The following is a 54,474-nucleotide window of genomic DNA, read 5'->3' on the forward strand; positions in this document are numbered from 1 at the left end:
CCAGGTTCTGGGCGGTGTCGGTAAAGGCCAGGCTGGCCAGCTCTTTGATCAGGCGTGCGTCGGCGCTGGAGGAGCTGAAGTCGAAGCCGGCCAGATCGCGGTGCATCGGCAGCTTGGCCATGTTCATCTGGTGGCTCACCGAGCGCATGGCGCGATCTGTGTGCTCCTGTTGCAGCAGGTGTTCGAGCAACCATCTGGAGGACGCCGTTGCCGACTCGCCCTGGGCGATCAACTCCGCCCAGGCAGTGGCCATGCCGTGCAGGCGCAGTTCCTTGAGTTCAGCCATAAGATCACGCATGACCGATTTCCTCGGCATGGCTACGCAGGAGGTCGTAGCGCGCCGTGTTGGCGACGGGGGCTTCCTTGAGCGGCAAGTGGGTTTCGACGGTGGGCGGCGGTTCGCTCGATGTCAGCCGCGCCACGACATTGAGGATGTGTTCGGCGCTCAGGCTGCCGCTCTCAAGCACCAGCTCAACAGCCACCAGCACCGCATCGAGCCCGGCGACCGGTACGGCGGCCAGGACTTGCGCCATGATCCGGTCACCGCCGGCATGCCGCCCCAGGCCGTGCCTGAGCCGACGCAGCGGCGCTGGCAGATCGGCAAAGGGCGCGCCGTTGCGCAGCGCGCCGGGCTTGCGCTCAATCAGCGGGATGTAGTGCTGCCAGTCATAGCTGACCTGGTCGCGATCCAGTAAACGCGCATGGCTGGCAATCAACAGGTCATCGGCCACCACCTCAATCCGGGTCGGATACAGGCGGCTGCTGACCCACCGGCCGGCGCGCTCACAGGGCACCGAGTAGCGGTTGCGCCCCACGCTGACCAGGCAGGTACTGGAAACCCGCGCCGCACGCTCGACGTAACCGTCGAAGGCCGTGGGCATGGGCATCATTTCGGCCCGCTCCAACTCCAGCACCTCGGCCACACTGAGCCCGCCGTACTGCGGGTGCGCCAGCTCGCTCCAGAGTGCGCGGCAGCGCTGGCCGAGCCAGGCATTGAGTTCTTCGAAGGAGTGAAATTGGCCGTCCTGGGCGTCGAGCCAGATGCGTCGCCGGCTGTCTTGCACGTTCTTCTCGACGATGCCCTTTTCCCAGCCCGAGGCGACGTTGCAGAAGTCCGGGTCGAACAGGTAGTGCGCACACATCACCGCGAAACGCGCATTCACCGTGCGGCCTTTGCCCTTATTGACCTTGTCGACGGCCGTCTTCATGTTGTCGTAAATACCCCGGCGCGGCACGCCGCCCAAGGCGCTGAACGAGCGCGTATGCGCGTCGAACAACATCTCGTGGCCTTGGCTCGGATAAGCCACCAGCCAGAATGCACGGCTGGCGCAGAGCTTCAGGTGCGCCACCTGCATACGCCGGTAAATGCCGCCGATCAGCAAACCCTCTTCGCTCCAGTCGAACTGAAACGCCTCGCCCAGCGCAAAGGTCAGCGGCACAAAGGCGTGCAACGCCTTGCCCTGCTCCCCGCGCCAGGCACGGATAAACGCGGTGAGCTGGCTGTAGCCACCGTCGTACCCCTCGGCCTTGATTTGCGCCAACAGCGCCTTGGCACTGCGCCGCTGTTGCTTGGAACGCAGCGAGTCGGCCTTCAGCGCCTGCTCCAGCGTGGCGTGAAAAGCACTGAGCTTGTTGAATACCGCCCGGCGCTGGTACGCCGGCTGCTTCGCCTCGGGTGCTCTGACCCATTTGCGAATGGTGTTGCGCGCCAACCCGGTGCGCTTGGTTATCTCATGCAGCGACAGCTTGTCGCGAAAATACATCCGGCGAATTTTGCCCATCATTTCCATACTGATCACCCTGTGTTCTCCTGCTCAGAAATTGAGCAGAAGCAGTTGAACACCTGGGTCAGTTTTCAGTCGGCAGAACAGCCTCTACTGGGTCAGTTTTCGGTCAGCGGCAACACAATTGCGAACTACGGGCATGTCACTGAGATGTTTCCGCTGACAAAGAGTGGCGTGCGCTACTCAACAAAGGTGGAGCTTAAAGGGAACGGCAATCTCTACCTGTCCCTACGTTCCGACGACGGATCGAGGGAGCAAACGATATCGCTCCTAACTCTTGAGCCCACCGAGATGCGTCGAGTCTTAACCCCTGCTATTGGCAGAGCTCAGACCACGAAAGCTATACCTCACATCTGTTCACTGGCGGACCTGGTTGCCGAGGTAACCAGGTATGGGGTTCTCAAAGTCCCGTTCCCGCAGCGAAAGACGGTGCCTTCGACATCGTTAGCTGATGAATGGGTAGGGCTAGTTAGCGCCTATGGGTTGGCTTGTGCGTCACGACTATCTGAACTGGTTTCGGACTTTGAGGCTGTCGATGCAGAGCTAAATGACCACGTATTCGAGTTCAATGCTAAGAGGCAGCCTGTACGATATAGATCAATCATCTGTCGTTCGGATGTCCGTGGGACCGATCGGCTTGGCCCTACCTTGCCGCAATTTCGTGTTGTGACTCATATCAGCCGAAGTTCGGGGCGTCGGAATTCGAAGCCGATCCAGGAGTACAAGGCCAGCTTGATCCAGCGTGAGCTGAAAGGCGCCTTGGCCAAAACCCTTGGGCGGGAACCAACGGCGGATGAGGTTGAGGGTGCGCTTGCTGGGCGCCGGCAGAGATCGTGTTCCCCGTGGATCACAAAGGAGCTGATTTCACACTGCTATCTCGGTAAGCACACAAAAGCGATTCTGCATCAACAAAAGCAAATTGCAGGTGCTATGGAACGATGGGCTGGATTGCGCAGCCTGTTCCAACGCCTGCTGGACTAACGAGGGGAGTATTTAAATGAAGGAGACAGAAATTGTCGCCATCGACCTGGGCAATGGGATCACGAGCTACATTGCTGGAAACGGTAACCGAGGCGAATTCGCTTCCTTAGTAGCTCCCTACAACGGTTCTGCCGGCCTCGGAGGTGAATTCAGCAAGCCACATTTCAAGACCCAAGATGGGAAGCGGTATCTGATCGGGGATGATTGTCGTGAGGAAGGCGCTGTATCCCGTAGCACGGACTCTGCCTTTTATTCGTCGGAGGCGATTCGTGTCTTGTTTCTTCGAGCTCTCTCTCTTGCTGGGGTTAAAAACCCCCTGATCATCACCGGTCTGCCAACTGAGTTTCACCGAACCCACTCCGCTGAGTTCGAGAAGAACCTAAAGCGCTGGGCTTTGGATGAGGGATACCACCCTGGTCATATAAAGGTCATTCCTCAGTGGGCTGCTGCTTGGTTCGACGATCAACTGGTTGATGAAAGCGGGAACCTAGTTCCTCTGGATTTCGTTACGAAGGGCAAAATCGGGATCATTGATATCGGGCACGGCACCACTGACGTAGGCCAGTTCAACAATGGCAAAGTCAGTGATGTGCACCACGGCGAATCCAAAGGTGTTTCTGACATCCATAGGCAGCTTTTCACTCAGCTGAAAACACCTGAGCAGCTGAACGAACGTATTGGGAAGCGTGATGCCCGGCTTCCCAAGGATTTCGCGCTGGACAAGCAGACGACTGAATTCTCCATGGATTTTTGGCTTCGGAGTGGTGGCATTCCATGGCAAGGCAAAATGCTCGATATCGGGCCAATCAGTCTTCCTGTTCGCAAGGACTTTGCTGATGATCTGCTGACACGAGTCGTAAACCAGGTGTGGGGCTCAACGAACTTCCTTAACGGCATCGTAATGGCGGGTGGCGGTGCGGTGGTCCTGGGTCGAGAGCTGATCAAGCAGTACATCAAATGTCCAATTTTGATGGGGAGCAATCCTGGGAATAGCGTGGTGAATGGCTATTTCCGCTTCTTCAAAACCCAAATACTGCCACGAGCTGGCAAGGTATGACTGAGGGAGTCGTGCCAACCAATGTCATCGTTCGTGGCGATCTGATTGGTGGTCACCACGATGCTTTGATTGAAATTCTATCGGGTAACAATCGACGCATTGGCAACCACATGATCCTGGCCATCGCTGAGGCCTGCCTTGATAAGTGGCCAATCATCATGGCGGATTACACGCCAGCACCAGCTGCCGCCACGCCAAAAATGACTGTCAAAATCACTGTCCGGGCTGATCTCTACCCGCGTCTTCATAAGCGATACAAGGAAATGGCTCAGGGAATCCGGACGATGGTTTTCCTGAATTTGCTGAGCCGGCATGCAATGCTTAGCAAAATGCAGCCCCAGGATGTCGTTGCAGCAATGCAGGAACTGGAAGCGAAGAAGGCGGGGCGGCACACAGAGCAAGTGGTTGCCCTTGAACCTCCTAAGGTGGTTCAGCCGGATTTACCTGTGCCAGCCCAGGTAAGCGTTCAACCTGAACTGGTTGCTGAGCCGCCTTTGGAGAGAGTTGACCCACTGCTTCAGATTCATGTGGGGCTATAGAATGGACGCCAGCAGAGATGCTGGCGTTCTTCTATTCAAGCCAGAATTCAGTTAAGCCTTGGGAATGCAAGCCCAATAGCCGAAACGGCTTATCCCAGCGTCGGTATCCACTCAGCGCCCTGGTAAGAACCCGATGGTCACCGTGACCAGAGACAAGTGGTGGTAATCCAGCAGATCGTTCAATGCAGCCTATAGTCATGTCGGGATTTATCACGAGTTCATGAACCGTATCCTGTGACAGGACAAGCTGCTGATAGAAAGCCCGTGCGATCGATGAAAGCGAGGGTGGTTTTACATCAGCCGGCGCCACTTAGTGGACCCAAAATAAGGCTGACTTTGTGACCGAAAGCGTTACTGCCGGATAGCGCGAGCTGAACCAATGCATTGCGTAGGTGAAGAACCCGCCATTATCTGCCTTTATTGGTGGCTCTTCTCCAGTGTGTATGTCCAGCAGGTGTGCAGCCAAGTGGACTACTCCATCAACCTGAGACAACTCAGCTGCGAACGTGAAGGTCCGTGTCGGATTCATTTCAGTCAGTGCACCCACGAAATTCTCGAAGGTAGCAACTGGCATGACCGGCAACATTGACCCTGGTTTCACAGCGGATGCCATCCTGGAAATAAAGGGATTCTTCGAAACAGGCCAAGCTTTGATTTCCGAGTTGACCTCGTAGGCATCATCTTCCTGTAGATAATCAATGTTGACCTTTGCGAGAAGTCCACGGTTCTTGCCATCGTTGTTAGTTGTCACAAGCATCTTAGACCTCAGTGTTCTGCCGAATTGCAATGGAAAGGCAGTTAATTCGTTCGCACGACAGATTTTCGGTAAACCTTCATACACGACATCCAACCATCCGAAATTACTTCAAAGCTACCGGCCTGCGCAGCCTTGATGTGGACTGCTGGATTGAAAGATTTGATTCGGGGAATTCGATGAACACCAGAAGCTAGCAGTGCCTCTTCAATTTGCGAACGCAAGGGATCAGTTGAGCCCGCAGCTTCCCACATCGATATTGCTTGTTCAGTAGCCTCGGCGGCATCGTCGAACTCAGTAGGCTGCACAAATGGGAACGACGATGTAGGCAGGGTATCCGTCTTTATAACGGTCTCCAGCTCAGTTCCAACAGTAAGAGTGCCTGGCAGAAACCGAATCCGTTCGATAACAGCCGCTGGCGTTATCGTCCATGCCAATGGGTGCTCTAAGTCAGAAGCCGATGACACTATTTCAGTCGCAAATGGGATTAGAGCCTGTGCAGGGCCTGTGGTTGTCCGCTTGATTAAATTGCCGCAGGCATCAAGCAAGAAGGCCGAGTTGCGCCCCACAAGTACCTCACCGATCACTGGTATTTTCCTCAATGTGGTTCACCGTGTTGAGAAGCTGATCCTCGACTGGTGGTTTGTAGTCCGAAAAATATTTCCCATCCCTGTTTACCTCAGGGTAAATAACGCTTGAGGGTTCCAAGCCCAAATGGTGAGTAACTGCTGCCATCACCCGGTCAGGGAACACATGAACCAGGTTCGAGCCAACCCCCACCCAGCTTTCAACGGCCAAGCCTTCTGGGTTGACTAGGAAAAAATGACGGTTCCAGTTGTCCCAAAATTTGGATTTGTAGTCGCCAGCTCCTTGCTCCAAGTCAAAATCCTTGAGCGTTCGACCACTGGGTGTGTTGGCATACCATAGGTATGGGGATAGCCACTGGTCATAGCGAAGGGTTCCCTTTTTACCAAAGCGTGATGCCGGCGAAACTACATACCAGTCGAAATACTTGCTGGAATCGATCCAGCTAAGGGCATTTGGAAGGAAGTCCCAGCCTTTATCAGCCTCGTTTGCGAGGGCACCTTGGCCAGTCGGAATATCGTCATATTGCAGCCATACGAGAGAAACCTTTTCACGGATACCGTTGCTTTCGAGGTAATTGGCCAATGCTTTCATGTGGCCAATGTCCGTGACTACTCGCTGACTTCGGGGAGTTCGACCATCGGTATAGACGCTGGTGGCCATGTAAACAGTCCATGATTTCGGCATTCGAAAAGCCACTGGCTCGACTCGGCCCTGGCCACTGCCTTGGCTCTGGACTGTCTTGGCGCCGCGACTTCCTGTGCCTGCTGGAAGCTGAAATGCTACGGGTTTGGCCAGGGTGGCAACGTAGTCAAAGGCAGTAGATCGGGGCTGTTGTTCTGATGCATCGTTGCAACCTGAAACCGCTAGGGCGAGGGCGAAAGCCAATGGGATAGTCGTTTTCATGATAAGTCCAGAGATCGGGGTCGTTGAAACCTATAACTGTGGGCGTGTGCTATTCAACATCTAATCAAAAAAAACCCGGCAAAGCCGGGTTTTTAAATCGATTACGGCTTTCCTTTCTTTCCATCGCCGTCTTGCTTAACTGCCGGAGGCTTTGGCACAAGCCCTTTGAAGGCGCTGGCAGCAGTGGTAGCCGTCCTGTAGGTGGTGTTCACTGTCTGGGACATGCTTGTTGAGGACGAAAGACCCTTTGATGCGTAGCTCATAGCCTTAGCACTCGCACCCAATACCTTGGACGCACCTGCACCTGAAACAGCACCTGCGGCCTTAGCTGCGACCAGCCCCTTGCCCAGCGTGGCGACAGCAAGTGCCGCTGATCCAATCGCTTGAAGTCCACCAACTGCGCTGGAAGTTCCCATGCTTCCTGGATTGAACCCACCAAGAGACTTGACATCATCCCAAAGCAACAGTTTGGCAACGATAATCTCTAAAACTGTCAGCGCCGAAAATACAATTGCCTTTGTATATGAAGCAGCCATGTCAGCGGCAAGACTACCTGAACCAGGTATATAACCTGCATCAGATGATGCGGAAATGGCGTTGCCTGCAATTGCAGAAGCTGCCATGCCAAGAAAAAGATCATTGATGAACACCACAAGAAAGGTGAACACAAGAAGTTTTAAATACGTCCAGAGAATGCCCGAGCCAAGAAACACTGCCATTGCGCAAAACATTGGAAAGGTAATAAGCAACCCAGCCGCCACCATGGCCATGGTGGTAATCGTCATTGGTACTTTGTATCTCAGCATCCACTCAGAAATTGTAGCGCTGACTTCAAGGCCCATGGCATAGATATTATCGGCCGCATCATTGAATCCATCAGAACTGCCAAGGTCGATGTCCTTACCACCAGCAGCCTTGATACGCTCTTCAACAATCCCCTGGGCCCGCTCTGACATTTGTTGTGCTGCCGACAAACTCATGTGAGCACCGGCAACCTGGCTTCCTTCGAACTTGGGGTCTCCAGCATTTGAGTCACGCCAAGCCTTAATCGCCTCGGATGCCAATTCATACGCATCTGAGCAATTTTTTGGATAAAACAGTTGAGTAGCTTGCGTTTCGTCGCCCGGCGCTACCGGGACATCATTTGCATATCCCTTTTGTACAAAACGACCGCCAAGGTCAGTTTCTGCTGAATAGAATTCAGGGGACGAATTTTCTATTCCTTTCAACTTATCAAAATACGCTTTTGTTGGAATTCGATAGCCGACCGTCTTTCCATCATAAGGGTTGTTTTCAGCTGGGATAGCTCGAAGAGCTTCTTCGCCTGCTGCTTTCTGCTCAGCAATTTTACTGCCGTTGTAGCCGCCTTCATAAGCCCCTATAGCGCCCGCAGTTACTCCACCAACGATTTGCGCAGCCGCTGCCTTGAACTTATCAGTGATCCAGTAATCAGATGGACCCATCGACGAATATATTGCTTCAATGTACTGGCCTGAAAGCTCTTTTGTCCTTGTAGCAGTTGCAGCTAAAACACTTGTATCTCTTTCATCGATTGCGATTCGAGACGAATTGAGAAGGCCAACGCCCTTGAGTGCTTCTGTTTTAGAATTTGTTCCAAACGACTTTAGTGCTGCGGTGTTGCAGTTCGCCATATAGTCAAGGTACACGGCATGGGCCGGGGTGCCTTCAAATGCTTTCGCATTCTTTGTTGCTGTGTCGTCGTAGGCGATCATCATCGCTTCACGTTGAGGCCCACCAATGCCCCCGTAAGTTTCGCCTAGTTCAGCGTCAAAAACAGAATCGATAGCCGATTTAAAGGTTTTATAAAAACCACCTACAAGTGCAAAAGACCAGTATGTGCCATTCGCAACAGGAATTCCGTTTTGACTGTTGCCTAAATACATTCCAGATGAGCGGTCAGATGAAGATAAGACAATTCCACAGGCTGTAAGTACAACCATTACCCCAAGAAGTCCTCGAAGCTTATCCAATGGAGAGCGAAGAACCTGCAAGCCCATCCAAGCCAAGCCGGCTGAGAAAATGATTGCAATTGCAGCCGCCTTTATTGCTTTGTGATAAGCGGCCCATAAGGTGAAGTAATACTGGACCAGTTCCAGCATTGCCCCGCTTAATATCTTTAGATAAAGCCAAGATTCATCCATGGTTATTTTGCCCCGTTCAGAACAGACAGGCCGACACGATCAAAGTTGACCTGTTCAGTCATCGCATTTAGTTCAGAGCGCAATGTCTTTATCGCAAGATTATATTGGTCAATCTGTCGTGGAGTAATATATTCGCTATTCGGTTGGTTTTGGATGCCGGTTAATACGCCAACTTCAAGACGATTCACAATACCACCCAGGTCTTTGAATGTTGCTATGGTGGCAATGTTCCTCACTACAGCGATGAATTCTGTTGGCTGTGTTTTACTCAGCTTAACAAGAGCACGGTGCTCATGGTCAGTGATGACCATCCCAATTCGGTTTGCGATTGCTTTAAAGCCATTGCTTTCGACAAATGTATCCTCGTCAGTTGCAAGAATGTTCATAACCCATTCGTAATACTGGGCTGTAAGCTTCTTAGAAACATCTTGCAGTGTCATTTGACGCGGAATTACACCTTGAACGTCCTCTTCGGTTTCATAGTTCGGTAAGAGGCCGGCATAGTTTTTAATGTCTTCACAGGTTAATTCCGAGGCAGAAAGAATAAGGCCAAGAAGCCCCTTTATTTCAACACTGCCACAAGACCTGCCGCTAATACTTTCAGCGGTGCTACCGGGAGTTCCTGGTGAACTTGGGGTTCCAGCTTGGCCAGTACCGCCCACACCACCGTTGAATTTTACAATTCCGCCTGTTGCGCTCGACACCCCGGACATCAGAGAGCCCGCGCGGTCATTAACTGCCGTCTTGGTTTCACGCATGATGCTAATCAACGAATCGGAAATTCCTTCACCGCTCATGCATTCAGGGTCTTTGAAACCTGCCTCGGCAGTACATTGGGCCTCAGCCATTGTCTGCTTTTTATCCTCAAGCGACTTATCAGCCATCGCGCGAACTCCACTACAGGTCATGTTTGACATGTCGAGGCCAAATTGCGAAACCATGTTGAGCTCGTCGATTACGGCTTTAACTGTTGGCTGACTGTATGCCAAATACATGATGGCCATAGCCGGTGCGTTCTGGATGAATTGTTCAACCATGCTTCCGTACTGTGCAAGCTGGCCGTCAATTACGCTTCCTAAATTAATGCCGTCGCACCCGAATCCGACCGTTGATGAGCCATACCCGCTGATTAGATTTGATTGCCGCCCGGTAAATGGTGCAAATGAATCGAACGTGCTACCACCTACTGAGCCGAAGCCAGATGCGCGCCCATCAAGAACACGACCGTCCGGAAGCGTTACCTCATTCATCATCATTTCCCATGGCGAGTTTGAACTGTCCTCGGCATATGGGTCTTCAACCTGAACCTTGTCTACATTGCTGCGGGGGGAAAATACATTTGATAGCAGGTTTTCAGCAAAGGCATTGCCAGAGGTCATTGCTGTCAACGCAACTACAAGTGAAAGTTTGGTAAGTTTCATATGCGTTCTCACTTCTGGCTTGCAATATTGAGATGGGTCATAGCTTGAAGACTTTCTTCGATTTGTACGATTGAGCGCGTACCAGACAGTTTGTTGCGGTTTTTATTTGAATTGTTGTCAATCCAAATTGTTGGCCATTTTTCGACGCCAGAAGCAAGAACCCGGTTAGCTTCTTCTGAACTTAGAAGCCTTCCTTTAAGTCCACGAGATGTAACCTTCCGATTAAATGCAACGATGTCCTGATCAACCTGAAAGATTTTGATTTTCAAAGTAGGATAGCGATTTTGTAGCGTGGCCAAAGTGGTGAGCTGGATGTCGCAAGCGCCGCATTGGCTGTGAACAAAAACAGAAAGGCCAAGTTTATCTACCGCGATGTCTTTAGGCTTTTCACTTTCGGCCTTCGCACGGTCAAGCCCCAAGATGTTATCCATAGGGCCACGTTTCCACATTTCCATTTGGTACAAAGAGGCCGACTTTTTGTATTCGCCCCATGTGGTGTCCATGTACGTTAAGGCAGCCGCTGCTGCCTCTGGGGTCTGTTCGAGTTGCAAACGAATTACTGCACTAGGAGTGCCAGGTACAAAGTTGAATTCAATTCCATTGGCATTTTGGGCCCGGAGTGGGGCAGTAGGATTGCGTTTAGCTTGGTTATTGATCTCTGTACAGTTTTTCATCCACTGCATATTTTGGCAGTCCAGGATGTTCGGCAACTTGTCCAGGCTCTCCTGTTCCTTCATGGCTTTAAATTCATCTACCTTGTATAAGGCATTAGCTAAGGCATCAACAATAAACGCATCACCTTGTGCCGCATTTGAGAAAACGGTAGGAATGTTGACAGCGAGGGCACCTGCAAGAAAGGCAAAGCCGAGTTTGACAGAGGATTTCATTGTAACTCCTTAAAGCAGGCGTTTAATTTGATTTATTACATCCTGAGGGTTTGTTAATACTACCGAACGACCCCCAGGAGTGATCAGAACAAAGGCAGGCGTATTTCTTACGCCGTGGGACGCAGCGATTTGTCCACTAAAATCTGGTAGGAACCCATTTGTTGGAATCCTTGATATTGCTTGACCGACGCCTTTGTTTGCTTGCCAGGTGGCTGGGTCAATAAGCGCGAAATATTCTAATTTTATGGATTCGGGGAATTGTGCTTTAAGTCCTTCTAGAACCGCATATCCATTGCTAGTGCCAGCGGCTCCATCTTCGAAGAATGCCTTAATGGTAACCTTTGGTTCTATTTGGGAAACTGTACCTGTATACCGCAAAACCTCAGCAGCATATTTCTCAACTCTTTGCCGAGCTGAGGCCATCTCAGGTGTAGTTGGAACACCTGAAACACCTGCAATGCTTGCCGGGGCTTTATTCGCGCGAGCTGAAAGAGTTGCTTCAACCTGAGTAAGAAGTGCTCGGCTGCCCTTATGACCCCGCTGAGATGCTGCCTTGAAAAACTGCTGAGCCCTTTCGAGATTGTCCGGATACTCAGGGGACCGGAGCATCAGACTGCCGAGATGATACATAGCGACGACATTACCTTTCTGAGCCTCAGGGAACAAAACCTCCCAAGCTCGTTTCTTTTCGCCTTTTAAAATAAGCATAAGCCCTTCACCAACCACCTGATCCTCAGTTGGCTGTGATTCTTTTGCAGCAGCATTAAGACTGAATATAGCTATGCTAACGGCGAGGATAAGAAAGGCCTTCATTCGCCAACTCCTTCTTGTAGTCTTCCATGAATTTCTTCATGTACTTATCACGGTGGACTTTTGTTCGTGAGTGGTAGTGTCCAGCTGCCGCAAGATCACTGCCAGTTTCGGCTTTTAGCTTCGCCAAAAATGACGCAGCGTAATTCAAGTTAAAAGCTGGATCGAACCATTGCTGTACAGTTGCAATGTCTTTGCCATGAAATCTGTAATTGATCTGTGCAATGCCAATGTCTGTGTTAACCATCCATAGCCTTCGAACACGAGACTCGCCGTAATCAACTTCCTTGGAAGCGTCTGTTCTTTGCTGATACAGGCCTAGTCCCTGGGACGCACGTGACCGCTGAAACGAACTCAAGAAGGCTTGAGCAGCATGTTGTGATGTGAAAAAGCGTCTGATAGCTTTCCCTTCACCTTTTCTGGGTAATACCTTAGCCATCCACGGTGACTTCGAAATTGACCAGAGCGCTGTGATCGCTTTATCTCGGCTTTCAAAATAGAAACCTTCACCATCGACGTTGAAGGTCCAAGGCCGCATTTTGGTTTCGGTTTGTGCAATCGTTCTTAGAACAAATGGATCAATTCCATTTCGGTTAGCAGCTGAGTCAATCAATTGATGATAGGGGGAGGCAAGACAAGGCATTGCACCACCGATGAGTAAGATCAACATCAAAACCATCGGTCTCATAGAAGTGAGTCCTCAATGGTTGAGAACTGGTGTCGTTGAAGCCAGGCTATGGCATCTGGTCTATCAGGACATGCCTGTTCCATATTCCGGAAAATATCGGGATGAGGGTTACTTGGATTAGTCTTGAGAAAAATGTGCAACATTTCGTGAAATACGATGTACCTGATTACATATCTTGGTGCCCCATACCCAACTGACTTCGAGAGGGCGGGATGAATCAGGAATGTGGACTCACCATCCACTATTTCTGTGCTTGCTGCCGGCACACACAGGCTATCTGCACAAAACTTATTAAGCTTCTTCGCAACAAGTGGCCAGGACTCGTCTTTGAGGCTCATTAGGATGCGGACGTAGAGTTGACCTGCGTCTCGCAAACCCATTTTTACATAGGGTTGGATTAGCTCTTTTGCAGTGATGAAGTCACGGCGGGCATACGCTTCAACCGCTAAGGCGAGTCCATCGATCTCAGCGGATGATAGGGAGGATAAATCAAGCTTGGGTTCAGGCGATTCGCTTGCGCTTGGGATTTCCCAGCGCGCAGCTATATCGATCCGCCCCGAAAAATAATTGCGGTTTACATAGTCGCACAGGCGTGCCAGGAGGACCGTATCCTCCTGAGACACCTCAACTAGCTGGGCTTTTTCAACCCGCTCTGCATCCATCCGGGTCACTCCAAAACTTGTGCACAACGTCGCCATTGGTGTTTTGGAGGTCGAGTCGATCACCCTGAACTGACGTTCGGTAGCCAGCGATGTGATCGCCAGTGCCAATCATCGTTTCGGCGCCATTCACAGTCAGAATGGCATGGGCAACACAGCTAGCGCAGTTACGGGCGGCTTTAACAAACGCAACGACACATACATTAGGCCGAGGTTGTACTGCCGCAACGGCCATAGCAACCTTCTGTGCCTTGGATGTGCGGGGTACGCTCTGACTTGCCTTTGACTGCACCGGCAGCGTTTGGGGCTTAGCAGGTGACGTTGATAGAGAAGTATTGGCCTTTCCACCTTCCAACAAGGCCAGTTTCTCTTCCAACGCCTTTAGGCGTTCATCCCGTGACGCGAGTTCAGCTTTCAGTCCAGCCACTTCATCTGGCAGCGCTGTGTTCTCCAAAACAGGCTTACCACTATCCGGTTTTGAAGAAGCGGTGCCACCGATTCCGTGGTCAAAACCTGCAACCTCCTGCTTGGGTTCAGGTACATCATCTCCGAACGGGCCGGAGGGCAACGCCGATGTAGGGGGGGAGTGGCATTGGTGTCGGCCTCGGTCTTTAAAGCCACAGGTTCAATGTTTGGTTCTTCACCGAACGGTTCAGACAGGTTGAAGCCTGGTGCATTGTTCGCCAGTGATAGGGGCGGTTGCCCGGACGTGCCTTCACTGGTCACAGGCCCCTCAACACCCTGACCTGGTTTCTCCGGTGCCATTGCAATTGGTTCGTTCAGATCAAACCCGATCGGGGTGACTTCTGATTCGACACCTTGCTCTGCAAAGTTGGTCTCAGGCAAAACTGCACCGGCATTGAGCTCAGCAGTTTCTGCTTGAGGTTCATCAACAAACGGAATTTTATCTTGTTCGATCCCTGAGAGAGCTTCGGTCAATTCTGGTGCTGCGACCGGTTCCATCTGGTTCTTTAATCCGACGACGACGGCAACCACCAGAATGGCAAGGACTGCCTTTTTCTTCTTGGTCATCCCTTTTAGGCGATCGCCGACTGTTCTGCTGGAGGGCTGCTCTTCAATCGCCTCCACATCAATAGTCAAAGGTTCCCGCTCAGCTCTCAAAACTGACTCGTTGTCAGGTGTGCCTGGTCCGTTGGCCTTGGTGTTCCGGCCTGGCTGCTCAATAACCTCTTCTACGTCAAGCTCAACGATATCGTCGCTGGACGCGGGCTTTTGGCCTTCCGGGTCTTTCCCGCTCAGGCGGTTCAGTCCATTTTGGATGCTTCCAAGGAACTGAGCGATAGGAGCAGTTTTATCAGTCATTTGCAGAGTCCCCAAGCATAGGCAGGTAGGTAGGTGCTTCTTCTGTCCAACGGCCTGGGGCAATTTGGACGCATTCTTCGTGTTCAGGAATTACCATCCCATTCACTACTCGGGCTGGAATTCGCAAGCCACATTCGATAATTGGGTTGTCGTAAGTAAATCGGTCCCGCGCTCTCATTTTGCCTTTCATATCGACCAATACATCCTTGACGCCTTCCTCGTATGCGCGGCGTTCCAGCTCGGTCTTGGGCGCGTAAAACTTCTTAACCTCCGTCTTCTCATCAATAATCGTTTCTCGTGGCTCATACTTGGAGCTACAAGCACCAATTAAAAGCAGTGAAAACAACAGTGCTGACAGATTAAGCTGCTTCATGGACATTAAACCTGGCTCCATATGGATGTTCTTTAGCTAATTGAACTATCGCACGTTGACGCGCGAGAGCTTCTTCAATCCCTTGAGATTTCATTAAGTCGTGAGTGCGTTTTTGACGCATAGAGGAATCATCAGGGTGCGTCGAAGAAATCCAAAGTGACACTGCGCTTGCGAAAAGCCGGAATACCCCTGAGTAATATTGGCTTGTCGAAGTACGCATCCTGTAGAAGACCTCCGAATAAATAGGAGGTAATGATGCAAGCGAGCGCCAGAGACTGATTTCCTCGGTTGTAAAGGCAAGTTCTTCAACTGCGAGCTTGTAATCAGACTCAGAGCAAGCCAAAAGGAAATAATGACTGGTGTTTTCCAGTATGCCCCCTGGCTGTCAGATGAATCAGAACCAGACTCAGCTTTAATCAGCCCAACGAAATCCTTGACTGTCTGGCTTATAAGCAAGCAGCCGCCACCATACTTACGGAGTTCACGGTAAAAGCTACTGAGGGCTTTTGCTGCTGATGGGTCGGAGAGCGTTGCCCAGGCCTCGTCCACAGCCACAATCTTTTTGCGAGACTTGTCTAACTTGATCTTTGCGTACAGGTTTATTTGTCTGAAAAGCGCAAGAGTAACAACGCCTAGGGCGGGGCTATCGCTCATTTGCGCAGTTTCAAGCACCGTGAAGTCATTTTCCCAATCTACCTGCAACTTCCCATCAAACAAAGGTGCAAAAGCCCCTTTGCCATGAAATAGCGTAAGCGCTTGACAAAGCTCTTTGCCTGACTGGCCCTCAAAGTTCGTTTTTTCCAGATATGGAATATAGTCAGTGAATGTAGGCTCATCGTTTGGAGTTTTGGAAATCCAGTCTTCAAAAAACCGCTGCAATGAATCGTATAGCAACGGAATGGTAGTCATGTTGATATTCGTCCGAACCTTCGACTTTCCATCCCCAGATGTCATCATCATTACAAGCATTCTGGCGATGAAAAAGAGATCGCTGTTCGTTGGCATTTCAGTAATGCCATCTTCGTTTTGTTGCAAGTAGAACGGGTTGATGCAAATAGGGTTAATAGTTCGGCCAGTTGCCTTTTCAACAAAAGGTTCTGTAGCTAAACGAATGTAGTTTCCGTCTAAAACCAGGCATAGTGATTCGTAAGAATCACCCTTATCAATAATCCAGACCTTTGGTTTATATTTAACCCTAAGACCCATCAATAGGTTGTTGAATGTAAATGACTTGCCTGAACCAGTTGTGCCACATATCAGACTGTGTGCAGTTACGACGTTTGAGCCCCACAGGTCAAGAAACACCGGTTGACCAGCGCGGTTATTCATCAGGATCGCGGGATCGTTAACGCCCTGATATTCCAAAAACAATGGGCATAGATGTGACAAGCTTTCTGTGAGATGCGGCGTGTCACGACGCAAAAGGGCCATGCTGCTGGCACGATAATTAAGTGCTAGTGAGTTACGAACTACAGCATCGCCACGCAATTCCTCTTTGTGGCCCATGCGCCACAAAAGGTTTTTAAGCTGTTCAGCTTGCTCATCAATAGACTGGTGATTAAAACCCATAAGGTTGACGTGCAGGGATGTGTCAAAGAACTGTTGCCTGTTGTGAATGTTTTCAGACGTAACACGGGCGCGAACATAGTCCAAGTCGTCAGATTGCTGTTTACGGGTTTCAGCGTCACCCATGCGCATTGAGTTTTTGGCTGCGATTAAACGCCCGCGAGCTATCAGTCTTGCTTGAGTCGTTAAAGAACCCGGAACATGCCAGTTAATTGTAACTAATGACTCCGATTCGATCCCAGACATAGCCATTTGGAGCATTCCAGGGAATGACTTGTTAGGCTTACCAATTAAAGAAACGGGCCGCACATAATAGTCGTACCCGGAGTCATGAATTGTCCAGCCAGTGGCTTCTGTTTCAACCCATGAGTAGGGTAGAGCTCCATTCAGGGCCTGGGTCCGAGGAACCTCAACGCTCTCTTTGAGGCATTCATATACCGGTATGTCATTTGAATACGCTGGAGGTTCTACGTTATAGCTTCTCACTGGATTCAAAAGCTGATATTGCCAGTTAATATAACCTTGCCCAGTAAGCTCCTTTGGATTGAAATGGTACGAGGCTAGCGCTTGGCCAATATCCTTACAAATACGGCCAAATTCCTGCGATTGCTTTGTGTACGCTTGCTCTGCAAGTTTGTTAGCGTCTGCGAGCCCAACCGATGCGAGTGCACCTTTAACGGCCTTATCGATAAACTTACCAAGGATATAGCTGGGAGACCATATAAAGACTAGATAGAAGTCAGTTACATACGGGAAACGACCAACACTAATTTCGCGATTAATTGCCTTGGATACATTATCTCGAACGCTATCCTCAGCAATCGCAAGGCCCTCAGAGTTAAGAGCCTCTTCTTGCATTTGTTTGAAATCTTTAGGGCTGAGGCTAGCGAAGAAACCATTAACAGCGGTAGATGCTGTGGTTTGTCGTTGGACTATTGAGTCCACGATTGCTTTTGCAAATTCACCGGCCTCTGGGTCCATAGAATTCAGATAAGCGGACATTATTCCCCGAATGTCTCGGTGCGTGTGCCGTATAAATTGCCCGCATGAGCCGTCAGGGTATTTGTTAAGTACGTCAGCAAAACAGTCAGCGACAGCAAATAGATTGTCGTTGTTGAGTAGCGATGCATCGATGCCGCTCAGCTTCCAAATCTTTGCGAAGCGACCATCAGTTGTGTGGAAAAAATTTCCATGCTCTTCAAATACAAATGCATCTGACAGCAATTCTAACGGCATGCCGCCCTGATAACCACGACGTGCCAAACCTGCAAGTTCTGGATCGAAAAGGTGCGCTGCATTATGGGCCATTTTTAACGTACCTTTTGTGTAACAATAACCACGCGACCTTCTGGGTATACCGAGATATCAGTGTTGGTCACACGTGAAAGATATTCGGCTATGTCTACCAGTGAGTTTGCTTGGCTGTTTAGTTTTACGATAAGGGATTGATTTATGCTTGGGTGGAATACCGCATCGTAGCCGCTCCCTTGAGCAGCAAGAGTCAAAGTATTCCCAAATGAAAGATCGGCCTTCTTATAAATCTGTACCCAAGGAACCGCGTCAGGCTCAGGTAGTGTCTGTTGTTCGATCAAGTTTGGTTTCTTAAATAACTTTCTGTATAAAACAACGTCCTGTTGCAGGTTGGTCAGCTCTTCACCGCTGCCCATAACCTGCTTCGTGTGGTACTCACGAATCGCATCTTTATGGTATTGAGTAATACCTTCTGAGTTTGCTGAGGTAACCATTAGGGTCAAGAACAGTCCAGCTATTAGTCGGCCCACTGGGCTTCCTCCACGACGATGTAGTTCCACCGTCCGCCGTGCTTCACCCCAGTCTTTTTGTCTGCGTATGGAACAACCCATACAGGGGCAACAACATCGGCATGTCTGATTGGGTAATAAGGCTCAGACGAACCAAGTTCAGGCCGAGCGCGCAAGCCCTCTCGTAGTAGAGAAACGGTGTCACGCTCTGCTGTTGCGTGCACTGCGTTGTAAACATCATCCATAGATGCCTGGTTCTGAAACTTCGGTTCACTTGCACAACCGGTTAGCAGTGCGAGTAGAAAAGAGAGGCAAAGTAGATTTCGCATGCAGAAACCCTTACAAAAGAACGTCATTGTTTGTGCCATCGAGATTGAATTGCTCAGCTGGCTTCAAAATTGATATTGGTTGGTCAGTAACGAATCGCAGTTTGATGCCGGGCTCGACAATTACGGTGTCAACAGCGGCGTTTGCTTCTGCTTCAAAGCGTTGACCGATTTTTGTAAAAAGTGCTGCAACACCTTGGCTCATTGCCGCCTTAGTGGAGTCGCCTGTTAGCTGTGAAGTAGCCGTGCTTGTGCCTTCATTCGTAAGGTTGTTTTGTGTTGTGAATTCGGCCTGGCTCAAAGTTGTTGCATAGGCTGCTGCGGCAGCAGCAGCAGACTGTAGGGCCAGAGTCCGGCCAGATGTCTTATCAAGACGACCGTAAACATCCTGTTCGTTGTCTCGCGTATCGACGATGTAGCCCGTTGTCGCCACCATCTGCGCTCCACCACTGGCATCCCAGTACGACATTTGCTCTACACGAATCGTCGCTCGGCCAGAGTTTGAACTTGAGGTGCGCCGGCCGGAACAAAGGCCCATCAAATGGATCGTTCCAGTATCTTTTGCTGAACCATTCGGACCACGGAAAATACCGCGCACAGGGAGAACCACTGGCCTTGCTGGTATGTTCTTGTCACTAGAGCTGCCTGGCGCATTAGCACCAACTGGACATGCAACGCCATGAAGGGTTGTGACCTCTACAAATGAGAATGCAGGGATTGTCTCCGTTTCACGTGCCGGCACCTCTTGAACTGGATTTGTAGCAACGGGTTGAACCTGGTTGCCAGGCTGTTGGTTCTGCTGCTGTGGCTGTTGGCTTGTTTGAACACCTGGTGCGCCCGGATAGTTGTACGGTGTGCTGTTGAAATCAGATGCATTAGGTTGACCCATTGCAGCAAACAGCTCTTCCTCACTGGCGTTTATGCCCCCGCCACTTTTACTTGTCGCAACAGGTGCCGCCATCTGAGGACGGAGAATGAAGTAGTTAGGTCCGAAGGGAGCCCTGGGCTCTACCGATTTCGACGGGGTAGGGGAGGTCATGTCTAGGTTCAAACCGTCAAAGTTCAAACCTTCCATTGTCCCCATTGGAGGCAGGCCATCCGGGGTAGCCGGCAGGCTGACTGGATCGTTATCAGCAGCATTTACTGCCTGATAGGTGCCTTCGATCTGGTCCTTTCGCTGTTGAGCCAGAGCTTCACTGAGTGTGCGAACCTCGGTGTTTAAACGCTGTTCGATTTCTCTCCGTTTCTTATCATCTAGTAAGCGCTGTTCTTCATTCTTACGTTCCAGCGTCTCTATTTTTAGTTCTTGCGACTCAATCTTTTTTGCAAACTGAGTAAGTGCAGCATCCTGATCCTGAACTGTTATCGTGTTAACTGGATCAGTGCCCAGAGTAATAGGCTTGGGAACCTTTTGGTCTGTACTCTCATCCTTCTTCCCATCGCTCAGCGCGTTAAAGAGGAGAATGGCACCCACAAAAATTGCTGCCCCGAAAAGCATGCGTTTTTGTAGAACTGGTGCGTTCTGTTCGCCGGACACTGCTCCCGTGTTGGTCATTGTGCTTTCTCCGAAACAATGAACAACAATCCCCGATGAGTATCCCCATACACCTCTGTTACAAATTCCGGGGCAGGGCCTAGGATTCTGGACGAAGGCAGCATTGATACTTCTCGGGCAATTCCAATTGACTTTCGAACAGCACGATTTGAGTAATCGATCTGATCAATTGCAACCTTAGTTGCAGTGCGTCCTTTGTTAATGACCTCGTAGGTTGTACCAATATAGCGAGGTCCGATCAGTTGGCTTTGCAAAATGAAACTCAGCGAGCCCTGACGAAAAACCTCACGATCAGCAGTGCTCAACTTTGAGAAATCTTCCTTTCGGTAACCACCAGGAGTGTCATCCTCATCTGCGGAGTACAGGTAATGCATGAGCCCCTTAACATTTCCACGGCTATCTCGTTCAGTTTTCGAACGATCGGCTAGTGGTTGGTTTGAAACAGTGACCTGACTATCTGCGCATCCTGGTCGAGTAATGAGCCTAATGATGTAACTGTTTTTACTTGGGCCATCAACAGTCACTAAACCAGTATAAAAAGGATCGGTTGCCATAAAAGCAAGCTTGTTATCAATGGGGGTACGGTAGAAGTTCATTCCTTCCGTAACCTCTACATAAATGCCTTCAAGGTAGGGCTCCGGGAATGTCACCTCAGCGCGCTGTGTGTCATTTGAAATGAAAACGTCCACAGGGCTGTTGTGATAAACAACAGTGCGAGGCGAACGGTTGCATTCGTCTTCTTTAGCAAAAACATGTGTTGAGCAGACTGCTGCAACCAGCGCAGTCACAATGGTCTTTTTCAAACCTCAAATCTCCTGAATCTTGAACTCGTCAACCACGACAGCCCACTCAAAGTGTTTGGATGGCTTAACTGGTTTGACAAGGATTTTGATATCGAATTTACGCTTATCAAAACTACGGTTCAAAGTTGCGCGATGTCTTTCGCCAGTAAAGGAAATTACATATCCCAGATTTGGCTCCATTGTTACTTTGAGAGGCGAAGACTTTGTAAAAACCTGTGTGATTTGTTGGTCAGCAGATTGGCGCGCGACGATTTTGAGGTTTTCTTCCTGAGCAGCCCGCAAGCGTGAAGACATCATTCGCAATGCTTCATTGGCATTCGTATAAGAGGACTCAGGCGTGAAGTTGTAATAGTTGTCCAGGAAGGTGGTAACAAACGCGACAATGTGGCGATCTGGAACCCTATTTTCGCTTACAAACACCCCTTCGGCATTTGGATAGCCATACATAATGCGCTGCGCTTGCAATTCAATATTGGTGCGCTGCAATTCCTGATTCATTTTCCCAAGTGCAACAACAACGGCGACTAAGACTAGGATGACTGCAATAAATGCAATCATCATTCTGCTTTGTCGCAATTCTGATGCGCCAAGCAGGTTGTAATACCGCAACGGTGGTTTGTAGTTACTTGCTGACATGGTTATGGCTCATAGGTATTGCAGTATGTGTGGGTTGGGATCAAACCCTTATCTATCCAAACCTTGGCGTTTACTGAGTTCAACCATCGCGCTAATTGACGAAGTGGCGGAAACCTCTGTGCAGCGTCGGACTTCTCAAGCTTCCCCATCCACACCGTTGCCAACAAAACAATATGGCCCGGTGGCTTTCGCTTTGTAACTCGTTTGTAAAGCCACAGAGTTACGCAACCTGCACCGAAGGCAATAAGGCCGTTATTGGTAAGGCTGTTAGCAAACACCATTGGAATCATCCAAAGAATCAAGTCCTCTTTGCTGATCCCTCCGAAGCTAATCGGAGAAGTGGCATATACGAACGTATCGCGTTCCTCTGTGACTCGCAGTTCCATTCCGCCCCCTTAGAGCTCGGCCAGACCTTTTACGCCGGTGACGAACATTTCACCGAACAAGCAGATCAGGCAGGTGGCAACTGGGATCAGCCAGAACTTGCCACCCATGAAAATCACAGAGATCAAAAAGGCAGCTACTGAGATGTACAGACCCCAACCAGCAAAAGCCTTCCACCACTTGAGCAACGAGCTATCAGTGTTGGTTACCAGTTCTTCGTTTGGTGCGAAGTCGCCGTTGAATGCGGCAAAGGCGAATTCTGGGACGATAAGTAGAGCCAGAGCAGCAGCCAGGAATAACAATGAGACGGCAAATCGCCGCCAGTCATCCAGGCGTACACCCGTGTTGAGCAGTGTTGCGTGCATAGTTTTATTCTCCAATTGGAGTTGGGTAAAAGAAGGCACCATCAGGGATGGCCGTCTGGTGCTTGAGGCGCTTGCGCTCCGGTACGAGTAGAACTCGCAGCGTTTCTTCAACAGGGCTCAACGAGCTGGACATGCCAGCCAGGTCGAGGCCGGGAAGGGGGTGCTTGCCCTCTGCTTTCTTCAACTCAGACTGAGCGAGTGCCAGTGCTGCGGAAGCATTCGATAGGTGATCGATTGCTTGCTGATAGTTGGGGTCACGCTGGTCGATAACGTGCCTGGCGTCTGCCTGAGCAAGGGTGCTCATGACGACAAGTGCGATGACCACTACGTTTTTCAGAATTGAACAGGGCATGGGAGTCTCCTTTCCTTAATAGTGGGAAGGAGCCCCCCATTTTTTGGCCTTTTTACTGGGGTGGGATGTCTTTTTTTTTCAGGTCCAAACTGCCTGCAATTTGCTGTCTATCTTGAGGCTCGCAAATTGTCTGCAACCCATTTCCGCGCGCGGTGGAATATGGCAAGGAATACACGACCTATGAAACCAACAGCCTGTACCGTGATGAGGGACAGGACAATTTGGAGATATGCAAACACCGTCCGGAAGGTGCCACTTATCAAGAGTGACGTAACCGGTCTGGTCGGTGTGAAAGCAAGTCCCATCACAAGAAGTGTTATGAGAATCCCCACGTATGCGGGCCAGCCGACACGCTGTACATGGAACTCCACGATATTCCAAAACCAGTCGGCAACCCCGGCGAGGTCGTAGTCCCAGTTGCGTAGCTTCTCAGTCCAGTTCACGAAATTTGCTCCAAAGTTTTCGCATGCGAAAAGGTCGAGGGTTATACCTTCGACATCATCGAGACGTTTTTCTCGTACAGGGCGTCCCAGGCATTGATGCCCTGGCGGCCACGGCTATTTCGACGTACAAGTCTCATCTGTGAAAAATGGGTGTTTGGGAACGTGTTTCGTACAAGCGGCATACGAACTCTATAGGTGCCTGATTTAGCCACGATGATCCCATCGCCTTGATCAAGCGTTGAGAAGTCCTCGGGTTGGAGGATTTCCTCGCGTGTTGCTTTGGTGCTCTCACTTGAGCTGAGGCCTTCGCTGTCTGTTGAAAGCACACCAGACGCCTCTGAGCCGTGGCTTGACCCGTGGCTTGTGCCGCTAGCTTCGGATACGAATTGCCGCACCATGGTCCCTGCCAACTTGACCGCAAACTCCCGTGTCTTTGTGTCACGGACATCGCAGTAAAGATGCGTCCAGCAGTTACCCAAGACTTTCTCAACGAATGTGGCGTCCACCGCCTCAAGGAAGCTCACGCCCTGGAAGGCAATAATTATCGGGACGTTAGCGCTTCGAGCTAACTGGAAGAGACTGGTCTGGGTATCGTCCATGAATGAAGGGTATTCGTCGAAGATCGCTGGATTGATCATCAGCGGCTTGCTTTTCTCTAGTTGGATTTCACCAACCGCACGAGCCAAATCACTGATGAAAAGCTTGCCGAAAAGCTCAACGCCGTCCTTATCCGCAAGTGAAGACATCGATAGAACAACGACTTGGTTTCCGAGGATCGCTTCCTTGATATCAACATCAGGGTTGTAGGTGTTCACAATGCGTGCGTACTCGGAATGAGCGAATGCGCTTAGCTTTGCAATGAGGCCCTGGAGCAGCGTTTTGAAGTTGCTATAGTTCCACGAGTCTTTTACATCGTCACGCCAGAACCGCAGATAACTGTACAGCCACTGTTTGCCATCTAGGTGTGAGGAAGAATCGTTGTCTTTGATGGCCTTAATATATTTAAGTAGCAGGTCGAAGTCTGATAGGACCGCAATAATATCTTTAATGTGGAATGCTGGTTCGCCGGGCTGCAATTTCAGCGTAAGAATTGCAGCAGTTAAACTGTATCGGGCTACGTCATTCCAGAATTCCTCTGTTGAATTCGCCTGGATTTTCATAGCTGTTGATATAGTTGCACGCACCCCACCAGAGAAAAATGGGTTGTAAGTGTGGCTAATCTCTGGGAACTCAAAGTTGATCAGTCTGAATTCATCAAGGCGACCGGCTGCTTCCATCATTCCGTAGATGGAACCGGATAGGTCTGAGTCTGATTTGGCTTCAACCAGAATTAAGCCTGCGCCTTTTTTTATTTGCTGCTGGATGATACTTAAAATCAGTTCGGTTTTGCCGGTCCCCGTGGCTGCTAGAAGCGCCACGTGCCTGGTCATGATGTCGTCCGTAAGCATGAACGGTATCATCGACGGGTATGCGTCAATCAACGCTCCCCGCACATCGTCAGCCGTGGCTGTGCCGCGTGTATTGGCAATTTGATCAATGCCATCCTTCCATTCAGACCACGGCATTACCTTGCCAAAGAAAGTGCTCCGTCTAAGGTCGCAGTCTGCAAGTTCTTCTTCCGTGTAATTTGTATCCCAAACGATTGGCCGATTGTTCTCGGCCATCTTTTGTTCAATACCGAGGCAATAGATAGCTGTGGCAATGGCTATTGCTGCTGGCAAGTACATAGGGACGAATGGAATTGCGGCACCAAACATTGCCAGCCCAATACCGAGGTTGTGCTTACGCATCAACTCAAGGTTTGCCTTCTTCTGTGCTTCTCGGCGTGCTGACTTAATCGACATCTAAAGAAATCCAATTCGAAAGTTTCGATCGGGCCCGACTACGGGGTCTGTCCTTGAATCCTTCACCTAAACCATCAATTTCCCCAGCGATAACTAATGAGGTTTTCGTCGAGTTAAGTAGGGTGGATATCAATTCCTGATTTATCAGGTTGTGGTGCTCTTTCAGAACAATAAGAATTACGAAGTCATAAATCCGCCCTCGAATAAACTTCGGGGCTATTACAGTTGCTGGAAAGACATCGATTCTGTTGTCGATATACAGGTTGAAAGTTCCACGATTTTTTGAGCGAAGCTTAATTGTGCTTGTTGTTATTTCTTCGGGCGTGAATATTGAGAACGCGGGGTGGTCTGTGCCTGCTATAGGTTGTCGAATTACGACGGGAAGCCCCGCAGTGAACTGCTTTCCTTGGAATGACACCGGCTCCGATTCACCAATAATTCCTTCGGCCAGCACAGGTGCCATCCAGTTGGAAATGTCGTGAATGGGGTCATTAGCACGCGGGCTTGGCGTGACGACCCTTATATCCTCAAACGGAGCAATACCGGTTTTTGAGGCCAAGCCCTTAATGAGTTCGGCGACTGCATGGGGCAAGTCGTCACGAGCAATGTTCAGCCATGACAGTGGTTCAGATGGATTGAAGTTGTCGAGCTTAGGCTGTAGCCGCCCACTCCAGATTTGACTGCAAGCTAACCGAGCGTCTGTTCGGGCCGGGAGCCAGAAACTCGCTTGGAAGCACTTGATGTCACGTACCTTGACCATTTCCTCAAAGGGTTGGCCTACGGTTAGTGCTGGCAGGTCTTTTGGGCATCCCAGTATGAAGAGCCGGCCGTTGTCCGGCATTGCCTCCATGATGTGCGTCATCTCTTCAACACCTAAGGCGTCGGCTGCAATCAAGACCAGTACCTCGGTTTCGATTGGGCTTTCTGCTCGCTGTAATGGCACTCCCGAGTCCGGATCGAGGCCTACCAGCGCTGCATATGTCACTACAGAAGCGCCACCCGCCAGAGTTCCTGCAATTTGATCAGCCATTTCGCAGGTGTAAGTCGAGAACACAACGTCTGTTCCGTACCCCTCCAGGATGAGTTCGATTGCTCGGGCGATCGTCATCTGGTCCGCTAGTGTTTCGCACTGAACCAGGCCAAATCGCTCCCCCAGCAGCATCCTTAGACCTGCCGATATCTGTCGCGCCGGCGCCGCACCAAGCTTTAGTGGACGCAGCAATTTGAGGGCCATTTCATCTGTTGGAACGATGTCATCCATATCGTCGCTGTTGAGGTGCGACCACTGAACTGCCAGATCAATTAGCTTTCTTTCGGCCGTGCGCAGGCTCATAAGCTGTGCGCGTCCGTCTTCTACTGCGATCACTCTGGAGAGGCTGAGATTGGTTACCGCCTCTTTGATATGTAGGAGGACTGCTTCTCGCTCTATGCCAAGCAGCTTTGTGCAGGAATCGACCATGGGCCGACCTTCAACGTAGCTATGGCCCTGCCATGCTTCTCTACGCAGCGTTGCAATCACAGCCCCCTTGATAGCCGACAATGAGGTATTAGGAACCCCAAGCCGCTTCCCTAAATGCGGATTCCACGCCATTCGGACACTCAGCCCACGCTGATCCGGACACCTGTTCCACGGTCATCCGGACAGGCAGTCGGAGCGCAGCGACGCAGGATATGCATTGTTAGTCTGAGGTGCCCGGCGTCGTCAATTTCTTCGCCCGCCTGCGCATCGACTCTCCCTTCAGGTTGATCCGGTAGGCGTTGTGCACCAGGCGGTCGAGGATGGCGTCGGCCAGGGTCGGATCGCCGATCAGTTCGTGCCAGTTGTCCACCGGCATCTGACTGGTCACGATGGTTGAGCGTTGGCCGTAGCGGTCGTCCAGCAGCTCCAGCATGTCGCGGCGCTGTTCGGTGGTGAACGGTGCCAGGCCCCAGTCATCGAGGATCAGCAGGTCGGTCTTGGCGTAGCTGCTCATCAGCTTGACGAAGCGGCCGTCGCCATGTGCCAGGCCCAGTTCTTCCAGCAGCCGTGGCAGGCGCAGATAGCGCACGCTGCAGCCGTCCCGGCAGGCCTGGTGGGCCAGGGCGCAGGCCAGCCAGGTTTTGCCGACGCCGGTGGGGCCGCCGATGATCAGGTTGAGGCCGTCGCGCAGCCACTGGCCGCTGCGCAGTTGCAGGATCAGCGCCTTGTCCAGCCCGCGCGGGGCGCGGTAGTCGATGTCTTCGAGGCAGGCGTTGTGCTTGAGCCGGGCCTGGCGTAGGCGGTTGCTCAGGCGCTTGTCGTCGCGCTCGGTCAGCTCGCGATCGACCAACAGGCCGAGGCGTTCTTCGAAGCTCAGGCTGTCGATGTCGGGTGTTTTCAGTTGCTCGGCGAGGGCTTTGAGCATGCCGTGCAGGCGCAGGGTTTGCAGCTTGTCCAGGGTCGGGTGAGGCAGCATGGTGGGATTCCTTTGTTCAGTGGTAGTAGCCGGGGCCGCGCAGGTTGGCGTGGTCGTCCGGTAGTAGGGGTAGGTTCTGTTGAGCCAGCGGCAGGTTTTCCAGGCCTTGGCGCAGAATCGATTCGAGGCTTTTGTAGCTACAGGCACCGAGGCTTAGGGCGCGCTGGCAGGCGGCTTCCAGCCGTTCTTCGCCGTGGTGCTTGCCCAGGCGCAGGATGCCCAGGCAAGCGCGGTAGCCATGCTGCGGATGCACGCGCCGTTCGAGGATGTGGCTGATTACGCCGGCGGTGTTCGGGCCGGTCTGCTCGGCCCAGCGGATAAGCCGTTGAGGCGTCCACTCGGCATGCTCGCGATGGCTCTTGGGCATGTGCTCGGTCTGCGTGCTGTGCCGGCCTTTGTGCAGGGAGCGTACGTGGCTGGCCACCCGCTGGTTGGCGTGGAAGCACTCCACGGTGCGGGCCGTCAGGCGCACCTCCAGCTGCTTCTTCACCAGCTGGTAGGGCACCGAGTAGTAATGCCCGTCAACCTCGACGTGGTAGTCGATGTGCACCCGCGCCTTCTTCCACTCGGCATAGACGTAGGGCTGCTCCGGCAACGGGCGCAGAGCCGGGCGATCCAGGCTGGCGAAGGCCGACTGCCGGGAGCCCGGCAGCTTCTTGAACGGCCGTTGGTTGAGCCGCTCCAGCAGCACGGCGATGGCCGTGTTGAGCTCGTCCAGGGAGAAGAACTGGCGATGGCGCAAGGCGGCGAGGATCCAGCGCTCGACCACCTGCACGCCGACCTCGGCCTTGGCCTTGTCGCGGGGCTTACGCGCCCGCGCCGGCACCACCGCCACGCCATAGTGCTCGGCCAAGTCGCGGTAGCTGGGGTTGATGTCCGGTTCGTAGCGATGGGCCTTGCTCACCGCACTGCGCAGGTTGTCCGGCACCACGATCTCCGGCACCCCGCCGAGGAAGGCGAAGCAACGGGCATGGGAGCCCAGCCAGTCGGGCAACTGCTGCGACCAGGTGGCCTCGGCGAAGGTGTAGCTGGAGGCACCGAGCACCGCGACGAACACCTGCGCCTGACGAATCTCGCCGCTGTGACGGTCGATCACCGGCACCGTCTGGCCGGCATAGTCGACAAACAGCTTCTCGCCGACGCGATGCTCCTGGCGCATCACCACATCCAGTTTGCCCTGCCAGGCCCGGTAGTGGTCGCAGAACCAGCTGTACTGGAAGCCCTGTGGCTGGCCCAGCCGATACTCCTGCCAGAGCAGTGCCAGGGTCACGCCTGGTCGGCGCAGCTCGGCATGCACCCAGGCCCAGTCGGGAGTTGGTCGTTGCTCAGAGGGTACCGCCGGCGGTGGCGGGAACAGGCGCCGCTCCAGCTCTGCGTCGGACAACTCAGTAGGGAGCGGCCAGGAGAGGCCGCAGGCCGTGAATCGGCAAAGGTAATCACCGGCACTGCTGTGACCTATGCCCAGACTGCGGGAGATCTTACGGACAGACAGCCCGCAATCGAACTTGAGGCGCAACACTTCACGGATTTTACGCATGGATAAACGCTCCACGACGACCTCTCTGCTTCGAAAAAGAGGCCAATGGTAGTGAATAAATCCTGCGTAGCTGCCTGCCAGAAAGTGTCCGGATGGCTGTGGAATCAGTGTCCGGATGCTCGTGGAATGGGTGTCCGGATCAGCGTGGAATCACTGTCCGGATGTGCGTGGAATGGGTGTCCGAGTCAGCGCGGAATCCGCATCCCTAAACTCAAAGCCGACTGGAAAAGCATGTCGTCAAAATGGGTGTAGAGCAGATATGGGTCTTCTTTGATCAGGGTATTGAGGTCAACTGAATATCCCAGCGACCTTTGCAACTTGCTGAGTTTGTCGGGGTGAATGCCTTCGATATCTACTTTTGCCATCGCGAGACGGCTAGAACGCAATTCGATCCACCCCTTATGCAGCCGCTCTATATCCCTGTCTGGGATGTCCGCCTCGAAAAGCCGCTCTGGGTTTTTTTCCAAAATATCGATGGTGTGGTCGCCAAAATGAGCGACCACCTTCACCGTTGAACTGCGCTGGGCGCCTGTGAGAGATGCTAGATATCCAGGGAGCGAGCTCGTAGCTTTTGGTGGCATCGAGGTGAATTGAGTAACGTCGAAGTCAGCGCCCTGGATGTCAGGCTTCCGCTGTCCATAGAGGATAAAATCCTCATAAAGGATGGTGTCACCGAAATTGCCGGTGGCGGCAAAGTCAGACCCGTCAGGGCGCAGGAATCGCCCAATCACCCATGGTCCAGATGGTGACCTGAACTCGATATCGACCAGAGTCGCCTCTTCGCGACTAGTCCCTTGTGGATTAGTCAGAAGGGCACTCATGTGTTGCCGAACATCTTGCCGCTTGCAATTCGTTGTTCTGCTGCGTGTATGCGAGAGAACGCCTTCTGTACCTGTTTTGTTGCCTCTGCCCTCACAGCTGGGGTGTCTCGGTGCACCGTGGGATACAGATCAAGCAGGCCGAGCAAAATGTCGTAATCAACCAATAGATTGACTGCTGGCATCACCAGCTTCGAGTAGTGCTTTTGCGGGTCAAGAGCGGGTGTCGGGTCTAGCCCTTTAAACAGATTTTCCCCGTTGACGAATAGGAACGGCCTTAGCAGCTGGAGCAACCGGTTGTGGGCAACGTCAATCGAGCTCATAAATTGAGCCGCAATAGTCCGTTGGTCGCCAGGCGTGCGCGAAGAGCTGATCAGCTTGGTTCCTTTGCCAAGGAACACTGGCAGCAGCGGGCGGGCGGATTGCCCAACGCTATAGGAGTGATCGAGGAACGCCTTGGCCTCGTCAGTGTGAATCAGTTGCATGAAGCTACCTCTACGGATCATCACAGTAATAGTGATTCGAGGTGCCTCATTTTCGAGGTGTTTTGTTTGTTCTTTGAAAAAAAACCTCAAGGAATCATTTTGCTTAGCTCTTGGCGAGAGTGTTGGCTGGTAGTTGAATCTTTGCAGGGTGGGTGTGGTGGAACGCTTCGCGGATCAGAATGAAAAAGCCCTGCCAAGGCAGGGCTTTTTGTACACGGCGAGGATCAGCCCGCGAGGGCATCCTTCAATAAGCATTAGAAAAGTGTTTCAAAATCAAGCGTGCTCGGATAAGCCTTTAAAAACATGCGCTTACGAATCACCGTCCACTGCCACTGGCCACACCGTTTCAGACCACCTAGGGGAGTCCGCAGAATTCGGAGAAATTATGCAGGGTCGTTGGCGGGAGGTAAGGGCGAGGTGAACGCCTGTTGCACCAAGTCGGCAAACGCGGCGCTGTCGTCGGCGCTCAGCACTCCAGCCGCCTCCAGCTCTAACAGGCGCCCATGCAACACGCCTTGCCACCATATGCGCATGTCCGCCTGCGGTTCCTTCACCGCGCGGGCTAAGACCGCGTGCAGTTCAGCTAGCTTGTGCACCTTCAAAGCGGCTGGCGTCTCATTTGGGCACATGGGATCGGGTTCCTGGTCGTTCGCGAGCGCGATACCCAGATGCGCTCCGCATCCCTCAAGCAGCTAGAGAATGGTTTCGGCCTTGATCTTGGTGGCCAACGCCAAAACCAGATCGATTGCAGAGTACGACTTGGCAATTTGTTCCGCGAGCCTATCGATCTCTCGATGCTGGGCGGGCGAAGGGGAGCACTTCTGTTGCCAATACCCGAGCTGTAGGTCATAGACCGGCATCATCTGCTTCGTTTCAGCGAACACCTTCAGGACGTGTTCGATTGTCCGATCATCCATCGAACCAGGTTTATCGTGTGCCTGCTGGAGGGCAAAGCACTGGTCTTCAAGCGTTTTTAGCTGTCCGTCGATGACTTCCGATATGACCTGGAGCGCGGCAAGCGGCTGGAGATTCGGTAGGCGTTGGTTACTCATAGCGTCCCCTGTCCGTTTTGTAGCATCTGGCAGCGACAGATGTGTGGGACTCAGCGTAGCAGGGCTCTCAATCAGGTTGCGAATGCTCAAGTCTTGCGCGCCATCGTGGAGATGGTATCGGTCAGGATACTGGCTGGACTGACCAGGAAGAAGGGCGTCAGAAATGAAACGCGATCATTTCAGTACGATCACGGTTTGTCTTGATAGAGGAATGAAACACCGTTTCAGGATTTTTAATTCGGACGGAAAATGAAAAGCCCCGATTGACGGGGCTTTTCACGACTTATCCACAGATAATGAAACAGATACTACCTAATTTACGGCATCTTTGAGGCCTTTCCCCGGCTTGAAGCCGGGAATTTTGGCAGATTTGATCTCGATGGGCTTGCCGGTTTGTGGGTTCCGGCCGGTTCGAGCGGCACGCTCTTTGACCACAAATGTGCCGAAGCCAACCAGCACCACAGAGTCGCCTGCTTTCAAAGCGCCAGTCACCGACTCAATAACAGCATCCAGTGCTCGGCCCGCCGTGGATTTCGGGATATCAGCAGTTGCAGCGATGGAGTCAATCAGTTCCGATTTGTTCATTCGTCTCTACCTACAGGGATTAGGGTTTGTCGCTTTCGCTGAGGCCAGTATAACGGCCGACTTTTCTGTTCCAACTGGTTGGGGTGTTAAATCGGGTCAGATAAAAAGCGTGAGGATGTTGGCTACGAAGTGGCCAACAACAAAGGCAAGTAGGCCGACCCGCACAGCGAGCATGTTGTGCGCCACCGTGCCCTTAGATATCGCCGTGTATACGACCAGCGCCCAGATCAGCAGCAGGAGAAAACTCGCAGCCTGGCCGCTAAAGAGAATATCAGCGGCACTATCTCCATTCTTAGCTGTATTGAAGAAAGAGCCTACTGTAGAGACCAGCACCAAACCCAGAACCGCAATGATTAAGAAGTTTCGGCCGGGCAGGGCCAGCCGGCCAATTTTATACATGCCTGGCTTTTGCGTTGATTCGTGCTTGGTAGTTTCCATGGGATTGGCCCTCAGTTAACCAGGGTTAGTGCTTTCAAGGCAGCAGCTGACTCACATGCCTTGACTATGTTCTCAGGGAGCTCTTCCACAGACCCAGATACCACAAGCGCCTCAGCCGTTCGTGTAATGGCCTTGTAAAAGCAATCGCGCAACTGAGCCTCGGTAACAGTGCTTGAGGTCAACCCGGCAGGAACAGGAATTAGCAGGCCGTTCTCGTAAATCCGGAACTCCCAGTCAGTAGCTTCCTTACCTGTGAGGCGGGAAACCTGGAAGGCCATTTGATCGAGAAGGCTGTTGGCGCCTTGCCCGTAAGCGTTCACCAGGGAGGTTTGGTCTGCGTTGATAGTGGTGTGCTGCATGGGAGCTCCTATTGTGTCACCACTACGGTAACGCTCTGAAATGCTCATTCAAGGGTAAGCCTAGGTTCTTGCCGTGCACTTTTGCATGCCTAACGAGTTGAAACCGAGCTCGCGACCGTTAAATTGGGCAGCTTACCGCTACTAGACGCGAGCACCTATGCTTACCGAGATCGAACTAAAAGCCCAGCCTGAAAAAAACTACATGGATGATGCTCAGCTTGAGTTCTTCCGTGATCGGCTCGAAAAGCGCAGAGCCGAAATTGCAGCCCGAATCAGCAATTATGGCAAAAGCATGAAGGAGGGGACTCGTTCGGCTGATGAGTCTGATTCAGCGAGTATTGAAGAGCAGAGGACAATCAGTCTCAATATGCTCAGCCGGGATCGTGAGACCCTGACTCGTGTTGTCAAAGCACTAGACCTGATCCGCACAGGTGACGGCTATGGCTTTGACGTGGTAACGGGAGAGCCGATCGGCATCAACCGTTTGCTGATCAGTCCCGAAACTCTCTACAGCATCGAAACGATGATCGCGCAGGAGGCGCGGATGAAGCACCATGGACGTGCTTTCGGTTAGCCGACCATTACAAATGAACAGGGGCTTGCCCCTGTTTTTTTATACTTGTGTACTGGGCTAAGCCTCTCTAGGAATTCCGGAACGATGCGTGGTACAGACAACAAAAACCCCGCTCTAGGCGGGGTTTGTTTTGTCAGATGAAATCACTCTCAAACGACTGAAACGCGACCCCAGCCACTGCCCTCGTAGGTAATGACTGTAGCGGCTTTCCCAGCTGCCGGTCTGCTTGGGTTCGCCAGGTCTTCTTTCGCGTTTGCGAACCGCCTGGCCATGATTAACTCCAGGTCTTGGACTTCTGGCGACATTATCGATCCAGATGCCATCGCCTCTACCAGCATGCTTGCGGCGTTTTCGTAGCCTTGCCGGAGTGGCAGCATCCAGCAGTTACCGTCCGAAACCACAATTCCGAAAACCGAAGTGGAACCATCCTTTGTGGTTTTAACCATGGGTTCGGAGAACAGCACCACCAGAGGGCTGGGGCTCCCAGATTGTTGTTGGCGAGCCCAGTCCGTAAGAACCTGCATTGAGTGGTCGTAATGACTCTCGGGGTTGCTTGTTAACCCGGTATAGAAAACGGGGATTGTTCCGAGCTCTGGATCGAGAATGCTCCCAAGCGAGTCAGCTGGAACGAAGGTAGGAACTGACCACAGGTCATCTGCATCTATCGCGAAAGGCCATCCCAGGTGCTGGAACATTGCGAGGTAAACCTGCGGGTCTGTGTAAGCCTGCTCGCGAGTAAATGCCTGGTCGGTTCCCGGTAACCTTCTCAGGTTCGCCTCATCTAACGCTTCAAGAATCGCTGGCAAGTTTGAACTCGGGGTTTCACCGGGTCCATATAGTGCGCCATCGTGAGCTGGTGAAACGCGAATGGTCGTGTCAGCTCCTACCGGGTTACTCCACAGGAAGTAATCGGCGTAAGCAGGTTTTACCCCGAACTCTCGAATCAAGATGTCGCGATGCTTCTTGTGGGTTGCCAGCCGCTCAGATGGTGCAATGCTGAAAACCTCGAATCCCGAGGTTGGTTCGCAGTTTTCAACCATTAGCTGCCAGTGGCTCCAGCCAGAAAGTCGAAGGAGCGCTTCGCGAGCGCGCGGCCGCATGGCTGGTAGAAATGTCACAAGGCACCTGACCCATTCCAAGCAGTAATTTTCGGAGTGCAAGGTCTGGGGCGGTACAAAAATAGGGGATGGTGATATCACAGATCATTCCATGTCAGCAGTCTGGAGGTGCAATGCACCATGGCCAGGTACTTCTAACGGGTTAGAATTGTGTTTCAACCCCGGAAGCCTGGTTTCAGAAAGCCGAACGCAGCAGCGCCGGCTATTCCTGAGGCGGACCAAAGCGGTTTGTGGCCGGGTAGCTACGGACAAGGGTTGTGCACGCTGCTATGAACGGACCCAAGAATGGTACGAGCAGAAAGACCCACAGCCAGTGCTTGGAGCGGTCGCAGTCGTTAAGCCGTTGAGCCAGCATCAAGAGAGTCACAACGAAGAAGACGGCCATGGCCACTTCATTCAGGACTGGCACCTGGGATACAGCCAGAGTGACTAGACCGTTGACTGCAAAGCAGACCAAGAATGCTTTGGTGTTTATCCGCTGGTTGTAATACCCGCAACGGCGCATGGATTTGATGTAGGTGGTGATCATGGTCTAGCCCTTTGTGAAATGCTTTCCTACCGATATAACGTCCGAGGTTTGGGATTCAACATCAAGCCAGGCGGCTTTAAAGCCAACTTTTGTGATTGAGGGGGCTTGATTTCCCAGTCTGGCCGTTAGACTGACTAACATGAAACCCAAGGTTCAGAGGTCACACATTATGAGCAAAGCAGCCCGCAAAGGCATCATCGTCAGCTACCTTGCTGAGCAAGGTTACGGCTTCATCAAAGGCGCTGACGAAGATACCAGTTACTTTTTTAAAGCCTCTGAATGTGCCTTTCAGCCGGCAGCTGGCAAAGCAGTTGCGTTTGAGGCCAAGGCAACCGCCAAAGGCTTGGCTGCAATCAATATCGTTGTCGATGTCGAGGTGTATGAAATCCTTCGCAACCCTGAGCAGTTCCTGGTAACTGAACAGGACGGTTTTCGCGAGGCCGAGGTTATTTTCGAGTTCGCGTACCCGTGCTTTGCATCCGCACCGCTGCATGACCAGGCACGGCACGCATTAATTGCGGAGGCCAAAAAGTTTGGTGCGACCGGCCTAATCAACCTGCGTTCGTATTCGATCGGGAAGGGCATTATCCAGATGGAAGGCCAGGCTGTTTTCGTCCAAACACGCGGCTTTACATACGATACCGCTGAGGCCCATCGCGAGATGGCCCGTGTTCAATCAGTCATCGATCTGGGAGCCAAGCTTGAGGTCGAGTACAGTCAATTCATCAATGCCAACATTTTCCACAAGCTACTTTCGATAGTAGGTGGGCTTAAAAAAGCATTGGCTTGATGCCTGCGTGTCCGCCAAGGCCAGCATCTGCTGGCCTTTTTTATTCGCCCAAAGTTTGATTGGGCTTATCGGCGGTAACGGTCGTATGGTCTGAGGTTTCTGACCGATGTGAGAATGACAGTGCTTGATTCAGCATCTGTCCCGCCAATTGGAAAATGGTCACCCCTTTGTGCTGCGCCTGGTTGCGTAGCACTTCTGCAAGTTCTGGCTCCATATGCTGGGTCAGAATCTGGAAAGCTTGTGCTTCTGGGCTGCGCCGGTTGTAGGCAGGCGAGTCAAGCAGAGACACAGCATGGATGTAGAGTCGGTTGTTGATCTCTGCATTCATGCTTCGAGTGCCATTGCAGGCCTCAGCAATTTTGAGATGAAGGTCTGCCGGGAGTCGCAAAGTATTTGGCTTGCCGAGTCGCTGTTTTGGAAGCTTCGGAGGTTCACTCAGCCCAACCCCTTGCTCGAAACTCATCTCCAATAGGTAGATGCACAAGGCGTGGAGGCTACGTTTAGAAACCGACCGCAAATGATCAAGTGTTCCACGGATGGTGGGGTGTAGCCGCAGCTGATAATTGATGAGGACTGCATCGTCCAAGTTGGTGTTGAAAGCGTCCATGAATTCCACCTTTTCCGGCCCCTTGCCGTGGCGCAACTCCACGTTCAGGGTAACCACATTTACTGTGTGATCCGGCTCTCTAGACCAGGCGATCTGTGTGAAATGAAAGCGTCATCGCTTTGACCAGCATTTTACATGGATGATCGTGCAGATCATTGTAGGCGCCCTAATACGCTCCAGAAAATTGACGCTGATCTCAACTGAGCGTTTCTGTTTCAAGTTCCGATCAACCGTTCAAGACGGTGCGGTAGGCTGCTTTGTGGGTGGGAATTATGCAGGAGAGGCTTCGGGTGTCAGGTGTGAAAAAGTGATTAAAAACAAGGGAGTGTGCAGTACCTGCCACACTCCCATAGATGATTTAAAAACTATCGGTTATTTCAAATGATCCACCGCCGAAGCTTTCCGTGATTTTGTGGGTGCCGCCCCCAATGCTTCCAGAGCCCCCAAAAATAGACCCGCTATCGTCATCATTCCTGGAGTTGTAGCTTTGCGTCGGAATGACCTCACGATGACTCGTGATGCTTGATTCGATGCGTCCAATGTCCAGCATGCCTGCCATGTAGCCAAGCAGCAGTGCATCCAGATCGAGCGAGCTGTCGTAGCGATATTGGGAGTCACCATCACGCCCGAGGCGAGACCTTAAACGGCGCTCAGCTTCTTTAGCCTTCTCGTACTCTCGTGCAGCACGGTCCTTTCGGCCCACAAGGTAGTCAATATCCTCAACCTGGGATGCCCGCTTTTCCCGGAGCGCGTCAACCCGCATTACGGCAGTGTCATCCGCCTCGCTACCGGTCGTTGCTGCAAGCCGGACCAGCTCATCGTGAGTCTTAGAAATTAGCAGCTTAGACATCAACTGCCGTGCTGATCGGCTGTGCTTATCCTCGCCGGCTGCGAACTCCTTGAGTTGGTTGTGAATCTCATTTGCTCGGCTCTTGGAGGCCGACAGTTGGTCACTCAGGGCGGCATAGGAGTCAACCAGCCTCTCGTGCCCAGCCTCGTCAAGCTTTTGAGTGCGGTATGCAGCCTCCATGCTCGCCTGTCCAGAGGAATCAGACGCCAGCGACTTGGCCTGGTTTTGAATCGTTTCACGCATAGCTATGAGGGTGGTTTCGCTGTCCAGGTTTTCTTTGAAATTAACCTGTTCAGCAATGATTCCGTCCAAATAGCGGGAGGCCCAGCCTTTCTTGTACTCAGGCGTGCCGAACTTGACCCCGCGCAGATACGAGTAGCATTTGTTCTCTACAAAGCCAGCAAGCTTCTTATCACATTCGGCAAGGATTTCGTCGCGCAACTCTTGAGCAATCGAAGCCTGTTGTGACAGCTCTGCTGCTTTTGATGCCAAGGCCACATATGCCGGATCAGAAGAAAGGGCGCTATCGACATCAGCTCGAACCGCCTCCATTTTTTCGCGTAGCTCAGAGGCTCGGGTGTATTGGCTGCCGATGCTTTGCTCAATGCTCTTCAACTCTTCGCGCAGGCCAGCTTCTTGTTCGCCACGGCGCTTGAGCACATGCGCAACATCCGCAGGAATTACCCCCGAGTTGTTCAATTGTGTGGAGGCAATGACTCCTATCGAGTGGACGATTTCGTTGTCGAGGCGAAGCAGTTGCTCTTGAGCAGCCGCAAGCTCCCGCTCAGCTTTCCGCAGCGCGGTTTCGTGGCCCCGTGAATGTTCATTCACCTGGCTGAGAAGTTTCGATGGTTTCATGTCATCACCAATTCAAGAGCAGAGAGGGTTGGCCTTCGATTCGTTCTTGATCGAAATTAAGCTTGAGGCTCTGCTGCAATTTTTCACCCATGGCTGAATCGTTGACGATGCCATCCTTCTTGTCCTCCCTGACCTGGAGATATACGTCCTCAGGAACACGAACTGCGAAATGGGTCGCCATCCCTACCTCGCCAGAAATGATGTCGCGAACAGGAACTTCCATCTGGCCACCGGCCGAATCGATGGCTTCCACGACAAGCCACCAACTCGGGCCGCCAGTTTCTTTGTACTTTGCAGCAAAGCCGCTTTTTACCCCGGACCTGTTGCTGACGTGCAGCTGGAGTGGCAACAGCCCGAACTCAAGCAGCTTTTCCATAGAAACCACGGCAGTGCTGGCCGCTGCCTGGTCCATTTCCCGGAGAGCTTTAGCGAATCGGGTAGAGAAAGCGTAAACAATCTCCATATCTGCCTCGGCAAAACCGGCACCTTTGAGCTTCCCAAGAATGGTGGCGTGCTGAACCTCCAATGCTTGAAATGGCCCAGCTAGCGCCAGGAGCCGCTTCAATTCCTGGAAGGGCGTTACGAACGTCGAAGACTCCCCAGCTCGAACACTCGCCATCGCTTGGCGAACTTTGCCCTCACGCGCCTTGATTGGTGAATATCGAGCAGCCAGCACCTTGTATTCCTGTGAGGCCACCAGCTTCTGGAATTCACTAGTGGTTGCGTACAGGGCGTCAATGGTGAGCAAGGCGCCCCGGTTGTCGCTAAGCAATGCCTTCGCAGTGTCGAAGTCAGACTCATACCGCTCCAACCGCTCTTCGGTTTGATCTCGGTTAGTTGCGGTGATCACCTTAGGGATTGCAGCTGTGTCGAGCAGTGTTCTTGCTTTACGGGATGCGTTCTCCGCCTGGACGGTCAACAGCTCAGCTTGGGGATATTGGCCCCCCCGTACTGTGCTTTCAGTGCGGCAAGCTCCCGGTCCTGCCTCTCAATTTCAGACATGAGCGCAGCAGTACCCGACCGGGCCTCCGCCGCCAGGCTTGCGACTGAGGAATTCTGAATGGCCTGTATTCCAGCATTTGCGGACCACAGGCCCGTGCCGCCGATTGTTATTGCTAGTGCTGTGTACAGGCTGCGTAATCCAATCACTCGACGCTTCATAATCAAATGCGCGCCGAATCTTTGGAGCAGCGACTGTTTAGGCGCTTCGAAGGTTAGGCGTTGATCGAAGTACATCCGAACGCCTTGCTCGATGATCTCTTCATCGAAAGGGATATCGTTTGAGGTGTAGTAATCCCTGATGCGGGTAGCCACCTCCTGACGACGTGCCGGGAGGTTCAGGTGCTCCTGTACCTGTCGGGCCCGATGGCGCAGGTCATCGACCAGCGCCATCGCACCCAGCTGATCTTGCAAGGTGACGGCAGCCATTGGTTACACCCCCTTGACCAGCAGGGCTGAGAAGCGGCGCTTGCTGTCTTCTGCGGCTTCTTGGATGGCCTGCGAAGAAAGGGTCGATTCATTACGCAATTCTTCGATCAGCTTCAAACTCGAAGCCTGGTACTCAACCACCGATTCGGCCAGTGCTTTCACCGATTCAACTTTGATGGTGCTTCCATAGCCCGACTTGAGTGCTTTGTTGAGCTGGTCAGTGCCTGTGGTGGCCAGTGACTCGATGCCGCGACTCATACCATCTGTCATCGAATCCATAGCGTTAGTGGCTTCACCCAGGCCCTGGCCTGCTGTAAATGATGCCGCCAGCCCACTGAACACGACCTCAGAGGTAGCAAAGAAGGTGATCATCCGTTGAAGCAGGCGTTCCTTAACAGTGTGAGTTTGCTGGAGCCTGGCAAAGACCAACTCGGCTGTATTGGTCGAAGTTGTGATGTCGTCAAAGACATCTTTGACGATCTGATAGGACTTATCTTCGTCCTGGAGCGCGCGGAGTGCCACGTCTCGCGTCAGCTCCAGCTGCACCTTCTCAGGAGCACCTTCTGGCAGTGTTTCAAGCGCTTCGCCAGCTGAGCTCAGTGCAGTACGGCGTTCTTCCATAACTGCTGTGGCCTTGGTCAGCAATTGCTGAGCTGCGACCTGTGCTTCTTTCGAGGCCATTCGATAATCGCGATAAGCGTTGAGGATCGTGTCCTCGCGCTTGATCTGGTCGCCGGTTGTTTTGGCGACTTCAAGATACTCACCGCGAATTTGTGTGAAGCGCTGTGGAATTGATCCGCGACGCAGCTTCATCCATTGGAATTTGAGCTTTTCACTCAGATCAAGCTTGCCGTCAGCCATCCAGCCGGCCATGAGTTCGGCATCTTCGCGAATGGAATTGAACCCATCTGTGATCGCGACGAATCGAGTTGAGATATCCATGCCACCGATTTGATCTCGGATCATGGCATTGAAGGCCGGTGCTTGACTCAGGGTGACGGCAATCGACGCAACGAGTTGCGGGTCGTATACAGAAATACGATCGAGCAGGGCGATAACAGGAGCTTCCTCCTGTTGGGTGGTGAAGCTGATGCCGATATCGCGAAGGGAAGTCATTGCCTTTTCGAGGTATTTGCTCATTTGGTGTGTCCTTATGTGTGCTGGTTGCACCGGATGAAGATAACGGCCAGTTGCTGCTTTCCAAGGCCGTAGCCGTAATGGCCTCAGGGGCCGCACCAATGGCAAACCGTAGGCGACCATAATGCCAAATCGCAGAGTCGGCATCCTATTTGGGTGTCAAAACCAATGGGGGCAGGCAAGATGCATCTGGGCTGCCCCGCCAGCACCAAAGGTGACGGTATCTCCCCGGCTGATGCTGCAATTCCTGCGCTTCTCGATTCCCAGGCCCAGCCGCAAGGTTACGCAGGACGCCTTGCTTGGATTATCGCAGGCGCCCGTTATCTTTCTCCAATACAAAGGCGTGCTTCGCCTAGACCCTGCTAGTGGATTTGATATGGCTCTCGAAATATTTGCGTTGCTCGACATGGACGGTTGCGACAACTGCAAGACCTACATCGTTTGCGGCAAACCAACCGATATGCGTGGTCTCGCAAGGCCGCTCCAAGAGTTCTACGCTGCGAACAAAAGAAAGAAGAAGGTGGAGGCTCTGGCCACACGCATCATTGAAGCTGCCCAGTTGCCAAAACCGCTGATACGGCTAGAACCGGCTGACGGCTTACTTCTCATGGATATCGTGTCAGGTATGGGCGAGAGTAAAAAACCATCGCACGCTTTCGCCAAGCTCCTGGTGCGACTCGAAAACTGCTTGGCGGTCTACTGATATGGATGACAACGAGCGCATGAACATGTCGCGTGAACAGTTAGCGCCATGCCCTGGTTGTAAGCAAAATCTAGGGTGGTTCGAAAAACTAATCTGTTCCTACCGTCAAATCTATGAGGCTGATGGCAGTCCATTCTGCACGACGGACATGAAACGCGTCCGTGGTGGATCGAAGCAATTTTGCTTCGGATGCGAGGCTGATGTGAGCTCAGTGATCGGCTATCGCAAAGTTGGTGCTGATTGAAATTGCTGGCTGCCGCAATCCTGATGGTGTCCAACCCAGCTCCGTCAGTCCAACAAGGGAGTGTGATGGATGCCAATTGAGGTCGAGAAGTCGATTACACCTGATCTGGTGATGCGGCACCCGGAAAAGGTCTTTGTCTTTGGCGACAATCTTGCCAGGCGCGGGCGCAGTGGCCAGCAAGCAATACGCGACTACCCAAATACCTTCGGGGTTCCGGTCAGGCGCGCCCCCCGATTGACGCCTCGTCATTTTTCTCAGACCAGGAAGATGAACATAAGGCTCTCAGCGAAGCGCTGCGCGAGCTCTTTCGGCTAGCTAGAACCAAGACTGTCGTTCTTCCGCGAGCAGGTTTGGGCACCGGTTTAGCCCAGATGGCGTTCTACAGCCCGAAATTGTTTGCCCTAACCTGCGAAATCCTCATGGAGCACTTTGGCTTTGACCAAGCCCCACGGCCTGCCGAAACAAGTCCAAACCGTTAGCGAATTTCCCCAGATGATTTGACTCCTAACTGCTCTTCATTGAATGGTTTTACGGCGGGATCGACTGCACCGATGGCCGCCGCAAAGTACCATTGCTTGTGTGATCAACGGAGAATTTATGGGCAAGCCAGCGCTTGATACAGTTCAAGGTCGTAGTGCAGGTCATGAGGGTGGGGGAGCACCGGACGTTGCGTCCGGGCCATTGGGGCGCCTCATTTCCAAACTCAGCCTGCTTGCCGGCACCATTGATGACATGAGCGAGGAAGCTTTCGGCTCTTGGGTGAATGCACTTCCTGAGGATGAGTTTTTTGAATTCATCGGCTTAGACCTAAATGGCTCCTTCAAGTCGATGCTCACCGAGTATGGGGTCGATCTCACAGCAAAGGCCGGGACTTAATGCGCCAAGTAGGCAACCAGCTGTTGCGTATGCGTCAGGCCGCGATCGCAAAACTGTGCACGCAAGTCACGGTGGACGATCCCTTAAACGATCGGGGGGTTGCTTGGGAAAATGCAATCCAGGAAGTTCTGACTGCTGAGCAGCTGCGCTGTATTGAATCAGGCGCAGACATCGACCTGGAGTCTTTTTCAAGGTTGATGGAGTCCGTCGATCTAAGCGTGGAATTATCCAAGGCAGCGGACCCCAATGGCCGAGTCAAAATTCATCCGTTGAGGGTTATTCATGAGCGCAAAGGGCTGAGTAGGAAGGGGGCTCAAGATGGGGAATAGGCCACTAGTCAGGACTGCCTTAGCACGCAATTTAGCGCGCGTGTATGTGGCTGACTTACTGGCTGCGGATGACGGTCTGGTCGAGTCCTTGCGGGGGGAATTGAGCAAAGTTGAAATTGACGAAGCACGCTCGGAAATGAATCGGATCATTGGGGGCATTCGAGCAATGCTACCGCCAGATTTCAAAGGATAGGTGTAACTTCCGTATGAAAGAAACTGCATTGAAACACCATGACCTTCTATCCCAGAATCCTGGGCGGATCGAGACAATCAAGCCATTCACGAGATACATCAGCCACTCCCTGTGGCTGGGTTTTATCGGCGCTGCAATTTTCATTTTTGCCGGACCATGGGTAGGCCAGTGGTTGGCCCTAAATCTGATGTCAGTCGAGGAATTCAAGCCTTACCGATTGGCTATTCACCACCTTGGTACAGCTATTCTTCTGGTGTGCCTTGTCCTTATTCAGCAAAGGTTCCTCACGAAAGGCATGCTGGTCCTGGGTCACAGCGTTCGACGCCCATTGCTCATAGGCATCGCGGTTGTTGCAGCGCTGTACTTGCTCACCTACGCCCTCGCATTCATGCTCGAATTGCCCCGCGAGCAAACCATGATTCAACACTATGCAGGCAAGACCCCATTCCAGATCGGGATAATGATCCTTGCAATGCTGATTGTTGTTCCAGTTAGTGAGGAACTGGCCTTTCGACACTTTTTGCTGGGACTGCTCCCATTCAACCGAAGCATTTTGTTGGGTGGCATTGCGGTCAGCCTTTCCTCGGCCCTGTTCATGTACGTTCACAGCTACGACCATCTTCCTACGATGCTATTGATGATCGCACTCGGGGTCGTTTTTGCAGTCGCCCGCATCGTTTCTGGAGGCATGATGGCGCCAGCGGCTTTGCACTCATTTGCGGTTCTTCTCGGCTTGAGCATTGATGCTCTGTTTTATGCCGGTTCTGGTTAGGGTTTGCATCCTTGAAACAAGTTCTAAGGGCGTTATCCCTGGCACAACCTAATGGAGGCTACTTATGAATGAAAGTCCGCTACAACCGACCTTTGAACGCGTAAAGCTCGATCAGTTGTTCGAAATTCGCCGGCTGGCGCAGAGGCTGAATAGTGATTATCCCTGGCAGATCCATTTTTTGATGCTAGGGGTGGTAGCCGGCTGTGCTGTTGGCTTTTCTGCTAGCCACCTTGCCGGTTGGGCCGACCATTCAAGCATTCCTGCTGGTCTCCTGGCTTTTGTCGTTACTTATCTCGGCGCCCTACTGGGTTGGCCGCTTCCAAAGGACGGCCACTCACGACTCGACGCTTTGTTGACCGCTTATCAGCCGGTTGATGCTCCATTGTTGGGTGCGTTATTGCTGAAAACCAAAACCAAAGGGTTCAGCCTTGACGATGTTCTGGAGTGGACCCGCTCAGAGGCAGAGTCGATTCGACATCTCAGTTGCTGTGCAGCTGCGGAGCAGATGAGCTTTACCCAGCGCACTGATCTGCCTGTGCCGGAAGCAATCACAACTGTGGGTGCCTCTTCGTAGGACTATCTTTCAACCCATGCCCGATCAAATCGGTTGGGCCAGCCCTTCGGGCTTATGCAGGATGAGTTCCCACACATCATCGGCGGTCGTGGAGTTCCGGCCGTTGGCTGCGCCCGCGAGCGCAGCCTGTGAGGCCAATTCGTTGGCGTTTAGGAGTCCCTGTACACACCATCTGCGCGAACGTAACCCTTTCTGGTGTCGAGGCCATCGCCTTGCGCCAACTCTATCTCTCCGCAGCGCCCAATCCCGTCTACTTTCCAACCAAGCTCCATGTATGTCGCGAGGCTACGGGCCTGTGCTTTAGGGCGGCCTGGCCATGCGATTTCAATGACGGAATTGAAGTTTGGCTTGATGCGGCCTGATTGGATTGCGGACATGAGATCGTGTCGGTACTGGCTTGCTTCAACCACACTGGCTTCTTTATGCCTTCGCAATTCCCACAGCAGGCCTGCTCTACTTTCGCGCCGGAGAGTGAATGCCGGCGCACCATAGAGATTTATGCTGATCGCATTATCGTCAACGGAAATCACGCTCCATGGCTCGAACATCACGTTGCTGATCTCATTTGCCGGATGGGGGGAGGGCGAGTAGAGCCCTGGCCTTGGCCGCAAACCGTTCTTTTGCTTCAAGCTCGGATTGGACCTCTTCGGAGATTTCACCAGGACAACCCGTAATACGGGTTGCCAGCTTGAAGTTCATGCCCTGATCGCTGATCACGCGGGTGAGGGTGACGGATTGCTGCACAAACTCAGAAGCCTGTAGCTCAGCAATTACCGTTTCTTTGTATTGGCTCATATCAGACATCCATTGGGGCTTGATCTGGCCGGCGAGCCATGTGTGTTTCGAGTGCAGATTGCGTTAGCTCTACCATTTCATCAACCGTCAAGAGCCCTTCACCGACCATGGCAGTTGGTCGAATTACGCGACTACCGTCCTTTGCCCGCCAGTCGATGACAGCAAAGTGGATACCGTCTGCATCGCTGGGCTTGGGCAGAAGCTTCCAGGTCTGGGTTGTTCGCGCAAAATATGCAACGGCCATATTTAGAAGCTCAAGGCGGTCGTTGCCAGCCAAGTGCGCGGCGCCGGCGTCGATATCATCGAGAGTCCTCAGCAGCAGCTCGGGCGCCTCGCCAACAATGCCGTTGGACGCTGCGTCAAACAGATTGCTGCCGTTCACCATGTCGCGATACATCGTTGTGGACAGCTGCGAGGCAACCCGAGGGCCGGACTGCACACTGATTGAATAGAGCCAGACCCTTACCGGTGTCACGGGCGGTTGTCCGCCAGTCAGTATGGTCCAGTCGGAATTCTCAATAACCTGCGCAAAGCGTTTGCGCAGTGCCTTCTCGATATCATTCATGCTTTGACGGTTCCGCAATTTGTTGTGATTTAAGGGGGAAATAGGCTTGTGCGTCTTGCTGGCTCAGTGATTGATGGTTCAGCACCCCAGGTGGCCGCATGGTGTTAAATCCGTTCTCAATAGAGTCCAGCCTTTGCATCCAATAACCTTCGCGCTCGGCGATGTATGCCGCTTTGCTTTGGCAGTCAGGCGGATAGGCGATTACTTCGAGAACGGAGAATTCCCAATCGGTGATATCGGATTTTAGGGCTGAGTGGAATTTGCAATCACTCGGTTTTGTTAAGTGCTGCCACCAACGCAGCGTAAAAGGCTGCGTTGTTTGACCGACGTAAACCATGCCGGAGTCTTTGTGGCGCACCTGGTAGATCACCGGTGGAACATGGCCTTGGGCAGCAAGCCTGAACTCCTGCAAGCTCTTTAATCGGCCATCGGCTGCACACTTTGTTGAGCAGAATTCTAGGCTTGTATCGGCACAGTACGGGTCGTTGAACTTGTCGATCGGCCTGAAAACTGCTCCGCATTCATTGCAGGGGGTGACCTGAAATCGCTTCAACAGGTACTGACTTGTTGTCAGTGATTTCAGTGATATGGAGAAGGCACCGTTGGTTCACCAAGTCTTTGGTCAGCACCCGCTGGGGAAATTTACGCCCGTACATATCCTCAACCTGGCGCTTTGCATCGGCCTTGTCCACGGCTGTCACCCTGTCACTGAATAGGGGAGGCCATGCCCATGGCGATATACCCTGGTCATCAGGACTTTGGCCTTTGATAGCAAAATAGAAATCCGGCAACTGGTTGCTTCCCATGCTCGTGGTTGCTGCGCCCATCGGCGCCGGCATTGCATAGATAACGACGGCTCTACGAATCACAAGCCAGGCTGCATTTTTCCACAGGCCGGCCTGGCAGGCTGTCGGATTGGGGGGCAAAACCGGTCGGTAGCCAGGGCTGTGTTCGGGCTTGGAGGGTCGGCCGGAAATACGGTCTGGGTTTTACCATGGTGTTGGCCAACAGGCGGTGAATGCGCATGGGAGAATGCTGTCCCCATTGTGATGCTGCGCAGGGGCGTTATATATCCTGCTACCAAAGCCAATTCGATACGGAGGTTCAGTGAGAATTCTCGACTTCACCCAAGGCATTCCAGATTACGTACAAGCCGACATTCTCCAGCTTGCATGCGCGCATGCGGCAGATTTTGTGGGCTGCGCCATTGGGGCTGATAGCCCTCTTTTCCCTCTAGCTGTTGCAGAGGTATTCGAGTTGCTTGGCGATTCGCTGAGTAGCATTAACAGGCCTGAGCTACTAACCATCGCCGGTGTTGATTACCTATCGACTACGGGAGTGCTCGTTGCCGTCGATGAGGCTGCCAATGAGGGCAGGGGACGCTTTGCAGGCTTTCTACAGTACAAATCGCGCATCCCTGCGTGTGACTCTGCTTCGATCGGATATTCAGCTGTGGTTGATGAGTACAGAAATCGTGGGGTACTCAAACTCATGCTCGAACAACTCCGTACCAAACACCCGGCGCTTGGGTTGGACTGCTCGTTGGAGCTGGTCCCTATGTACGAGCATCTTGGTTTTCACGTGTCTGGCCAGCAGGGTGTCCACGTAGCCATGTGCACAACGCCCCTCTCCGGTATGAGTTGGATGCGGGATCAGGAATACCTGGATTCCACCAAATCAATGCTGGCAGCAAAGGCAAAGGTTCGCGATCTACTCGGCAAAGAATCTCGCAACGAGTATGCACGTCGTGACGCAGATACCGCCACTCTCAAAAGCAAAGTTAAGGCGTTCGTAAAAGAGCGAATGGCCAGCCAATCGAATGCCACATCAACCTGAACTGATCTGGCTCGGTGAGCTCCCCCAGCCTTTGGCTGATGCTCTTTCCTGAAATCACTATCTGGCAGGAACCATGTCTCTAAACGCACACAGCAACTCCGGGCTACCTGGCCCATTAGTCGCCGAGCACTACGTCTACCGTATGTTGATGGACCGCGCTTTATCGAAGCTTGACTCCGCCACTGCCGACAGTCTGCTGAGTGCGGCGCGCCAGCAGCTGGCGCGCGCTCAGCGTTGGACTGATGATGTCCGAATAGCCGTCAAATCTAGGAGTAAGATTACCAATCGCGGGCAGTGCATTCGAATGCTACATGGGGTTCCGTCACCGCGCATTTGGGCAACGCAAGCTCCTTTTTTCCCTGCCATGGCAGCCAAGGACGCGTTGTATTTCTTTGCACCAGACCCATCTGTTCGCCGGTTTCACATTTTGGAAGCAATCCCTGCTCTAGGCGGGGCAGCTGATCTCAAGGACTGGCTCACCTGTTTCACCAGCACAAAGTTTGAGAAGCAACTTGTTGATGCCCTGATTGCCCATCCAGGTTCCCCGCAATTTCAGAACTATGCGAACCGCGATCCAAGCCAACACTTCCGCCAGGTGGGTTTGATAGCTACTGAAATTGACCGCTTGGCCTGGTTTACCGGGCAACGATCGATGACTCTCGCAAACTCTGTATCTGTCTGGCGCCCGTAACCACCAGCATGGCCGATCGGGACAATATCAAGCACTTGACGGAGTGTGAGGGGTGCGACTGGTGCACTCACCTGACTGACTTTTATCTGGCGTGTGATGCCTGTGGTGATTGGGGTCACAAGGACTCCAGTCATCGCTACGAGATCAGCGATGAAGGGGTTGTTTGTCAGAAGTGCCAGGTCAAAACCCACCCTCAGTAATCCTTTCCTCTTCCTCTAGGAGACGCTATGGACGCTGCAACCGCTCTACGGGCCCAGCTTGGTGCCTTTACCGATGAAGACCTGGCGCGGCTTGTATTGGCCGCTGTCATCGGCCTCGATGACTTAGAGATGGCACCTGAGCTGGCTAACCTGATGCAGATGACTGATGCAGAGCTTGAGCATTGGGTTCAGCGTGTTGTCCACGGTGAACCTGGTGGGCATTGTCTAGACGGGCTTGCCAGTGAGGTTTTAGGGCTCTTTGAGCCAGTGATAGAGGACACGGGGCAGGGCGAGCCTTGTGTCTGATTCTGCCCCTCAGAAACAACTCAATTTGGTGCCAGCGTTGAGCTGTTAGAGTGGAGTCAGTCCTGACATCGAAACATCGTCGCCAGGCGGCGGCACTAGCCGTCTGATTGAAGATTATGGTGACTTGTTGATGGCTGTTTCACAGCCCCGCCATTCACACCCATGAACTCGGGCCATTCCTACCGGAGAACCAGATGCTACTTCCTGACAGTCCTGATATTGAGCGTATTCAGAAATTCATTAGCCGGAACGAGCCTTTGATTGGCGCCCTGATGCTTGGTGTCCTGGTTCTTGTAGCCGCCTCAGCGTTCATGGTTTTTGGGTAAACGACCACATGCAAAAAGCCCGCTTTAAGCGGGCTTTTTATTGCAGGTATCCCTGCTTTGAATGGTCTACTCCGACCCCCACAACCAGCCTGGTTCTGTGGTGGCAGCGAGGTCTTCACCTATTGATGGGCATTCCTGACCGTCTTCGTCCACGCAGGGCATTCCCAAAATCATAGCATCGACCGGTTGCACGTCACTCATAGCAAAGTCATCGCGGGACTCTTCTCCGCAGAGATTAATATGCAACTCGTAGGCTTCCTCAGAGCTACGCGCTGCGTAGATATCAAGGTCGCCAACCCAAAATGCTGCATACGCTTGACCTTCGAGCTCTCGGCCGATGCGGGCCAAGTTATCGGCAGATGTCGCCGGCAGATCGGCAACGATAGCCACCCGGCTAGTTTGCGAACTATTCAAAATACATCCCCCCTCAATTTACTCAACATTCGCTGCTGGAAGGCTGATTTCGCCTCTCCTTGAGGCTTGGATCAACTTCCGCTAGTCCAGCTCGTGCATGCCGTTGGCTGGGGCTCAGTGCATTCAGACTGGTTAACGGGGTTCTTCATCCACAGTCGGAAAGAGCAAGCTTTCACCCTCATTAAGCCAGTGCAGAAATCCCCCATTAGTAGCTACCATTACCGCTAGAGCGATCGCGATCAGCAGTTTTTCCATTCCAGTTTTGCTGCGGTTTGCATTCATAAAACCTCATACCTGTATCTAAAGAGCCTTGGCTTCTGTCAGTAGGCTGCCGTCTGCACGGCGCAGCATGGTGCGTTCACCATCCCGCTCTACGCGCCATTCCTCGGCCACCAAACCGGTAGGAAAGCCTACATTCACCAGCACCGACGTTTCGTCGGGTTCGATCACCAAACAGCCGGGCATGCCATCGTATTGGCCGGGACCAAACAGCCGTGCCATAAACGTGTCTTCTGGCGGGGGGCAGATGTCTTGCCCGAAGATCGGCGCCGGCTGCCCATCAACCAACATTCGATAGCCTGGGTTAAAAACCAGGGTCACCGGTGGTTGATCCTGGAGTGCTTGCTTCATCGCATCATCAAGCGCGTCACAGCCCGCCAATGTGATTGCAACACCCAGAGCGACAATTACCTTTCTCATCCAATTTCCTCGAAATAGATACCTGGAGGCCGCGCGTTGCCGAGCTGGCCTATGTGTTTCCGATCGGCAAGATAACGGCACGGCGCCGAAGCGCAATGGCATTCCAAATTCTCCCACAGCTGCATAACCGCATGCCCCGAACATGGTGGATAAACCGCCTGTGATACGGTGACACCAAGGCAACCCCTGCCGCTGGACAGACCGGGTAGGCGCCTCGTGAGGTGCATAACTTTAGCTGCTGCATGCGGTGAACACCCCGCTGGTCAGGTGCTGCACTTCGCTGGCAGGAATGAACAACAGCTGTTCGACCCTAGCGAGAAACTAGGCGGATGACTTGGTACGAAACAACTGTTGGCCATCGCCGGCAGACAACCTGCCGAAGTCAGTTCTTCCCGATGCTCCCCGAAAGGCCTGTCCTTAGCTGGGCGAAGAGATGGCCACCAGGTGGACGATGGCCATGCGGCGTTGGAGCAACCGGCACGGCCGGGGAATTTGACCCGAGCATCGAGGCGTCGGTTGTTCCACAAGCCATTTGCCATGGTTTGCCTGTTGGTGTTGCTGTAACAGTCGTTAGCGATTGGCTATGGCCGTGAGGCAATCACCGGGACTAGCTCAGTACCAGGGAGTTCGCCCAGCCTGGGCAACCCCAACGCTTACGACGGCCTTGCTTAAAATAGGCTGCTGGCTCTCAAGTCCCCCTGATTGTGTAGAGCAATGGCGGCGCCGGCAGAGGGGAGGGCGCTCGCACATCACGTGTCAAAAGGGCCAGCAGTTGAACGACGGCATGATCGAGGTTGACCATCATCTTGTGCGTCAGCCGGCGCCCCAGGCGGGAAATACACCAGGCGCGATCTTCAAGCCGTGCTCAGATCAGGCCCTATGCCCGGCGCTCAACTTCGGCTTCCCCCGGTAGCGCGCTCCTATACCATCATAGTCTGGATGCTTTAGAGCAGCGAAACGCCTTCCCCCTTCAAACCCGCAGGCAACCCCGGCATCCTAAACCCAGGCCCTTCGACCTGCCCTGGCAAGAAATCCGCGCTATACCATCATAGGTTGGCACCTTCTCACAAGCACCACACCGCATTCCTCCCGATACATCCTTACTGACCTGTAAGACCTGGCATGCCCCCTGCAAAACCGCACCTGTTCAACCGCTTTTCTTTCCCCTTCCTTTTTTTGATTTTTCTTTCCTTTTCCCGACTTTTCCTACGCGGCGCAGCACCGAGGCCAGCAGGGCAGGCCATAAAAGAGGTTGGATAGGGTGCGGGGCGGGAGGGCGCGGAGGGGTTATCAGTCCACTCCAGCCTATGATGGTATAGGGAGGCGCTGAAACCTGAGCCTAGGGATTGGCGGGGAGGGCGCCGACAGGCGCGTTATTCGGTGTGACAAAGTTATTTGTTTGCAGGCCGCGCGCAGTTTTTGGCGGGAAGAGGGGTTCGCTTCCACGATGGCCATCGCCCTATGATGGTATAGGGTATTCCCATTTCCCTGGCGCCAGGGCATCTGACACCGCGCCGGTACGTAGATGATGGGACATGGCCAGTTGACTGGCCTGCAATCGATCTACCTTACTGCCCCTGGAGATATGACATGAGCATCACCGCCCCAAGCCAGACCACACCGCAATGGACCGCCGAGAATGAGGCTGCCGGCGACAAAGAAGGGTGGGGTATTTACGACTGCGGCACTGAGTGACAAGTGCAGCGGGTTGACTGTCCCGAGGAAGGCGTAGCTCTGGCAGACGACCAGGACGCTTGGGCGATTGTGTTCTCCGGCACTGCTGCTCATCACCAGGCAGCGCGGGAGTTCATCCAGCATCACAACCCTCAAGAGTGGGCCGCAATTTGTGAGAAATTCGGCGAGGGCGCGGGCAGCAATTAATGAGAAAGAAGGGCTTCCGGCATCAATAGATGAGAAACGCCGGGAGCATTTCCGTGCCTCGGCTGCTGCGCCGAATGCTGTGGTCGAGCGCCTAAATATTTTTCGGAAACCTCTTGCTGGAGGCCTTTGGTCGTGACGTTCTAATTGGAGGCGTCATCACCACCGAGGCGCCTACCATGCGCAAACACCTTCACGACCTTGCTGCAATCGCGGCTATCTTGTCCTTTGCCCTGACCGTTTTCACTCTCGCGAATCCGGACACACCCACGGCGCCGGCGCCCCGGCCTATGTATGCAGCCCGGTGATGGGCCGACTGGTGGCGTTAGCAGTTAGACGCTCCGCGCCCCAGCTGAATACCGCCCAAGGATTCCGATTACCTCGATCATGCGCGCCATGCTGCATGCGGGATGGGTCGCCTCATCCCGTAGCGCGTTGAGCCAGGTCATCACGTGTTCGTTGTGTTTCATCGAGCACTCCTGGGTGCCAAAATCAGTGGCGACGGTTCTTCTGCTGCATTTCCAGCTTCTCGCGGGTCTCATCCTTCACTGCGCGTGACTCTCGATGCAGTCGGCTCCAGTCCGCTTCGCTGATGAGCTCAAAGTCATGCAATGCGTCAACGTAGCCCTCAACATCAGATAACGCTTCGCCTAGGTCGTCTGGATGCAGCACGTTCCTGATCCGGCCTATTCGTTCGTTCGCTGCGTCTAGTGGGGATTGTGTTGCCATTTGCCTACCTCGTTGGGCCATATCGGCCAGGGTTTGAACGGCCGGTTGGCCGTGTTGCTGTCCAAGAATCATCATAGCGAGCCGACTGTTGTCACCACAGCCAATCGGCTGTGATAACTCCTGCCAGGGCCAGGCTGACTATTTCACCGCGATCGCTGATATGTCCTCAACCGATACCTGGCGAATCTGGCCTGCATTCATCGCCGTAAACCTCGGTGGGAACGATCTTTCACCTCCAACCTCTGCAAACAGCATGAAGCCCACCTGCTCTGGGGGAAGTCCCGCCAGATCATTCGGGTGCTGAACGATAAAGATGGTGCCGACCTTTAGGCTCCATGCCGGCGCAAAAAATTGCTCCACGTTGTTGGCGCCCAGTACCGCTGCGGTCTCATCAACAATGAACAGCGAGCCCGGCTGAGGGGCCTGCTCCATTGCCGCCAGCGAGAAGGGGGCCGACCCATACCGTGCTTCGACTGAGTGTGTTTGCACCTGCTCAGCCCCCTTACGAACAACCCGTTGCCACAATAGGCTGGTCAAATCGCTACCGGTGTTAGCCCAGTACGCAGTCACCCAGTGCAAAGGCATTTTGCTCGTAGCTAAATATGACTCGGCCATTAATCCGCTAAGCACTGACTTGCCTGAGCCAGCTGCTCCTACCAACACACCGAATGGCTTCTCACGTGACAGAACGAGCTCTACTGGCCCATCCACCGATTGCAATGAGAATGTTGCAATGGTGTCCGCCTGGACCGTCGAGAGTTGGCTTATCGCGCGATTCCATTTCAATGGCAGGCCATGCTTAGCAGCGGCTATGTCGAGTGCTTGGTGGCGGGGGATGTCCTCTGCCTTGGCAATCGCCCTGGCGTCCTTTTTAACCTGATCTACGGTGGCACCAGAGGGGAAACGGGGGGTACTGGACATAGCATTCTCCTGACCGGCAACTATGCGTCACGCCCACGGGACACATTGCCGAAGGCAATGCTGTGTATTGAGGATTTGTTGCGCCATGGCCTAATCCGGCCTTTGCCCAAGGTGGGCGTGCAAGCGCTGGCAACGCTCAGCAACAGCATGCCGGCATCAAGTGACTCTTTCAACAGCGCAGTGGGATGAGGTGAGTGTTTTTGACACCCGAATCGGTTGATTCAAGCCCTGTGGTCAGGAGAATCAACCCTATTCGTCAATTCGAGGATTCGCCCCCGTGGAAGAAGTGCAAGCAGCCCCCAAGAAATCCCGCCTAACGCTGCCAGGTGTTGCCATCATCGGTGGGTCACTACTGGCGCTCAACATTCTGGCCACCGCGATCAACTTCTCTGTCCTAAATCAAATCAGAGGCAAGCAAGAAAACTTGCATGCGGAAAACGCCTCGATCGCGGAAAACAACCGTGCGGTCTCGACCAAGCTGGCGAACCACATTGCCGAAGCTCAGTCGGTGTTTAACGATACGGGTAAGCGCTTTCAGGCGATCAACACTGACTTGGATCGCCTCGACCAACTCACGCGCACTGCCGCCGCCACTGCCAGTGAAGCAGCGAAGCTGAGTGCTGACACCCAAACCGAGAATGATCGCCGCATGGCTGAACTCCTGGCCAAGATTCCACGCACCACGGTCGGCGCCGGCGCAAACACGCTCGATGATCTGATCATTTCGCGCATTGCGAGCCAGTGGAAGCACCCGAGCCAGGCCAGCGCCGGCAAGCGCGCTGAGTTGCTGATGAAGATGCGTTCGGATGGTCTTATCACCGCAGCTACTGTCACCAAATCGAGCGGTGATGAAGCGTTCG

Annotated in this window: 63 protein-coding genes and 1 pseudogene (2 of these 64 cut by a window edge); 14 read left to right on the top strand and 50 right to left on the bottom strand. The window is 52.9% G+C overall.

The genetic code is table 11. From position 1 onward, the window contains the following. Both istB (AC0T4W_RS00610) and istA (AC0T4W_RS00615) read right to left on the bottom strand, forming a co-directional pair. Positions 1 to 298, bottom strand: partial view of an IS21-like element ISPst3 family helper ATPase IstB gene (gene istB / locus AC0T4W_RS00610; protein WP_476314408.1) — the 5' portion only. It extends 506 nt beyond the left edge of the window; the window shows 298 of its 804 coding nt (coding positions 1-298); its start codon is at positions 296 to 298; its stop codon lies beyond the left edge, outside the window. Then, positions 291 to 1,790: an IS21 family transposase gene (istA, locus tag AC0T4W_RS00615; protein ID WP_476315011.1), complete on the bottom strand. Its 1,500-nt coding sequence runs from the start codon at positions 1,788 to 1,790 to the stop codon at positions 291 to 293. Before istA (AC0T4W_RS00615) ends, istB (AC0T4W_RS00610) begins: the two co-directional genes overlap by 8 nt. A 991-nt stretch (positions 1,791 to 2,781) precedes the next feature. On the opposite strand from istA (AC0T4W_RS00615), the gene AC0T4W_RS00620 reads away from it, so the two are divergent. Then, a complete protein-coding gene (locus tag AC0T4W_RS00620; RefSeq protein WP_476314712.1) occupies positions 2,782 to 3,822 on the top strand; it encodes a ParM/StbA family protein in 1,041 nt (346 codons plus the stop codon). Between the two features lie 11 nt (positions 3,823 to 3,833). Further along, positions 3,834 to 4,361 (top strand): hypothetical protein, encoded by a 528-nt coding sequence (locus AC0T4W_RS00625; RefSeq protein ID WP_476314715.1) that lies wholly within the window; start codon positions 3,834 to 3,836, stop codon positions 4,359 to 4,361. 310 nt (positions 4,362 to 4,671) lie between these two features. Here AC0T4W_RS00625 and AC0T4W_RS00630 read toward each other — a convergent pair whose 3' ends face one another. The 31 genes from AC0T4W_RS00630 to AC0T4W_RS00780 all read right to left on the bottom strand — a co-directional run bounded on the left by AC0T4W_RS00630 (position 4,672) and on the right by AC0T4W_RS00780 (position 32,672). Further along, a complete protein-coding gene (locus AC0T4W_RS00630; RefSeq protein WP_476314718.1) occupies positions 4,672 to 5,118 on the bottom strand; it encodes a hypothetical protein in 447 nt (148 codons plus the stop codon). A 41-nt stretch (positions 5,119 to 5,159) separates the two neighbouring features. Next, entirely contained in the window at positions 5,160 to 5,702 is a 543-nt protein-coding gene (locus AC0T4W_RS00635; protein WP_476314721.1) for a hypothetical protein, read from the bottom strand. Continuing rightward, positions 5,692 to 6,606, bottom strand: coding sequence for a hypothetical protein (locus tag AC0T4W_RS00640; protein ID WP_476314724.1), 915 nt, complete (start codon positions 6,604 to 6,606; stop codon positions 5,692 to 5,694). The genes AC0T4W_RS00635 and AC0T4W_RS00640 overlap by 11 nt, the downstream gene beginning before the upstream one ends. A gap of 101 nt (positions 6,607 to 6,707) precedes the next feature. After that, positions 6,708 to 8,768 (bottom strand): hypothetical protein, encoded by a 2,061-nt coding sequence (locus tag AC0T4W_RS00645; protein WP_476314727.1) that lies wholly within the window; start codon positions 8,766 to 8,768, stop codon positions 6,708 to 6,710. Between the two features lie 2 nt (positions 8,769 to 8,770). Next, on the bottom strand, positions 8,771 to 10,189 hold the full coding sequence (locus AC0T4W_RS00650; protein WP_476314730.1) for a hypothetical protein: 1,419 nt from the start codon (positions 10,187 to 10,189) through the stop codon (positions 8,771 to 8,773). A gap of 8 nt (positions 10,190 to 10,197) precedes the next feature. Then, the gene (locus AC0T4W_RS00655; RefSeq protein ID WP_476314733.1) at positions 10,198 to 11,076 is read right to left on the bottom strand and encodes a hypothetical protein; all 879 of its coding nucleotides are present in this window, start codon (positions 11,074 to 11,076) and stop codon (positions 10,198 to 10,200) included. 9 nt (positions 11,077 to 11,085) lie between these two features. Then, positions 11,086 to 11,889, bottom strand: a complete 804-nt coding sequence (locus AC0T4W_RS00660) for a sel1 repeat family protein (protein WP_476314736.1) — start codon at positions 11,887 to 11,889, stop codon at positions 11,086 to 11,088. After that, complete coding sequence (locus tag AC0T4W_RS00665) at positions 11,861 to 12,556, bottom strand: lysozyme family protein (protein ID WP_476314739.1); 696 nt, start codon at positions 12,554 to 12,556, stop codon at positions 11,861 to 11,863. The genes AC0T4W_RS00660 and AC0T4W_RS00665 overlap by 29 nt, the downstream gene beginning before the upstream one ends. A gap of 14 nt (positions 12,557 to 12,570) precedes the next feature. Continuing rightward, positions 12,571 to 13,344, bottom strand: coding sequence for a hypothetical protein (locus tag AC0T4W_RS00670; protein ID WP_476314742.1), 774 nt, complete (start codon positions 13,342 to 13,344; stop codon positions 12,571 to 12,573). A gap of 303 nt (positions 13,345 to 13,647) precedes the next feature. Then, positions 13,648 to 14,556: a hypothetical protein gene (locus AC0T4W_RS00675; protein WP_476314745.1), complete on the bottom strand. Its 909-nt coding sequence runs from the start codon at positions 14,554 to 14,556 to the stop codon at positions 13,648 to 13,650. After that, complete coding sequence (locus AC0T4W_RS00680) at positions 14,549 to 14,935, bottom strand: hypothetical protein (RefSeq protein WP_476314748.1); 387 nt, start codon at positions 14,933 to 14,935, stop codon at positions 14,549 to 14,551. The genes AC0T4W_RS00675 and AC0T4W_RS00680 overlap by 8 nt, the downstream gene beginning before the upstream one ends. Positions 14,936 to 15,022: 87 nt before the next feature. Beyond that, positions 15,023 to 17,803 (bottom strand): VirB4 family type IV secretion system protein, encoded by a 2,781-nt coding sequence (locus tag AC0T4W_RS00685; RefSeq protein ID WP_476314751.1) that lies wholly within the window; start codon positions 17,801 to 17,803, stop codon positions 15,023 to 15,025. Positions 17,804 to 17,805: 2 nt separating this feature from the next. Then, positions 17,806 to 18,240 carry a hypothetical protein gene (locus AC0T4W_RS00690; protein WP_476315017.1) on the bottom strand — a complete coding sequence of 145 codons (435 nt, stop codon included), beginning with the start codon at positions 18,238 to 18,240 and terminating at the stop codon, positions 17,806 to 17,808. A gap of 23 nt (positions 18,241 to 18,263) precedes the next feature. Continuing rightward, complete coding sequence (locus AC0T4W_RS00695; RefSeq protein WP_476314754.1) at positions 18,264 to 18,623, bottom strand: TraV family lipoprotein; 360 nt, start codon at positions 18,621 to 18,623, stop codon at positions 18,264 to 18,266. After that, the gene (locus tag AC0T4W_RS00700) at positions 18,595 to 20,136 is read right to left on the bottom strand and encodes a TraB/TrbI/VirB10 family type IV secretion system protein (RefSeq protein ID WP_476314757.1); all 1,542 of its coding nucleotides are present in this window, start codon (positions 20,134 to 20,136) and stop codon (positions 18,595 to 18,597) included. Before AC0T4W_RS00700 ends, AC0T4W_RS00695 begins: the two co-directional genes overlap by 29 nt. Next, entirely contained in the window at positions 20,133 to 20,939 is an 807-nt protein-coding gene (locus tag AC0T4W_RS00705) for a hypothetical protein (RefSeq protein ID WP_476314760.1), read from the bottom strand. The genes AC0T4W_RS00700 and AC0T4W_RS00705 overlap by 4 nt, the downstream gene beginning before the upstream one ends. Before the next feature lie 3 nt (positions 20,940 to 20,942). Continuing rightward, the gene (locus AC0T4W_RS00710) at positions 20,943 to 21,575 is read right to left on the bottom strand and encodes a hypothetical protein (protein ID WP_476314763.1); all 633 of its coding nucleotides are present in this window, start codon (positions 21,573 to 21,575) and stop codon (positions 20,943 to 20,945) included. 2 nt (positions 21,576 to 21,577) lie between these two features. Next, positions 21,578 to 21,961, bottom strand: coding sequence for a hypothetical protein (locus AC0T4W_RS00715; RefSeq protein ID WP_476314766.1), 384 nt, complete (start codon positions 21,959 to 21,961; stop codon positions 21,578 to 21,580). A gap of 9 nt (positions 21,962 to 21,970) precedes the next feature. Next, entirely contained in the window at positions 21,971 to 22,324 is a 354-nt protein-coding gene (locus tag AC0T4W_RS00720; protein WP_476314768.1) for a hypothetical protein, read from the bottom strand. A gap of 4 nt (positions 22,325 to 22,328) precedes the next feature. Then, complete coding sequence (locus tag AC0T4W_RS00725; RefSeq protein ID WP_476314771.1) at positions 22,329 to 22,676, bottom strand: hypothetical protein; 348 nt, start codon at positions 22,674 to 22,676, stop codon at positions 22,329 to 22,331. A 484-nt stretch (positions 22,677 to 23,160) separates the two neighbouring features. Beyond that, positions 23,161 to 24,963: a type IV secretory system conjugative DNA transfer family protein gene (locus AC0T4W_RS00730; protein ID WP_476314774.1), complete on the bottom strand. Its 1,803-nt coding sequence runs from the start codon at positions 24,961 to 24,963 to the stop codon at positions 23,161 to 23,163. After that, positions 24,953 to 26,554 (bottom strand): DEAD/DEAH box helicase family protein, encoded by a 1,602-nt coding sequence (locus tag AC0T4W_RS00735; protein WP_476314777.1) that lies wholly within the window; start codon positions 26,552 to 26,554, stop codon positions 24,953 to 24,955. The genes AC0T4W_RS00730 and AC0T4W_RS00735 overlap by 11 nt, the downstream gene beginning before the upstream one ends. Before the next feature lie 88 nt (positions 26,555 to 26,642). Continuing rightward, positions 26,643 to 27,398, bottom strand: coding sequence for an IS21-like element helper ATPase IstB (istB, locus tag AC0T4W_RS00740; protein WP_476314780.1), 756 nt, complete (start codon positions 27,396 to 27,398; stop codon positions 26,643 to 26,645). 16 nt (positions 27,399 to 27,414) lie between these two features. Beyond that, positions 27,415 to 28,935 carry an IS21 family transposase gene (istA, locus tag AC0T4W_RS00745; protein ID WP_476314783.1) on the bottom strand — a complete coding sequence of 507 codons (1,521 nt, stop codon included), beginning with the start codon at positions 28,933 to 28,935 and terminating at the stop codon, positions 27,415 to 27,417. A gap of 185 nt (positions 28,936 to 29,120) precedes the next feature. Next, on the bottom strand, positions 29,121 to 29,756 hold the full coding sequence (locus tag AC0T4W_RS00750) for a hypothetical protein (protein ID WP_476314786.1): 636 nt from the start codon (positions 29,754 to 29,756) through the stop codon (positions 29,121 to 29,123). Beyond that, entirely contained in the window at positions 29,753 to 30,238 is a 486-nt protein-coding gene (locus AC0T4W_RS00755) for a hypothetical protein (protein ID WP_476314789.1), read from the bottom strand. The genes AC0T4W_RS00750 and AC0T4W_RS00755 overlap by 4 nt, the downstream gene beginning before the upstream one ends. Before the next feature lie 383 nt (positions 30,239 to 30,621). Continuing rightward, a complete protein-coding gene (locus tag AC0T4W_RS00760; protein WP_476314792.1) occupies positions 30,622 to 30,771 on the bottom strand; it encodes a hypothetical protein in 150 nt (49 codons plus the stop codon). 159 nt (positions 30,772 to 30,930) lie between these two features. After that, positions 30,931 to 31,290: a hypothetical protein gene (locus AC0T4W_RS00765; protein WP_476314795.1), complete on the bottom strand. Its 360-nt coding sequence runs from the start codon at positions 31,288 to 31,290 to the stop codon at positions 30,931 to 30,933. A gap of 312 nt (positions 31,291 to 31,602) precedes the next feature. Next, entirely contained in the window at positions 31,603 to 31,875 is a 273-nt protein-coding gene (locus tag AC0T4W_RS00770) for an HU family DNA-binding protein (RefSeq protein WP_476314798.1), read from the bottom strand. Between the two features lie 96 nt (positions 31,876 to 31,971). After that, positions 31,972 to 32,313 carry a hypothetical protein gene (locus AC0T4W_RS00775; RefSeq protein WP_476314801.1) on the bottom strand — a complete coding sequence of 114 codons (342 nt, stop codon included), beginning with the start codon at positions 32,311 to 32,313 and terminating at the stop codon, positions 31,972 to 31,974. 11 nt (positions 32,314 to 32,324) lie between these two features. Next, a complete protein-coding gene (locus AC0T4W_RS00780; protein ID WP_476314804.1) occupies positions 32,325 to 32,672 on the bottom strand; it encodes a hypothetical protein in 348 nt (115 codons plus the stop codon). Between the two features lie 157 nt (positions 32,673 to 32,829). On the opposite strand from AC0T4W_RS00780, the gene AC0T4W_RS00785 reads away from it, so the two are divergent. Further along, on the top strand, positions 32,830 to 33,246 hold the full coding sequence (locus tag AC0T4W_RS00785) for a TraR/DksA family transcriptional regulator (protein WP_476314807.1): 417 nt from the start codon (positions 32,830 to 32,832) through the stop codon (positions 33,244 to 33,246). A gap of 149 nt (positions 33,247 to 33,395) precedes the next feature. Here the strand turns inward: AC0T4W_RS00785 and AC0T4W_RS00790 are convergent, their stop codons facing one another. After that, entirely contained in the window at positions 33,396 to 34,286 is an 891-nt protein-coding gene (locus tag AC0T4W_RS00790; RefSeq protein WP_476314810.1) for a hypothetical protein, read from the bottom strand. Between the two features lie 280 nt (positions 34,287 to 34,566). Then, positions 34,567 to 34,893 (bottom strand): DUF805 domain-containing protein, encoded by a 327-nt coding sequence (locus AC0T4W_RS00795; protein ID WP_476314813.1) that lies wholly within the window; start codon positions 34,891 to 34,893, stop codon positions 34,567 to 34,569. A 169-nt stretch (positions 34,894 to 35,062) separates the two neighbouring features. On the opposite strand from AC0T4W_RS00795, the gene AC0T4W_RS00800 reads away from it, so the two are divergent. Next, a complete protein-coding gene (locus AC0T4W_RS00800) occupies positions 35,063 to 35,683 on the top strand; it encodes a cold-shock protein (protein WP_476314816.1) in 621 nt (206 codons plus the stop codon). Between the two features lie 40 nt (positions 35,684 to 35,723). Here AC0T4W_RS00800 and AC0T4W_RS00805 read toward each other — a convergent pair whose 3' ends face one another. From AC0T4W_RS00805 to AC0T4W_RS00825, 5 genes are all read right to left on the bottom strand, one after another. After that, positions 35,724 to 36,290 carry a hypothetical protein gene (locus tag AC0T4W_RS00805; RefSeq protein WP_476314819.1) on the bottom strand — a complete coding sequence of 189 codons (567 nt, stop codon included), beginning with the start codon at positions 36,288 to 36,290 and terminating at the stop codon, positions 35,724 to 35,726. 358 nt (positions 36,291 to 36,648) lie between these two features. Next, on the bottom strand, positions 36,649 to 37,998 hold the full coding sequence (locus AC0T4W_RS00810; RefSeq protein WP_476314822.1) for a hypothetical protein: 1,350 nt from the start codon (positions 37,996 to 37,998) through the stop codon (positions 36,649 to 36,651). 4 nt (positions 37,999 to 38,002) lie between these two features. Further along, positions 38,003 to 38,917, bottom strand: a complete 915-nt coding sequence (locus AC0T4W_RS00815) for a DUF6384 family protein (protein WP_476314825.1) — start codon at positions 38,915 to 38,917, stop codon at positions 38,003 to 38,005. Beyond that, positions 38,914 to 39,426, bottom strand: coding sequence for a DUF6384 family protein (locus AC0T4W_RS00820; RefSeq protein WP_476314828.1), 513 nt, complete (start codon positions 39,424 to 39,426; stop codon positions 38,914 to 38,916). The genes AC0T4W_RS00815 and AC0T4W_RS00820 overlap by 4 nt, the downstream gene beginning before the upstream one ends. A gap of 3 nt (positions 39,427 to 39,429) precedes the next feature. Continuing rightward, complete coding sequence (locus AC0T4W_RS00825) at positions 39,430 to 40,566, bottom strand: merozoite surface protein 3b (protein ID WP_476314831.1); 1,137 nt, start codon at positions 40,564 to 40,566, stop codon at positions 39,430 to 39,432. 232 nt (positions 40,567 to 40,798) lie between these two features. Here AC0T4W_RS00825 and AC0T4W_RS00830 point away from each other — a divergent pair, with 232 nt between their 5' ends. The 6 genes and pseudogenes from AC0T4W_RS00830 (at position 40,799) to AC0T4W_RS00855 (ending at position 44,254) form a co-directional block, all read left to right on the top strand. After that, positions 40,799 to 41,266 carry a hypothetical protein gene (locus tag AC0T4W_RS00830; RefSeq protein WP_476314833.1) on the top strand — a complete coding sequence of 156 codons (468 nt, stop codon included), beginning with the start codon at positions 40,799 to 40,801 and terminating at the stop codon, positions 41,264 to 41,266. A 313-nt stretch (positions 41,267 to 41,579) separates the two neighbouring features. Continuing rightward, positions 41,580 to 41,989: pseudogene (locus AC0T4W_RS00835) on the top strand (DUF7831 domain-containing protein). A gap of 118 nt (positions 41,990 to 42,107) precedes the next feature. Continuing rightward, on the top strand, positions 42,108 to 42,386 hold the full coding sequence (locus tag AC0T4W_RS00840; protein ID WP_476314836.1) for a hypothetical protein: 279 nt from the start codon (positions 42,108 to 42,110) through the stop codon (positions 42,384 to 42,386). Continuing rightward, the gene (locus AC0T4W_RS00845) at positions 42,386 to 42,715 is read left to right on the top strand and encodes a hypothetical protein (RefSeq protein ID WP_476314839.1); all 330 of its coding nucleotides are present in this window, start codon (positions 42,386 to 42,388) and stop codon (positions 42,713 to 42,715) included. The genes AC0T4W_RS00840 and AC0T4W_RS00845 overlap by 1 nt, the downstream gene beginning before the upstream one ends. Before the next feature lie 206 nt (positions 42,716 to 42,921). Continuing rightward, complete coding sequence (locus tag AC0T4W_RS00850) at positions 42,922 to 43,680, top strand: CPBP family intramembrane glutamic endopeptidase (RefSeq protein ID WP_476314842.1); 759 nt, start codon at positions 42,922 to 42,924, stop codon at positions 43,678 to 43,680. A gap of 64 nt (positions 43,681 to 43,744) precedes the next feature. Continuing rightward, complete coding sequence (locus AC0T4W_RS00855) at positions 43,745 to 44,254, top strand: hypothetical protein (RefSeq protein ID WP_476314845.1); 510 nt, start codon at positions 43,745 to 43,747, stop codon at positions 44,252 to 44,254. A gap of 149 nt (positions 44,255 to 44,403) precedes the next feature. On the opposite strand, the gene AC0T4W_RS00860 is transcribed toward AC0T4W_RS00855, so the two are convergent. From AC0T4W_RS00860 to AC0T4W_RS00880, 5 genes are read right to left on the bottom strand one after another with little or no spacing between them, the layout of a single operon-like run. Further along, positions 44,404 to 44,802, bottom strand: a complete 399-nt coding sequence (locus tag AC0T4W_RS00860) for a hypothetical protein (RefSeq protein ID WP_476314848.1) — start codon at positions 44,800 to 44,802, stop codon at positions 44,404 to 44,406. A 13-nt stretch (positions 44,803 to 44,815) separates the two neighbouring features. Next, on the bottom strand, positions 44,816 to 45,049 hold the full coding sequence (locus AC0T4W_RS00865; protein ID WP_476314851.1) for a hypothetical protein: 234 nt from the start codon (positions 45,047 to 45,049) through the stop codon (positions 44,816 to 44,818). 1 nt (position 45,050) lies between these two features. Beyond that, complete coding sequence (locus tag AC0T4W_RS00870; RefSeq protein ID WP_476314854.1) at positions 45,051 to 45,614, bottom strand: hypothetical protein; 564 nt, start codon at positions 45,612 to 45,614, stop codon at positions 45,051 to 45,053. Continuing rightward, on the bottom strand, positions 45,607 to 46,167 hold the full coding sequence (locus AC0T4W_RS00875) for a GIY-YIG nuclease family protein (protein WP_476314857.1): 561 nt from the start codon (positions 46,165 to 46,167) through the stop codon (positions 45,607 to 45,609). The genes AC0T4W_RS00870 and AC0T4W_RS00875 overlap by 8 nt, the downstream gene beginning before the upstream one ends. After that, on the bottom strand, positions 46,136 to 46,483 hold the full coding sequence (locus tag AC0T4W_RS00880; RefSeq protein ID WP_476314860.1) for a hypothetical protein: 348 nt from the start codon (positions 46,481 to 46,483) through the stop codon (positions 46,136 to 46,138). The genes AC0T4W_RS00875 and AC0T4W_RS00880 overlap by 32 nt, the downstream gene beginning before the upstream one ends. A 238-nt stretch (positions 46,484 to 46,721) precedes the next feature. On the opposite strand from AC0T4W_RS00880, the gene AC0T4W_RS00885 reads away from it, so the two are divergent. The 3 genes from AC0T4W_RS00885 to AC0T4W_RS00895 all read left to right on the top strand — a co-directional run bounded on the left by AC0T4W_RS00885 (position 46,722) and on the right by AC0T4W_RS00895 (position 48,647). Next, a complete protein-coding gene (locus AC0T4W_RS00885) occupies positions 46,722 to 47,450 on the top strand; it encodes a GNAT family N-acetyltransferase (protein ID WP_476314863.1) in 729 nt (242 codons plus the stop codon). A 142-nt stretch (positions 47,451 to 47,592) separates the two neighbouring features. Then, a complete protein-coding gene (locus AC0T4W_RS00890) occupies positions 47,593 to 48,141 on the top strand; it encodes a hypothetical protein (RefSeq protein WP_476314866.1) in 549 nt (182 codons plus the stop codon). A 227-nt stretch (positions 48,142 to 48,368) separates the two neighbouring features. Continuing rightward, on the top strand, positions 48,369 to 48,647 hold the full coding sequence (locus AC0T4W_RS00895) for a hypothetical protein (RefSeq protein WP_476314868.1): 279 nt from the start codon (positions 48,369 to 48,371) through the stop codon (positions 48,645 to 48,647). 392 nt (positions 48,648 to 49,039) lie between these two features. Here AC0T4W_RS00895 and AC0T4W_RS00900 read toward each other — a convergent pair whose 3' ends face one another. The 5 genes from AC0T4W_RS00900 to AC0T4W_RS00920 all read right to left on the bottom strand — a co-directional run bounded on the left by AC0T4W_RS00900 (position 49,040) and on the right by AC0T4W_RS00920 (position 53,614). Continuing rightward, on the bottom strand, positions 49,040 to 49,387 hold the full coding sequence (locus AC0T4W_RS00900; RefSeq protein ID WP_476314871.1) for a hypothetical protein: 348 nt from the start codon (positions 49,385 to 49,387) through the stop codon (positions 49,040 to 49,042). Between the two features lie 132 nt (positions 49,388 to 49,519). Beyond that, a complete protein-coding gene (locus AC0T4W_RS00905) occupies positions 49,520 to 49,669 on the bottom strand; it encodes a hypothetical protein (RefSeq protein ID WP_476314873.1) in 150 nt (49 codons plus the stop codon). Positions 49,670 to 49,687: 18 nt separating this feature from the next. Next, positions 49,688 to 50,086 (bottom strand): hypothetical protein, encoded by a 399-nt coding sequence (locus tag AC0T4W_RS00910; protein WP_476314876.1) that lies wholly within the window; start codon positions 50,084 to 50,086, stop codon positions 49,688 to 49,690. A 2,370-nt stretch (positions 50,087 to 52,456) separates the two neighbouring features. Beyond that, a complete protein-coding gene (locus AC0T4W_RS00915; protein ID WP_476314878.1) occupies positions 52,457 to 52,636 on the bottom strand; it encodes a hypothetical protein in 180 nt (59 codons plus the stop codon). A gap of 195 nt (positions 52,637 to 52,831) precedes the next feature. Continuing rightward, the gene (locus tag AC0T4W_RS00920) at positions 52,832 to 53,614 is read right to left on the bottom strand and encodes a hypothetical protein (protein ID WP_476314881.1); all 783 of its coding nucleotides are present in this window, start codon (positions 53,612 to 53,614) and stop codon (positions 52,832 to 52,834) included. Between the two features lie 277 nt (positions 53,615 to 53,891). Here AC0T4W_RS00920 and AC0T4W_RS00925 point away from each other — a divergent pair, with 277 nt between their 5' ends. Further along, positions 53,892 to 54,474, top strand: partial view of a TonB C-terminal domain-containing protein gene (locus tag AC0T4W_RS00925; protein ID WP_476314884.1) — the 5' portion only. It continues 128 nt past the right edge of the window; only the first 583 of its 711 coding nucleotides appear in the window; it begins with the start codon at positions 53,892 to 53,894; the stop codon falls past the right edge of the window.

The organism is Pseudomonas sp. C7.1, assembly GCF_056312395.1.

Coding starts and splice junctions, on each gene's coding strand:
- istA (WP_476315011.1), bottom strand. CDS start 1,790: ATGGAAATGATGGGCAAAATTCGCCGGATGTATTTTCGCGACAAGCTG.
- AC0T4W_RS00620 (WP_476314712.1), top strand. CDS start 2,782: ATGAAGGAGACAGAAATTGTCGCCATCGACCTGGGCAATGGGATCACG.
- AC0T4W_RS00630 (WP_476314718.1), bottom strand. CDS start 5,118: ATGCTTGTGACAACTAACAACGATGGCAAGAACCGTGGACTTCTCGCA.
- AC0T4W_RS00640 (WP_476314724.1), bottom strand. CDS start 6,606: ATGAAAACGACTATCCCATTGGCTTTCGCCCTCGCCCTAGCGGTTTCA.
- AC0T4W_RS00645 (WP_476314727.1), bottom strand. CDS start 8,768: ATGGATGAATCTTGGCTTTATCTAAAGATATTAAGCGGGGCAATGCTG.
- AC0T4W_RS00650 (WP_476314730.1), bottom strand. CDS start 10,189: ATGAAACTTACCAAACTTTCACTTGTAGTTGCGTTGACAGCAATGACC.
- AC0T4W_RS00655 (WP_476314733.1), bottom strand. CDS start 11,076: ATGAAATCCTCTGTCAAACTCGGCTTTGCCTTTCTTGCAGGTGCCCTC.
- AC0T4W_RS00660 (WP_476314736.1), bottom strand. CDS start 11,889: ATGAAGGCCTTTCTTATCCTCGCCGTTAGCATAGCTATATTCAGTCTT.
- AC0T4W_RS00665 (WP_476314739.1), bottom strand. CDS start 12,556: ATGTTGATCTTACTCATCGGTGGTGCAATGCCTTGTCTTGCCTCCCCC.
- AC0T4W_RS00675 (WP_476314745.1), bottom strand. CDS start 14,556: ATGACTGATAAAACTGCTCCTATCGCTCAGTTCCTTGGAAGCATCCAA.
- AC0T4W_RS00680 (WP_476314748.1), bottom strand. CDS start 14,935: ATGTCCATGAAGCAGCTTAATCTGTCAGCACTGTTGTTTTCACTGCTT.
- AC0T4W_RS00685 (WP_476314751.1), bottom strand. CDS start 17,803: ATGGCCCATAATGCAGCGCACCTTTTCGATCCAGAACTTGCAGGTTTG.
- AC0T4W_RS00690 (WP_476315017.1), bottom strand. CDS start 18,240: ATGGTTACCTCAGCAAACTCAGAAGGTATTACTCAATACCATAAAGAT.
- AC0T4W_RS00695 (WP_476314754.1), bottom strand. CDS start 18,623: ATGGCACAAACAATGACGTTCTTTTGTAAGGGTTTCTGCATGCGAAAT.
- AC0T4W_RS00700 (WP_476314757.1), bottom strand. CDS start 20,136: ATGACCAACACGGGAGCAGTGTCCGGCGAACAGAACGCACCAGTTCTA.
- AC0T4W_RS00710 (WP_476314763.1), bottom strand. CDS start 21,575: ATGTCAGCAAGTAACTACAAACCACCGTTGCGGTATTACAACCTGCTT.
- AC0T4W_RS00715 (WP_476314766.1), bottom strand. CDS start 21,961: ATGGAACTGCGAGTCACAGAGGAACGCGATACGTTCGTATATGCCACT.
- AC0T4W_RS00720 (WP_476314768.1), bottom strand. CDS start 22,324: ATGCACGCAACACTGCTCAACACGGGTGTACGCCTGGATGACTGGCGG.
- AC0T4W_RS00725 (WP_476314771.1), bottom strand. CDS start 22,676: ATGCCCTGTTCAATTCTGAAAAACGTAGTGGTCATCGCACTTGTCGTC.
- AC0T4W_RS00730 (WP_476314774.1), bottom strand. CDS start 24,963: ATGTCGATTAAGTCAGCACGCCGAGAAGCACAGAAGAAGGCAAACCTT.
- AC0T4W_RS00735 (WP_476314777.1), bottom strand. CDS start 26,554: ATGGCGTGGAATCCGCATTTAGGGAAGCGGCTTGGGGTTCCTAATACC.
- istB (WP_476314780.1), bottom strand. CDS start 27,398: ATGCTGCCTCACCCGACCCTGGACAAGCTGCAAACCCTGCGCCTGCAC.
- istA (WP_476314783.1), bottom strand. CDS start 28,935: ATGCGTAAAATCCGTGAAGTGTTGCGCCTCAAGTTCGATTGCGGGCTG.
- AC0T4W_RS00750 (WP_476314786.1), bottom strand. CDS start 29,756: ATGAGTGCCCTTCTGACTAATCCACAAGGGACTAGTCGCGAAGAGGCG.
- AC0T4W_RS00755 (WP_476314789.1), bottom strand. CDS start 30,238: ATGCAACTGATTCACACTGACGAGGCCAAGGCGTTCCTCGATCACTCC.
- AC0T4W_RS00760 (WP_476314792.1), bottom strand. CDS start 30,771: ATGCGCATATGGTGGCAAGGCGTGTTGCATGGGCGCCTGTTAGAGCTG.
- AC0T4W_RS00765 (WP_476314795.1), bottom strand. CDS start 31,290: ATGAGTAACCAACGCCTACCGAATCTCCAGCCGCTTGCCGCGCTCCAG.
- AC0T4W_RS00770 (WP_476314798.1), bottom strand. CDS start 31,875: ATGAACAAATCGGAACTGATTGACTCCATCGCTGCAACTGCTGATATC.
- AC0T4W_RS00775 (WP_476314801.1), bottom strand. CDS start 32,313: ATGGAAACTACCAAGCACGAATCAACGCAAAAGCCAGGCATGTATAAA.
- AC0T4W_RS00780 (WP_476314804.1), bottom strand. CDS start 32,672: ATGCAGCACACCACTATCAACGCAGACCAAACCTCCCTGGTGAACGCT.
- AC0T4W_RS00785 (WP_476314807.1), top strand. CDS start 32,830: ATGCTTACCGAGATCGAACTAAAAGCCCAGCCTGAAAAAAACTACATG.
- AC0T4W_RS00790 (WP_476314810.1), bottom strand. CDS start 34,286: ATGGTTGAAAACTGCGAACCAACCTCGGGATTCGAGGTTTTCAGCATT.
- AC0T4W_RS00795 (WP_476314813.1), bottom strand. CDS start 34,893: ATGATCACCACCTACATCAAATCCATGCGCCGTTGCGGGTATTACAAC.
- AC0T4W_RS00800 (WP_476314816.1), top strand. CDS start 35,063: ATGAGCAAAGCAGCCCGCAAAGGCATCATCGTCAGCTACCTTGCTGAG.
- AC0T4W_RS00805 (WP_476314819.1), bottom strand. CDS start 36,290: ATGGACGCTTTCAACACCAACTTGGACGATGCAGTCCTCATCAATTAT.
- AC0T4W_RS00810 (WP_476314822.1), bottom strand. CDS start 37,998: ATGAAACCATCGAAACTTCTCAGCCAGGTGAATGAACATTCACGGGGC.
- AC0T4W_RS00820 (WP_476314828.1), bottom strand. CDS start 39,426: ATGGCTGCCGTCACCTTGCAAGATCAGCTGGGTGCGATGGCGCTGGTC.
- AC0T4W_RS00825 (WP_476314831.1), bottom strand. CDS start 40,566: ATGAGCAAATACCTCGAAAAGGCAATGACTTCCCTTCGCGATATCGGC.
- AC0T4W_RS00830 (WP_476314833.1), top strand. CDS start 40,799: ATGCTGCAATTCCTGCGCTTCTCGATTCCCAGGCCCAGCCGCAAGGTT.
- AC0T4W_RS00840 (WP_476314836.1), top strand. CDS start 42,108: ATGGGCAAGCCAGCGCTTGATACAGTTCAAGGTCGTAGTGCAGGTCAT.
- AC0T4W_RS00845 (WP_476314839.1), top strand. CDS start 42,386: ATGCGCCAAGTAGGCAACCAGCTGTTGCGTATGCGTCAGGCCGCGATC.
- AC0T4W_RS00850 (WP_476314842.1), top strand. CDS start 42,922: ATGAAAGAAACTGCATTGAAACACCATGACCTTCTATCCCAGAATCCT.
- AC0T4W_RS00855 (WP_476314845.1), top strand. CDS start 43,745: ATGAATGAAAGTCCGCTACAACCGACCTTTGAACGCGTAAAGCTCGAT.
- AC0T4W_RS00860 (WP_476314848.1), bottom strand. CDS start 44,802: ATGTTCGAGCCATGGAGCGTGATTTCCGTTGACGATAATGCGATCAGC.
- AC0T4W_RS00865 (WP_476314851.1), bottom strand. CDS start 45,049: ATGAGCCAATACAAAGAAACGGTAATTGCTGAGCTACAGGCTTCTGAG.
- AC0T4W_RS00870 (WP_476314854.1), bottom strand. CDS start 45,614: ATGAATGATATCGAGAAGGCACTGCGCAAACGCTTTGCGCAGGTTATT.
- AC0T4W_RS00890 (WP_476314866.1), top strand. CDS start 47,593: ATGTTGATGGACCGCGCTTTATCGAAGCTTGACTCCGCCACTGCCGAC.
- AC0T4W_RS00895 (WP_476314868.1), top strand. CDS start 48,369: ATGGACGCTGCAACCGCTCTACGGGCCCAGCTTGGTGCCTTTACCGAT.
- AC0T4W_RS00905 (WP_476314873.1), bottom strand. CDS start 49,669: ATGAATGCAAACCGCAGCAAAACTGGAATGGAAAAACTGCTGATCGCG.
- AC0T4W_RS00910 (WP_476314876.1), bottom strand. CDS start 50,086: ATGAGAAAGGTAATTGTCGCTCTGGGTGTTGCAATCACATTGGCGGGC.
- AC0T4W_RS00920 (WP_476314881.1), bottom strand. CDS start 53,614: ATGTCCAGTACCCCCCGTTTCCCCTCTGGTGCCACCGTAGATCAGGTT.